53 protein-coding genes and 1 pseudogene (1 of these 54 running past the window's edge) are annotated in these 55331 nt (G+C 63.2%); 25 read left to right on the forward strand and 29 right to left on the reverse strand.

All coding sequences use genetic code 11. The annotated features are described in order from the left end of the window. From metW to BJQ17_RS14005, 5 genes are all read left to right on the forward strand, one after another. Nucleotides 1-540: methionine biosynthesis protein MetW (gene metW / locus BJQ17_RS13985; RefSeq protein WP_070096182.1), on the forward strand; the 540-nt coding region annotated here is incomplete at its 5' end. A gap of 22 nt (nt 541-562) precedes the next feature. Then, nucleotides 563-997, forward strand: coding sequence for a DUF4426 domain-containing protein (locus BJQ17_RS13990; protein ID WP_004575481.1), 435 nt, complete (start codon nt 563-565; stop codon nt 995-997). After that, nucleotides 994-1590 carry an RdgB/HAM1 family non-canonical purine NTP pyrophosphatase gene (gene rdgB, locus BJQ17_RS13995; RefSeq protein ID WP_003249101.1) on the forward strand — a complete coding sequence of 199 codons (597 nt, stop codon included), beginning with the start codon at nt 994-996 and terminating at the stop codon, nt 1588-1590. Before BJQ17_RS13990 ends, rdgB begins: the two co-directional genes overlap by 4 nt. Next, entirely contained in the window at nt 1587-2762 is a 1176-nt protein-coding gene (gene hemW, locus BJQ17_RS14000) for a radical SAM family heme chaperone HemW (protein WP_003249098.1), read from the forward strand. The genes rdgB and hemW overlap by 4 nt, the downstream gene beginning before the upstream one ends. Nucleotides 2763-2771: 9 nt before the next feature. Beyond that, nucleotides 2772-3098 carry a DUF3392 domain-containing protein gene (locus BJQ17_RS14005; RefSeq protein ID WP_003249095.1) on the forward strand — a complete coding sequence of 109 codons (327 nt, stop codon included), beginning with the start codon at nt 2772-2774 and terminating at the stop codon, nt 3096-3098. A 208-nt stretch (nt 3099-3306) separates the two neighbouring features. Here BJQ17_RS14005 and trmB read toward each other — a convergent pair whose 3' ends face one another. The 4 genes from trmB to BJQ17_RS14025 all read right to left on the reverse strand — a co-directional run bounded on the left by trmB (nt 3307) and on the right by BJQ17_RS14025 (nt 5580). Next, a complete protein-coding gene (gene trmB / locus BJQ17_RS14010) occupies nt 3307-4029 on the reverse strand; it encodes a tRNA (guanosine(46)-N7)-methyltransferase TrmB (protein WP_003249093.1) in 723 nt (240 codons plus the stop codon). 9 nt (nt 4030-4038) lie between these two features. Beyond that, entirely contained in the window at nt 4039-4851 is an 813-nt protein-coding gene (locus BJQ17_RS14015) for a thiazole synthase (RefSeq protein ID WP_003249091.1), read from the reverse strand. Nucleotides 4852-4905: 54 nt separating this feature from the next. Further along, nucleotides 4906-5106, reverse strand: coding sequence for a sulfur carrier protein ThiS (gene thiS, locus BJQ17_RS14020; protein ID WP_003249090.1), 201 nt, complete (start codon nt 5104-5106; stop codon nt 4906-4908). Nucleotides 5107-5208: 102 nt separating this feature from the next. Then, a complete protein-coding gene (locus BJQ17_RS14025) occupies nt 5209-5580 on the reverse strand; it encodes a DUF423 domain-containing protein (protein WP_010955645.1) in 372 nt (123 codons plus the stop codon). Nucleotides 5581-5609: 29 nt separating this feature from the next. Here BJQ17_RS14025 and mtgA point away from each other — a divergent pair. Next, nucleotides 5610-6355: pseudogene (mtgA, locus tag BJQ17_RS14030) on the forward strand (monofunctional biosynthetic peptidoglycan transglycosylase). Between the two features lie 293 nt (nt 6356-6648). Here mtgA and rpoH read toward each other — a convergent pair. The 4 genes from rpoH to ftsY all read right to left on the reverse strand — a co-directional run bounded on the left by rpoH (nt 6649) and on the right by ftsY (nt 10795). After that, nucleotides 6649-7503: an RNA polymerase sigma factor RpoH gene (gene rpoH, locus BJQ17_RS14035; protein ID WP_003249083.1), complete on the reverse strand. Its 855-nt coding sequence runs from the start codon at nt 7501-7503 to the stop codon at nt 6649-6651. Between the two features lie 111 nt (nt 7504-7614). Then, the gene (gene ftsX / locus BJQ17_RS14040; protein WP_003249081.1) at nt 7615-8640 is read right to left on the reverse strand and encodes a permease-like cell division protein FtsX; all 1026 of its coding nucleotides are present in this window, start codon (nt 8638-8640) and stop codon (nt 7615-7617) included. Next, nucleotides 8637-9308: a cell division ATP-binding protein FtsE gene (gene ftsE, locus BJQ17_RS14045; RefSeq protein ID WP_003249079.1), complete on the reverse strand. Its 672-nt coding sequence runs from the start codon at nt 9306-9308 to the stop codon at nt 8637-8639. The genes ftsX and ftsE overlap by 4 nt, the downstream gene beginning before the upstream one ends. A 2-nt stretch (nt 9309-9310) precedes the next feature. After that, nucleotides 9311-10795, reverse strand: a complete 1485-nt coding sequence (gene ftsY, locus BJQ17_RS14050; RefSeq protein WP_070096183.1) for a signal recognition particle-docking protein FtsY — start codon at nt 10793-10795, stop codon at nt 9311-9313. A gap of 231 nt (nt 10796-11026) precedes the next feature. Here ftsY and BJQ17_RS14055 point away from each other — a divergent pair, with 231 nt between their 5' ends. The 4 genes from BJQ17_RS14055 (at nt 11027) to BJQ17_RS14070 (ending at nt 15601) form a co-directional block, all read left to right on the forward strand. After that, the gene (locus BJQ17_RS14055) at nt 11027-12382 is read left to right on the forward strand and encodes a pitrilysin family protein (protein WP_070096184.1); all 1356 of its coding nucleotides are present in this window, start codon (nt 11027-11029) and stop codon (nt 12380-12382) included. Continuing rightward, nucleotides 12375-13865: a pitrilysin family protein gene (locus BJQ17_RS14060; RefSeq protein WP_070096185.1), complete on the forward strand. Its 1491-nt coding sequence runs from the start codon at nt 12375-12377 to the stop codon at nt 13863-13865. Before BJQ17_RS14055 ends, BJQ17_RS14060 begins: the two co-directional genes overlap by 8 nt. Further along, a complete protein-coding gene (gene rsmD / locus BJQ17_RS14065) occupies nt 13865-14467 on the forward strand; it encodes a 16S rRNA (guanine(966)-N(2))-methyltransferase RsmD (protein ID WP_003249075.1) in 603 nt (200 codons plus the stop codon). Before BJQ17_RS14060 ends, rsmD begins: the two co-directional genes overlap by 1 nt. A gap of 141 nt (nt 14468-14608) precedes the next feature. Beyond that, entirely contained in the window at nt 14609-15601 is a 993-nt protein-coding gene (locus BJQ17_RS14070; protein WP_070096186.1) for a hydrolase, read from the forward strand. Nucleotides 15602-15653: 52 nt separating this feature from the next. Here BJQ17_RS14070 and BJQ17_RS14075 read toward each other — a convergent pair whose 3' ends face one another. Then, nucleotides 15654-16508 carry a sulfurtransferase gene (locus BJQ17_RS14075; protein WP_070096187.1) on the reverse strand — a complete coding sequence of 285 codons (855 nt, stop codon included), beginning with the start codon at nt 16506-16508 and terminating at the stop codon, nt 15654-15656. A 35-nt stretch (nt 16509-16543) separates the two neighbouring features. Beyond that, complete coding sequence (locus tag BJQ17_RS14080; protein ID WP_003249070.1) at nt 16544-17209, reverse strand: TetR/AcrR family transcriptional regulator; 666 nt, start codon at nt 17207-17209, stop codon at nt 16544-16546. A gap of 151 nt (nt 17210-17360) precedes the next feature. On the opposite strand from BJQ17_RS14080, the gene BJQ17_RS14085 reads away from it, so the two are divergent. The 5 genes from BJQ17_RS14085 to BJQ17_RS14105 all read left to right on the forward strand — a co-directional run bounded on the left by BJQ17_RS14085 (nt 17361) and on the right by BJQ17_RS14105 (nt 21857). Further along, on the forward strand, nt 17361-18791 hold the full coding sequence (locus BJQ17_RS14085; protein ID WP_019752691.1) for a coniferyl aldehyde dehydrogenase: 1431 nt from the start codon (nt 17361-17363) through the stop codon (nt 18789-18791). Nucleotides 18792-18801: 10 nt separating this feature from the next. Further along, nucleotides 18802-19287: a twin-arginine translocation pathway signal protein gene (locus BJQ17_RS14090; protein ID WP_070096188.1), complete on the forward strand. Its 486-nt coding sequence runs from the start codon at nt 18802-18804 to the stop codon at nt 19285-19287. Between the two features lie 20 nt (nt 19288-19307). Further along, nucleotides 19308-20906 carry a GMC family oxidoreductase gene (locus tag BJQ17_RS14095; protein WP_070096189.1) on the forward strand — a complete coding sequence of 533 codons (1599 nt, stop codon included), beginning with the start codon at nt 19308-19310 and terminating at the stop codon, nt 20904-20906. 112 nt (nt 20907-21018) lie between these two features. After that, nucleotides 21019-21498, forward strand: a complete 480-nt coding sequence (gene coaD / locus BJQ17_RS14100; RefSeq protein WP_003249065.1) for a pantetheine-phosphate adenylyltransferase — start codon at nt 21019-21021, stop codon at nt 21496-21498. Between the two features lie 107 nt (nt 21499-21605). Next, complete coding sequence (locus BJQ17_RS14105) at nt 21606-21857, forward strand: YfhL family 4Fe-4S dicluster ferredoxin (protein WP_003249063.1); 252 nt, start codon at nt 21606-21608, stop codon at nt 21855-21857. Between the two features lie 160 nt (nt 21858-22017). Here the strand turns inward: BJQ17_RS14105 and mutM are convergent, their stop codons facing one another. Next, nucleotides 22018-22830: a bifunctional DNA-formamidopyrimidine glycosylase/DNA-(apurinic or apyrimidinic site) lyase gene (gene mutM / locus BJQ17_RS14110; RefSeq protein ID WP_010955661.1), complete on the reverse strand. Its 813-nt coding sequence runs from the start codon at nt 22828-22830 to the stop codon at nt 22018-22020. A 3-nt stretch (nt 22831-22833) separates the two neighbouring features. Beyond that, the gene (locus BJQ17_RS14115) at nt 22834-23652 is read right to left on the reverse strand and encodes an HDOD domain-containing protein (RefSeq protein ID WP_173881454.1); all 819 of its coding nucleotides are present in this window, start codon (nt 23650-23652) and stop codon (nt 22834-22836) included. A gap of 175 nt (nt 23653-23827) precedes the next feature. On the opposite strand from BJQ17_RS14115, the gene BJQ17_RS14120 reads away from it, so the two are divergent. After that, the gene (locus tag BJQ17_RS14120) at nt 23828-25024 is read left to right on the forward strand and encodes a class I SAM-dependent rRNA methyltransferase (protein WP_004575470.1); all 1197 of its coding nucleotides are present in this window, start codon (nt 23828-23830) and stop codon (nt 25022-25024) included. A 270-nt stretch (nt 25025-25294) separates the two neighbouring features. After that, nucleotides 25295-27136 carry a dihydroxy-acid dehydratase gene (gene ilvD, locus BJQ17_RS14125; protein WP_003249056.1) on the forward strand — a complete coding sequence of 614 codons (1842 nt, stop codon included), beginning with the start codon at nt 25295-25297 and terminating at the stop codon, nt 27134-27136. Nucleotides 27137-27206: 70 nt separating this feature from the next. On the opposite strand, the gene BJQ17_RS14130 is transcribed toward ilvD, so the two are convergent. Continuing rightward, on the reverse strand, nt 27207-28097 hold the full coding sequence (locus BJQ17_RS14130) for a LysR family transcriptional regulator (protein ID WP_003249054.1): 891 nt from the start codon (nt 28095-28097) through the stop codon (nt 27207-27209). A gap of 102 nt (nt 28098-28199) precedes the next feature. Here BJQ17_RS14130 and BJQ17_RS14135 point away from each other — a divergent pair, with 102 nt between their 5' ends. Further along, the gene (locus BJQ17_RS14135; RefSeq protein ID WP_014861501.1) at nt 28200-28868 is read left to right on the forward strand and encodes an FMN-dependent NADH-azoreductase; all 669 of its coding nucleotides are present in this window, start codon (nt 28200-28202) and stop codon (nt 28866-28868) included. Between the two features lie 8 nt (nt 28869-28876). Here BJQ17_RS14135 and BJQ17_RS14140 read toward each other — a convergent pair whose 3' ends face one another. Next, the gene (locus BJQ17_RS14140) at nt 28877-29932 is read right to left on the reverse strand and encodes a phosphorylcholine phosphatase (RefSeq protein WP_070096190.1); all 1056 of its coding nucleotides are present in this window, start codon (nt 29930-29932) and stop codon (nt 28877-28879) included. Nucleotides 29933-30176: 244 nt separating this feature from the next. Between BJQ17_RS14140 and BJQ17_RS14145 the strand changes: the two genes are divergently transcribed. Continuing rightward, complete coding sequence (locus BJQ17_RS14145) at nt 30177-31568, forward strand: L-cystine transporter (protein WP_014861503.1); 1392 nt, start codon at nt 30177-30179, stop codon at nt 31566-31568. A gap of 275 nt (nt 31569-31843) precedes the next feature. Here BJQ17_RS14145 and BJQ17_RS14150 read toward each other — a convergent pair whose 3' ends face one another. Beyond that, nucleotides 31844-32359 (reverse strand): dihydrofolate reductase, encoded by a 516-nt coding sequence (locus BJQ17_RS14150; protein WP_003249048.1) that lies wholly within the window; start codon nt 32357-32359, stop codon nt 31844-31846. A 54-nt stretch (nt 32360-32413) separates the two neighbouring features. Here BJQ17_RS14150 and BJQ17_RS14155 point away from each other — a divergent pair, with 54 nt between their 5' ends. Then, entirely contained in the window at nt 32414-33805 is a 1392-nt protein-coding gene (locus tag BJQ17_RS14155; protein ID WP_070096191.1) for a DUF2868 domain-containing protein, read from the forward strand. After that, the gene (locus BJQ17_RS14160; protein WP_070096192.1) at nt 33798-35162 is read left to right on the forward strand and encodes a GTPase/DUF3482 domain-containing protein; all 1365 of its coding nucleotides are present in this window, start codon (nt 33798-33800) and stop codon (nt 35160-35162) included. The genes BJQ17_RS14155 and BJQ17_RS14160 overlap by 8 nt, the downstream gene beginning before the upstream one ends. 275 nt (nt 35163-35437) lie before the next feature. Here BJQ17_RS14160 and BJQ17_RS14165 read toward each other — a convergent pair whose 3' ends face one another. The 5 genes from BJQ17_RS14165 to BJQ17_RS14185 form a co-directional block, all read right to left on the reverse strand. After that, nucleotides 35438-36463, reverse strand: a complete 1026-nt coding sequence (locus BJQ17_RS14165) for a putative 2-aminoethylphosphonate ABC transporter substrate-binding protein (protein ID WP_070096193.1) — start codon at nt 36461-36463, stop codon at nt 35438-35440. Nucleotides 36464-36481: 18 nt separating this feature from the next. Next, nucleotides 36482-38206 carry a putative 2-aminoethylphosphonate ABC transporter permease subunit gene (locus tag BJQ17_RS14170; RefSeq protein WP_070096194.1) on the reverse strand — a complete coding sequence of 575 codons (1725 nt, stop codon included), beginning with the start codon at nt 38204-38206 and terminating at the stop codon, nt 36482-36484. 1 nt (nt 38207) lies between these two features. Next, nucleotides 38208-39266, reverse strand: a complete 1059-nt coding sequence (locus BJQ17_RS14175) for a putative 2-aminoethylphosphonate ABC transporter ATP-binding protein (RefSeq protein ID WP_070096195.1) — start codon at nt 39264-39266, stop codon at nt 38208-38210. 231 nt (nt 39267-39497) lie between these two features. Then, nucleotides 39498-40367, reverse strand: coding sequence for a LysR family transcriptional regulator (locus BJQ17_RS14180; RefSeq protein WP_003249038.1), 870 nt, complete (start codon nt 40365-40367; stop codon nt 39498-39500). Between the two features lie 9 nt (nt 40368-40376). Further along, nucleotides 40377-42629, reverse strand: coding sequence for a heavy metal translocating P-type ATPase (locus tag BJQ17_RS14185; protein WP_014861381.1), 2253 nt, complete (start codon nt 42627-42629; stop codon nt 40377-40379). 83 nt (nt 42630-42712) lie between these two features. On the opposite strand from BJQ17_RS14185, the gene cadR reads away from it, so the two are divergent. Further along, nucleotides 42713-43156: a cadmium resistance transcriptional regulator CadR gene (gene cadR / locus BJQ17_RS14190; RefSeq protein ID WP_003249034.1), complete on the forward strand. Its 444-nt coding sequence runs from the start codon at nt 42713-42715 to the stop codon at nt 43154-43156. A gap of 119 nt (nt 43157-43275) precedes the next feature. Here the strand turns inward: cadR and BJQ17_RS14195 are convergent, their stop codons facing one another. Genes BJQ17_RS14195 through BJQ17_RS14205 form a run of 3 tightly spaced genes read right to left on the reverse strand, consistent with a single transcriptional unit; the run spans nt 43276 to nt 45904 of the window. After that, the gene (locus tag BJQ17_RS14195; protein WP_070096196.1) at nt 43276-44247 is read right to left on the reverse strand and encodes a thymidylate synthase; all 972 of its coding nucleotides are present in this window, start codon (nt 44245-44247) and stop codon (nt 43276-43278) included. Nucleotides 44248-44298: 51 nt separating this feature from the next. Next, on the reverse strand, nt 44299-45105 hold the full coding sequence (gene lgt / locus BJQ17_RS14200) for a prolipoprotein diacylglyceryl transferase (RefSeq protein WP_003249027.1): 807 nt from the start codon (nt 45103-45105) through the stop codon (nt 44299-44301). A gap of 16 nt (nt 45106-45121) precedes the next feature. Beyond that, on the reverse strand, nt 45122-45904 hold the full coding sequence (locus tag BJQ17_RS14205; protein ID WP_070096197.1) for a sulfite exporter TauE/SafE family protein: 783 nt from the start codon (nt 45902-45904) through the stop codon (nt 45122-45124). Between the two features lie 130 nt (nt 45905-46034). Here BJQ17_RS14205 and BJQ17_RS14210 point away from each other — a divergent pair, with 130 nt between their 5' ends. Then, entirely contained in the window at nt 46035-46781 is a 747-nt protein-coding gene (locus BJQ17_RS14210) for an NRDE family protein (protein WP_003249022.1), read from the forward strand. A gap of 281 nt (nt 46782-47062) precedes the next feature. On the opposite strand, the gene ptsP is transcribed toward BJQ17_RS14210, so the two are convergent. Then, nucleotides 47063-49342 (reverse strand): phosphoenolpyruvate--protein phosphotransferase, encoded by a 2280-nt coding sequence (ptsP, locus tag BJQ17_RS14215; RefSeq protein ID WP_003249020.1) that lies wholly within the window; start codon nt 49340-49342, stop codon nt 47063-47065. Nucleotides 49343-49364: 22 nt separating this feature from the next. Next, nucleotides 49365-49844 (reverse strand): RNA pyrophosphohydrolase, encoded by a 480-nt coding sequence (locus BJQ17_RS14220; RefSeq protein ID WP_003249017.1) that lies wholly within the window; start codon nt 49842-49844, stop codon nt 49365-49367. A gap of 141 nt (nt 49845-49985) precedes the next feature. Between BJQ17_RS14220 and BJQ17_RS14225 the strand changes: the two genes are divergently transcribed. Continuing rightward, a complete protein-coding gene (locus BJQ17_RS14225) occupies nt 49986-50642 on the forward strand; it encodes an HAD family phosphatase (protein ID WP_003249010.1) in 657 nt (218 codons plus the stop codon). 129 nt (nt 50643-50771) lie between these two features. Here BJQ17_RS14225 and BJQ17_RS14230 read toward each other — a convergent pair whose 3' ends face one another. Further along, nucleotides 50772-51197: a DUF2269 domain-containing protein gene (locus tag BJQ17_RS14230; protein ID WP_003249008.1), complete on the reverse strand. Its 426-nt coding sequence runs from the start codon at nt 51195-51197 to the stop codon at nt 50772-50774. 69 nt (nt 51198-51266) lie between these two features. Then, nucleotides 51267-52781: a threonine ammonia-lyase, biosynthetic gene (gene ilvA, locus BJQ17_RS14235; protein ID WP_003249006.1), complete on the reverse strand. Its 1515-nt coding sequence runs from the start codon at nt 52779-52781 to the stop codon at nt 51267-51269. A 133-nt stretch (nt 52782-52914) separates the two neighbouring features. On the opposite strand from ilvA, the gene rpiA reads away from it, so the two are divergent. Next, nucleotides 52915-53589, forward strand: coding sequence for a ribose-5-phosphate isomerase RpiA (gene rpiA / locus BJQ17_RS14240; protein WP_003249004.1), 675 nt, complete (start codon nt 52915-52917; stop codon nt 53587-53589). Nucleotides 53590-53693: 104 nt separating this feature from the next. Here rpiA and BJQ17_RS14245 read toward each other — a convergent pair whose 3' ends face one another. Both BJQ17_RS14245 and BJQ17_RS14250 read right to left on the reverse strand, forming a co-directional pair. Then, a complete protein-coding gene (locus BJQ17_RS14245) occupies nt 53694-54596 on the reverse strand; it encodes an SdiA-regulated domain-containing protein (protein WP_014754759.1) in 903 nt (300 codons plus the stop codon). Nucleotides 54597-54686: 90 nt separating this feature from the next. After that, nucleotides 54687-55331: the 3' portion of an SdiA-regulated domain-containing protein gene (locus BJQ17_RS14250; protein WP_004575852.1), read on the reverse strand. 276 nt of this gene lie beyond the right edge of the window; 645 of the gene's 921 nt are visible here — the last part of the coding sequence; its start codon lies off the right edge, out of view; the stop codon is at nt 54687-54689.

Genomic DNA, 55331 nt, shown 5'->3' on the forward strand with positions numbered 1-55331 from the left:
CTGCTGGCCTCGCTGCGTGACCGCAAACAGGTCACCGGCTACGGCCTGGAAATCGACGCCGACAATATCGCCGCCTGCGTGGCCAAGGGCGTCAACGTCATCGAACAGGACCTGGACAAAGGCCTGGGCAACTTCGCCAGCAACAGCTTCGACGTGGTGATCATGACCCAAGCCCTGCAGGCCGTGGAATACCCCGACCGCATCCTCGACGAAATGCTGCGAGTGGGCCGTCAGTGCATCATCACCTTCCCGAACTTCGGCCACTGGCGCTGCCGCTGGTACCTGGCGACCAAAGGCCGCATGCCGGTATCGGACTTCATGCCGTATACCTGGTACAACACGCCGAACATCCACTTCTGCACCTTCGCCGACTTCGAAGAACTTGTGCACGAACGCCGAGCCAAGGTACTCGACCGCCTGGCGGTCGACCACTTGCACCGCAACGGGTGGGGTGGCCGGCTATGGCCTAATCTTCTAGGTGAGATCGGCATCTACCGCGTCAGCAGTCCGGGCCTGCAAGAGCATCAGCTCGCGGTCTGACGCCCACCGGAGGAATCGCACCATGCGTCGCCTAGCCCTGTTCCTGATCAGCCTGTGCCTGGCCCTGCCAGTATTGGCTGCCGATGCCGCACGCCCCGAGCGCAAGGAGGTATTTGGCGACGTGACGGTGCACTACAGCGCATTCACCTCGAGCATGCTCACACCCGAGGTGGCCGCGGCCACCGGCCTGGTTCGCAGCAAGAACCAGGGCGTGCTCAACATTGCCGTACTCAAGGCCGGCAAGCCCACCCCAGCACTGGTCAGCGGTAAGGTCAGAGACCTGACCGGGCGCATCAGCCCGCTGTCGTTCACGCAGATTACCGAACCGGGCGCGGTGTACTACATCGCCCAGTTCAAGATCGAACAACCAGAAACCGTCACCTTCGACCTGACCATCGAAACCGGCGGCATCAGCAACTCTCTCAGCTTCAACCAGGAAGTGTTCCCAGGCGAATGATGAATTTCCAGCAACTCGTATTGGCCAGCCACAATGCCGGCAAACTGAAGGAACTCCAGGCCATGCTCGGCCATTCCGTGCAACTGCACTCGATTGGTGAGTTCAGCCAGGTGGAGCCGGAAGAAACCGGCCTGTCGTTCGTCGAGAACGCCATCCTCAAGGCGCGCAACGCCGCCCGCATTTCCGGCCTGCCGGCCCTGGCCGATGACTCTGGCCTGGCAGTGGACTTCCTCGGCGGCGCGCCGGGCATCTACTCGGCGCGTTATGCCGACGGCAAAGGTGACGCGGCAAACAATGCCAAGCTGCTCGAAGCCTTGAAAGACGTGCCTGAAGCTGAGCGCAGTGCACAGTTCGTCTGCGTTCTGGCGCTGGTGCGCCACGCCGACGACCCATTGCCGATCCTGTGCGAAGGCCTGTGGCACGGGCGCATCCTGTTCGAGGCCAGCGGCGAGCAGGGCTTTGGCTACGACCCGCTGTTCTGGGTACCGGAGCGCAACTGCTCCAGCGCCGATCTAGCCCCAGCAGACAAGAACCAGCTCAGCCACCGCGCCCGTGCCATGGCCCTGCTGCGCAAACGTCTGGGCCTGGCATGATCGAAATGCTGTCGCCCCCCGGCGCGGCAGGCTTTAGCAGCCTGCCGCCGCTGGCGCTGTACATCCACATTCCGTGGTGCGTACGCAAATGCCCTTATTGCGACTTCAACTCCCACGCAGCCGGGCCTGAACTACCGGAAGATGCCTACGTCACAGCCCTGCTCGACGACCTCGACCAGGAACTGGCTGCCGTACAAGGTCGCCCGATCAGCTCGATCTTCTTCGGTGGCGGTACGCCAAGCCTGTTCAGTGCCAACGCCCTTGGCCGGCTACTGCGTGGCATAGAGCAACGTATTCCGTTCGCGCCAGACATCGAGATCACCCTCGAAGCCAACCCGGGCACCTTCGAGCAGGACAAGTTCAAGGCCTACCGGCAGACCGGTATCAACCGTCTTTCGATCGGCGTGCAGAGCTTCCAGCCAGCCAAGCTGGAGGCACTGGGGCGCATCCATAATGGCGACGAAGCGGTTCGGGCCGCCGACATGGCGCGCGCGGCCGGTTTCGACAATTTCAACATGGACCTGATGCACGGCCTGCCCGACCAGTCGCTGGACGACGCGCTGGGTGACCTGCGCCAGGCCATCGATCTGGGGCCGACACACCTGTCGTGGTATCAGCTGACCGTGGAGCCGAACACGGTGTTCTGGAACCAGCCGCCAGAGCTGCCCGAAGACGACATCCTCTGGGATATTCAGGAAGCCGGCCAAGCGCTGATGGCCGAGCACGGCTACCGCCAGTACGAGGTATCGGCCTACGCCCAGGCAGGCCGCGCCGCCCGCCACAACCTCAACTACTGGCGCTTCGGTGACTTCATCGGCATTGGCGCTGGCGCTCACGGCAAGCTCACCTTTGCCGACGGGCGCATCCTGCGTACCTGGAAGACCCGCCTGCCCAAGGATTACCTGAACCTGGCCAAGCCGTTCAAGGCCGGCGAGAAGCTGCTGCCAGTCGATGAACTGCCGTTCGAGTTCCTGATGAACGCCCTGCGCCTGACCGATGGCGTGGAAGCCGAACTGTTCACCCAACGCACCGGCTTGCCACTGTCACAGCTGCAGGAAGCACGCCGTGCCGCCGAACAAAAGGGCCTTTTGCAGGTCGAACCGGATCGACTGGTAGCCACGCCGAGGGGCCAGTTGTTCCTCAATGACCTGCTGCAGTATTTCTTGACCTAAGGATGACCCATGGATCTGGTACTTGATCTGCTCGCGACGGTTTCCCGCTGGAGCCGCAGCAACCTGTCGGAGATTTCACTGGCCTTGGTAGGCTGCCTGCTGGTGCTGTTCGGCACCGATGTCAAAGCCTGGGCCGAGCAGCGCCTGGGCGGCCTCGCGGGCGCCCTGCGCGTGCCGTTCATGGCGCTGATGGTCATGATCGGCAGCGGTGCTGCGCTGATCTATGCCACACCGTGGGTGGTGAAGGGGCTCAGCCAGTTCAACAACTATGCGTTGGCGCCTGTGTTGCTGGTGGTGCTGGTATTGATTGGCGTGGTGGCGGATCGCCGAGGCTGAGCCAATGGCCCCGGGCCCTTGTAGGAGCGGGTTCACCCGCGAAAGGGCCGGCCCTGCTGGCCAATCTCCACCCGCCGTTCACCGTTGCCGCCACTACCGTATTCGCGGGTGAACCCGCTCCTACAAAGAAAAAACCGCCCTTCTCAAGGCGGTTTTTTTCGCCTGCATTCCTGCAAGCATCGGCACATCGAGAAGCCGTATCAGCCGCTCAATCGACCTTCTCGAACTTCAAGTCCCACACCCCGTGCCCCAGCCGCTCACCGCGGCGTTCGAACTTGGTGATCGGGCGCTCTTCGGGGCGCGGCACATAGGTGCCGTCTGCCGCACGGTTGCGATAGCCAGGAGCGGCGCTCATCACTTCCAGCATGTACTCGGCATACGGCTCCCAATCGGTGGCCATGTGGAACACACCACCAGCCTTGAGCTTGCGACGTACCAGCTCGGCGAACTCCAGCTGGACGATGCGGCGCTTGTGGTGACGCGCCTTGTGCCATGGGTCTGGGAAGAACAGCATCAGGCGATCAAGGCTGTTATCCGCCACGCAGCGGTTCAGCACTTCGATGGCATCGCAGTCATACACCCGCAGGTTTTTCAGCCCCTGGGTCAGCACGCCATTGAGCAGCGCGCCAACACCCGGGCGGTGCACTTCCACACCGATGAAGTCCTGCTCAGGTGCGGCAGCGGCCATTTCCAGCAGGGAATGGCCCATGCCGAAACCGATCTCCAAGGTGCGCGGAGCCGAACGGCCGAACACCTGGTCGTAGTCCACCGGGCTGTCAGCCAGTGGCAGGATGTACAGCGGGCCGCCTTGGTCCAGGCCGCGTTGCTGGCCTTCGGTCATGCGCCCGGCACGCATCACGAAGCTCTTGATGCGGCGGTGTGGGCGGGCTTCGCCGTCGGGGGTGATCGGCGTATCGTGCGATTCAGTCATCAGTTGCTCTTACTTGATCAGACCATCCAGCGGCGAAGAGGCGCTGGCATAGAGTTTCTTCGGCATACGGCCGGCCAGGTAGGCCATGCGACCCGCGACAATGGCGTGTTTCATGGCCTCAGCCATCAGCACCGGCTGCTGGGCGTGGGCGATGGCAGAGTTCATCAGCACTGCCTCACAGCCCATTTCCATGGCGATGGTGGCGTCGGATGCGGTACCCACGCCAGCATCGACCAGCACCGGCACCTTGGATTCTTCCAGGATGATCTGCAGGTTGTAGGGGTTGCAGATACCCAGGCCGGTGCCAATCAGGCCAGCCAACGGCATGACCGCAATACAGCCGACTTCGGCCAGCTGACGGGCGATGATCGGGTCGTCGCTGGTGTAGACCATGACATCGAAACCTTCCTTGACCAGCACTTCGGCGGCCTTGAGGGTTTCGATCACGTTGGGGAACAGGGTTTTCTGGTCGGCCAGCACTTCCAGCTTCACCAGCGTCCGGGACTCGTGCGATTTGCGCCCATCGAGCAGTTCGCGGGCCAGACGGCAAGTGCGTACCGCTTCCACCGCGTCAAAGCAGCCTGCAGTGTTCGGCAGGATGGTGTACTTGTCGGGCGACAGTACATCGAGCAGGTTCGGCTCGCCCGCGTTCTGGCCAAGGTTGGTGCGGCGCACAGCGACAGTGACGATTTCGGCACCCGAGGCCTCGGTGGCCAGGCGGGTTTCTTCCATGTCACGGTACTTGCCGGTACCGACCAGCAGGCGCGACTGGAAAGTACGCCCGGCCAGGGTGAAGGGCTTGTCGCTACGAACGTTGCTCATCGTTGTTCCTCGGGAAAAGGTTGCAGGGCTTGCTTGTGAACCGCCGGGCTGCTGTCAGCCGCCACCGATGGCGTGGACCACTTCGACCTGGTCGCCGTCATTCAGCAGCGTGCTGTCGTGCTGGCTACGCGGCACGATATCCAGGTTCAGTTCCACTGCAACACGGCGCCCGGTCAGTTCCAGGCGCGCCAGCAGGGCTGCAACGCTTTCGCCGGCAGGCAGTTCGTAAGGTTCACCGTTCAATTTAATGCGCATGCGCACGGCCACCATTGTTCTTTGGGGCCAGCATTCTAGCGCCGAACCGCCCTGCAACCCAAGGGCGGTGCGCGCCATTAGTCGTGATTGTGGACCACTCGGTCAGCCCAGCCGCCAGGCTGCCAGGCCCAGGCACAGCCAGCCGACAAGGAAGCACAAGCCACCAATCGGGGTGATGATGCCAAGCTTGCCAAGGCCACTGAGGGTCAGCAGGTACAGGCTGCCAGAGAACAGCACGATGCCCAACGCAAACAGGCCGCCAGCCCACCCGACCAGGCGCCCGGGCAGGTGCGCCGAGAGCACCGCAACGCCGAAGATCGCCAAGGCATGGACCAGTTGGTAAGTCACGCCGGTATGGAAGATTGCCAGGTAGTCAGCCGTCAGCCGGTTTTTAAGGCCATGAGCGGCGAAGGCGCCCAGGGCGACACCGGTAAAGCCAAAAAAGGCGGCAAGCATCAGGAAGCTGCGAAGCATGGGACGACTCCTTGTATCGGGTCTGTATAATGGCCCCTTCCACCCTTAGGGCCAAGCCATCGACATGCTGTCAACGCTTATCCGTCGCCTCTCCCGCGCCCTACTCTGGTTCGTTGCCGGCAGCATCGTGCTGGTGCTGGTGTTCCGCTGGGTACCACCGCCCGGCACGGCGCTGATGGTCGAGCGCAAGGTACAGTCTTGGGTGAATGGTGAACCGATCGACCTGCAGCGCGACTGGGAGCCATGGGAGAACATCTCCGATGAGCTCAAGGTTGCAGTCATTGCTGGCGAGGACCAGAAGTTCGCCAACCACTGGGGCTTCGACCTCCCGGCCATTCAGGCGGCGTTGGCCCACAACGAGCGCGGTGGCAACATTCGCGGCGCCAGCACCCTGACCCAACAAGTGGCCAAGAACCTGTTTCTGTGGTCAGGCCGCAGCTGGTTTCGCAAGGGGCTGGAGGCCTGGTTCACCGCACTGATTGAGCTGTTCTGGTCGAAGGAGCGGATTCTCGAGGTCTATTTGAACAGCGCCGAGTGGGGCAAGGGCGTGTTTGGTGCCCAGGCGGCGGCGCGTTATCACTTTGGTGTCGACGCCAGCCGGCTCAGCCGCCAGCAGGCGGCGCAGCTGGCTGCGGTGCTGCCTAGCCCCATCAAATGGAGTGCCAGCCGGCCGAGTGCCTACGTGGCCAGCCGGGCCGGCTGGATTCGCCGGCAGATGAGCCAGCTGGGCGGGCCCAGCTACCTGATGCAGCTGGACTCATCCAGAAAGCTTTGAATGCAGGCCCGGCCCTTTCGCGGGTAAACCCGCTCCTACGGGCAGCCGCGTGCCCGGCCTCCTCGCGGGCAAACCCGCGCCTACGGGCAACCGCGTGCCCGGCCTCCTCGCGGGCAAACCCGCGCCTACGGGCAACCGCATCCCCGGCCTCCTCGCGGGCAGACCCGCGCGTACAGGCAACCGCATCCCCTGTAGGAGCGGGTTTACCCGCGAAGAGGCCGGCAAAGCCAGCACAAACAAAAAAGCCGCTCACCCCATAGGGCCAGCGGCTTTTCTTTACAACCCAGACTCGATCAGGCAGCGATCAGTGCCTTGACCTTGTTCATCGCATTCTTCTCCAGCTGGCGAATACGCTCAGCCGATACGCTGTACTTGTCTGCCAGTTCATGCAGCGTAGCCTTTTCTTCCGCCAGCCAACGCTGGTAGAGAATGTCGCGGCTACGCTCGTCCAGGCCCTGCAGCGCTTCGTGCAGGTTGCTGGTGGAATTGTCACTCCAGTCGGCATCCTCCAACTGCACCGCCGGATCGTAACGGTGGTCTTCCAGGTAATGCGCAGGCGACTGGAAGGCGCTGTCGTCGTCAGCTTCCGCTGCCGGATCGAAGGCCATGTCCTGGCCGCTGAGGCGGCTTTCCATCTCGCGCACTTCGCGCGGCTCGACGCCAAGGCTTTCCGCCACGCGATGCACTTCGTCGTTGTTCAGCCACGCCAGGCGCTTCTTCTGGCTACGCAGGTTGAAGAACAGCTTGCGCTGAGCCTTGGTGGTAGCCACTTTGACGATGCGCCAGTTGCGCAGAATGAACTCGTGGATCTCTGCCTTGATCCAGTGCACAGCGAACGACACCAGGCGCACACCCATTTCAGGGTTGAAGCGCTTGACGGCTTTCATCAGGCCGACATTGCCTTCCTGGATCAGGTCAGCCTGGGCCAACCCGTAGCCGGCATAACTACGGGCGATATGTACGACGAAACGCAGGTGGGCCATCACCATCTGACGAGCGGCCTCGACATCCTGCTCATAATAGAGACGCTCGCCCAGATCACGCTCCTGCTCGACCGTCAGCAGCGGGATGCTGTTGACCGTGTGCACATAGGCTTCCAGGTTTGCACCGGGTACCAGGGCATAGGCAGGTTGCAACGATGTGGTCATTCAAGAACCTCCGACTTACAAAACTCGCACCTTGTGGGCGCTGCCAACATTGACCTGGAACGACGGTACAAGTTCCGCAGTGAAGAAAATGTCAATGCTGGCACGTAAACACTATCGCGGCGCCAGCTCGTTCAAGTGGCGGGCGACTGCAATCCATGCACCGATATACCCCAACAACACTGCTCCGATCAAGAGCGACAGACCATCGGAAGCCGGAACGCCGCCCAGGGCGAAGTCACTGCCATACAGCCCGGAAAGCCCTACCACCGCCTCGTTCAGCCAGTTCAGGCCAAACGCCAGGATACCCCACGCCAGCAGGCCTGCGCCCAGGCCATACAGGGCGCCCATGTACAGGAACGGCCGGCGCACGTAGGCGTCAGTGCCGCCGACCAGCTTGATCACTTCGATCTCGATACGACGGTTTTCAATGTGTAGACGAATTGTGTTACCGATTACTAACAGCAGGGCAGAAATCAGCATCACGGCCAGGCCGAAGACGAAGCGATCACCCAGCTTGAGGATGGCTGCCAGGCGCTCGACCCAGACCAGGTCCAGTTGCGCCACGTCCACCCGCGGCAGCTCCGCCAGGCGCTGACGCAAGGCGTCCAGGGCCGGCTTGTCGACCTCGGTCGGGGTTACCACCACCACACCCGGCAGTGGGTTGTCTGGCAGTTCGCGCAAGGCCTCGCCCAGGCCGGACTGCTGCTGGAACTCCTCCAGGGCCTGCTCGCGGCTGACATACTGGGCGTCCGCCACGCCAGGCATGCCCTTGATCTCGTCGCGCAGCGCTTCGCCATCGCGGCTGCCGGCATCAAGCTTGAGGTACAGCGAAATCTGCGCAGCGCGCTGCCACGAACCGCCCAGCTGCTCGACGTTCTTCAGCAACAAGGACAGGCCCATCGGCATGCTCAGCGCCACTGCCATGACCAGGCAAGTGAAGAAGCTGCCGATCGGCTGCTTGCCCAGGCGGCGCAGGCTGTCGGCCAAGCTGGCACGGTGGCTTTCCAGCCAGGCATGCAGCAGGGTGCGGAAGTCCGGGCCATCATCGTCTTCACCGCGCTTTTTCTTCGCAGGTTGCGGATCGGCCGGTTTCGGTGCGACCCGCTCGGAAACCTTCGGCGTGCGTGTAGTGTTCATTGCCCGGCCTCCCCATCGCCGATCAAGCGGCCGCGTTGCAAGGTCAGCATGCGGTGGCGCATGCGCGCGATCAGTGCCAGGTCGTGGCTGGCGATCAATACCGTCGTGCCCAGGCGGTTGATGTCCTCGAACACGCCCATGATCTCTGCAGCCAGGCGCGGGTCGAGGTTACCGGTGGGTTCGTCGGCCAGCAGCAGAGCCGGCTGGTGAACGATGGCGCGGGCGATACCCACCCGCTGTTGCTGCCCGGTGGAAAGGTCGGCCGGGAACAGCTCGCCCTTGTCGGACAGCGACACGCGCTCCAGCGCCGAGTCCACGCGCTTGGCGATCTCGACCTTGGACAGGCCGAGAATCTGCAACGGCAAGGCAATGTTGTTGAACACGGTGCGGTCGAACAACAACTGGTGGTTCTGGAACACCACGCCGATTTGCCGGCGCAGGAACGGGATTTGCGCATTGCTGATCTGGCCCAGGTCCTGCCCTGCCAGCATCAGCTTGCCGCTGGTCGGGCGCTCCATGGCCAGCAACAGGCGCAGCAGGGTGCTCTTGCCTGCGCCCGAGTGGCCGGTGACGAACAGGAATTCGCCCCGGCGCGCCCGGAAACTCAGCTCATGCAACCCCACATGACCGTTGGGATAGCGCTTGGCAACCTGCTCGAATCGGATCATGGTCAATCTCGCTCGGCGAACAGAGCCTTGACGAACGGCTCGGCTTCGAAGGTACGCAGGTCGTCGATGCCTTCACCGACGCCGATGAAACGGATCGGGATGTTGAACTGCTTGGCCAGGGCGAAGATCACCCCGCCCTTGGCCGTGCCGTCCAGCTTGGTCAGGGCCAGGCCGGTCAGCTCGACGCTCTGGTTGAAGTACTTGGCCTGACTGATGGCGTTCTGGCCGGTGCCGGCGTCAAGCACCAGCAGCACCTCGTGCGGCGCCTCAACGTCGAGCTTGCCGATGACCCGGCGGACCTTCTTCAGCTCTTCCATCAGGTTGTCTTTGGTGTGCAGGCGGCCTGCAGTGTCGGCGATCAGCACGTCGACGCCACGGGCCTTGGCGGCCTGCACGGCATCGAAGATGACCGAAGCAGAGTCGGCACCCGTGTGCTGGGCGATCACCGGAATCTGGTTACGCTCGCCCCACACCTGCAACTGCTCGACCGCGGCGGCGCGGAAGGTATCACCGGCAGCCAGCATGACCTTCTTGCCTTCCAGTTGCAGCTTTTTCGCCAGCTTGCCAATGGTGGTGGTCTTGCCGGCGCCGTTCACGCCAACCACAAGGATCACATAGGGTTTGTTCTGGGCCTGTACGTTCAGTGGCTGCTCGACCGGGCGCAGCAGCGCAGCCAGTTCTTCCTGCAACGATTTGTACAGGGCATCGGCATCGGCCAACTGCTTGCGCGCGACCTTCTGGGTCAGGTTCTGGACAATGGCCGAGGTAGCCTCCACACCCACGTCGGCAGTCAGCAGGCGCGTCTCGATTTCGTCGAGCAGGTCGTCGTCGATGACCTTCTTGCCGAGGAACAGGCTGGCCATGCCCTCGCCGATGCTGGCACTGGTCTTGGACAGGCCTTGCTTGAGGCGCGCGAAGAAGCCGGGCTTGGCCTGTTCGACGGGTGCAGCAACAGGGGCGGGTGCCGCGCGTTCCGGGATTGCGGGCGGTGCCTTCGGCTCCAGGTCCGGCACCAGGGCCACGGGCTCTTCGGCAACCGGTAGCACCAGGTTGCTGACCGGCGCTGCGGCCTCGACAGGGGCAGACTCGACAGGGACCGCCTGCAAGGGCATGGACGCAACCGGCTGCGGTGCAGGTGCCACCAGCGGCTGGGATGCGACCGGCTCTGGCTCAGGCGCCTGCAACGGCTGCGACGCAACCGGTTCAGGGACGGGGGCCTCGACTACCGGGGGCCGGGCCGGTGCGGCGACCGGCTGCGGCTCAGCCAGCTGTGGGGCAGCAGGGGCCTGAACGGGTTCGGGGGCCTGTGGCGCTTCGGCGGCAGATCCCTCGACCGGAGCGGCTGCAGACTGCTCGACAACGGGGGGCTCATGCGCGGGCACGCCCGCTCCCGCAGGTGGCTGCGGCTTCTTGCGAAACCAGCTGAACAGGCCTTTCTTCTCACCAGCCTCGGCCGGCGCTTTTTTGTCGTCGTTGGAACCAAACATGGAAGACGGCTATCTCAGGGTAGCGATAGGCCAGCTATGGCCAATCGGGAATTCTCTCTACGCAGAACAGACTATCTTGAAGCCGGCTGGTTCATGCGCAACGTTTTGACTTAGTGTCCTGTGGGCCAGAACGGCGACAGGCATGGTCGCCAGGCAACCGGATCAGTATCCTAGCACCTCCTGGCCCGCCGACGCTAAACCCAGCGGGCCGCCGAACAGGTTAAACACCGTATGAACGCTCTAGCCCGCCGCGCCGCTGGCCTGTTGCTCGGCACGCTCTGCCTGCCGCTCGCGGCCTTTGCCGCCGATGTGCAACCCACCCACGAATTCATCCTCGACAATGGCCTGAAGGTCGTGGTCCGCGAAGACCATCGCGCCCCGGTGGTGGTCTCGCAGATTTGGTACAAGGTCGGCTCCAGCTACGAGACCCCGGGCCAGACCGGTTTGTCCCATGCGCTGGAACACATGATGTTCAAGGGCAGCGCCAAGGTCGGACCCGGCGAGGCCTCGCGCATTCTGCGTGACCTCGGCGCCGATGAAAACGCCTTCACCAGCGACGACTACACCGCCTATTACCAAGTGCTGGCCCGCGACCGCCTGCCAGTAGCCCTGGAACTGGAGGCGGACCGCCTTGCCAGCCTGCGCCTGCCTGCCGACGAGTTCAGCCGCGAAATCGAGGTCATCAAGGAAGAACGCCGCCTGCGCACCGACGACCAGCCCAATGCCAAGGCATTCGAGCTGTTCCGCGCCATGGCCTACCCGGCCAGCGGCTACCACACGCCGACCATTGGCTGGATGGCCGACCTCGAGCGCATGAAAGTTGAGGAACTGCGCCACTGGTACGAGTCCTGGTACGCCCCCAACAACGCCACCCTGGTGGTGGTCGGTGATGTCACCGCCGCCGAGGTCAAAGGCCTGGCGCAGAAGTATTTCGGCAATATTCCCAAACGCGCCGTACCGCCAGCCAAGCTGCCTCTGGAGCTGGCCGAGCCTGGTTGGCGCCAGTTGACCCTGCACGTGCGAACCCAGCTGCCAAGCCTGATCTACGGCTTCAACGTGCCCGGTCTGCCCACCGCCAAGGACCCTCGGACGGTACATGCCCTGCGCCTGATCTCGGCACTGCTCGACGGCGGCTACAGCGCCCGCATGCCGGCCCGCCTGGAGCGTGGCCAGGAACTGGTGGCCGGCGCGTCGTCCAGCTACAACGCCTTCACCCGCGGCGACAGCCTGTTCCTGATCTCGGCGACGCCGAATGTGCAGAAGCAGAAAACCCTCGCCGACGTCGAGAAAGGCATCTGGCAGCTGCTTGAAGAACTCAAGAGCACGCCGCCCAGCGCCGAAGAGCTGGAACGCGTACGCGCCCAGGTCATCGCCGGCCTGGTCTACGACCGCGACTCCATCAGCAGCCAGGCCACCACCATCGGCCAGCTGGAAACCGTCGGCCTGTCCTGGAAGCTGATCGACAGCGAACTGGACGAGCTCAAGCGCGTCACCCCGCAGGACATCCAGAACGCCGCGCGCACCTACTTCACCCGCGAACGCCTGAGCGTTGCCCATGTACTGCCCGAGGAGTACGCCCATGAGTGATCGCCGCGCACCACGCCCAACCCTGCTGGTCACGGGCATTCGTGCCCTGGCACTGGCGGCAGTGCTGGCCGCTCCGGCCATGGCCGATAACGCTGCCAAGGCCGACAGCAGCGCAGCCCGCCCGGCCAACACCTTGCAGTCGCTGGCCGAACTGAATGGCAAGGCACCCAGCCGGCGTCAGCTGAACATCCAGCACTGGAACACCGCCGAAGGTGCCCGGGTGCTGTTCGTCGAGGCCCGCGAACTGCCCATGTTCGACCTGCGCGTCACCTTCGCTGCCGGCAGCAGCCAGGACGGCGGCACGCCAGGCCTGGCCGCTCTGACCAACGCCATGCTCAACGAGGGCGTGGCCGGCAAGGACGTCACCGCCATCGCCGAGGGCTTCGAAGGCCTGGGCGCAGACTTTGGCAACGGTTCCTACCGCGACATGGCCGTCGCATCGCTGCGCAGCCTCAGTACCAAGGACAAGCGCGAACCGGCCCTCAAACTGTTTACAGAGGTGGCGGGCAAGCCAACATTCCCCGAGGATGCCCTCAAGCGCATCAAGAACCAGATGCTGGCTGGCTTCGAATATGAGAAGCAAAACCCCGGCAAGATCGCCGGCAAGGCCCTTTTCGGCAAGCTCTATGGCGACCACCCCTACGCCCACCCAAGCGACGGCACCGCAGAGAGCATCACGGGCATAAGCCTTGCCCAGCTGCGCGCGTTCCACGCCAAGGCCTATACCGGCGGCAATGCGGTAATCGCCCTGGTCGGCGACCTCAGCCGTGCAGAGGCCGAAGCCATCGCCGCCCAGGTGTCGGCTGGCCTGCCCAAGGGCCCTGCGCTGGCCGCACCGGCCCAACCCACAGACGCCAAGGCCGGCCTGACCCACATCGACTTCCCGTCCAAGCAGACCCACCTGATGCTGGCCGAACTGGGGATCGACCGCCAGGACTCGGACTGGCCTGCCCTGTCGCTGGGCAACCAGATCCTTGGGGGTGGCGCCTTCGGTACCCGGCTGATGAGCGAGGTGCGAGAGAAGCGTGGCCTGACCTACGGCGTTTACTCGGTATTCAGCCCGATGCAGGTACGCGGCCCGTTCATGATCAACCTGCAAACCCGAGCCGAGCTCAGCGAAGGTACGCTCAAGCTGGTGCAAGGCATTCTCGCCGACTACCTGAAGACGGGCCCTACCCAACAGGAACTGGACGATGCCAAGCGCGAGCTGGCCGGCAGCTTCCCGCTGTCCAATGCCAGCAATGCCAGCATCGTCGGCCAATTGGGCGCGATCGGCTTCTACAACTTGCCACTGACCTGGCTAGAGGACTTCATGCAACAGTCCCAGGCCCTTACCGTCGAACAGGTCAAGGCAGCCATGAACAAACACCTGTCAGCCGATAAACTGGTGATCGTCACCGTTGGCCCGAAAGTGCCACAAAAACCGCTGCCAGCACCCACTGACAAGCCCTCCGAGCAACCGCTCGGGGTACCGGAGCACTAATGCCAAGATCCACCCCTCCCGCCCGCCCGCAAGCGGGCCAAAGCAAGGGCCAGGGCCACCTGCGCATCATCGCCGGCGAGTGGCGCAGCCGCCGCCTGGCGGTGCCGGAAGGCGAAGGCCTGCGGCCAACGCCTGACCGCGTACGGGAAACCGTATTCAACTGGCTGGCACCCTACATCGAGGGCGCCCGCGTGTTGGACGCCTTCACCGGCAGCGGTGCCTTGGTGCTCGAAGCCCTGTCCCGTGGGGCCGAGGATGCCGTGGCGCTGGACAGCAACCCTGCGGCCATCGCCAACCTGAAGAACAACCTCGAAATCCTGCGCTGTCCCCGCGGGCAAATTCTGCAAACCGACGCCCTGCGCTACCTGCAAGGCCCGGCCAAGCAGCAGTTCGATGTCGTGTTCCTCGACCCGCCGTTCCACCAGGACCTGCTGGCCAACACCTGCAACATGCTGGAGCAGCATCAGTGGCTGAGCGAGCAGGCTTGGGTCTACACCGAAAGCGAAGCGGCACCCTCGACCTTGCAACTGCCAGGCAACTGGCGCCTGCACCGCGAGAAGAAGACCGGCCAGGTGCACTACGCACTCTGGCAGCGGGGCTGATTACCCGCCGGGTGGGGTGTAATGGGTTGCCACACCCCACCTGTGCCATGCTTGGAGCTGCACCTTCACTCCCACCAATGGCGCAGGTACTGTGGCGCTGTTTCGTGGCAAGCTAGCAAGGCACATCATGAGCCACCCAGCATGCCCAGCCCCAACGCCACATTCCGTCCGGCCATCGGCCTGTCCAATCCCCACCTGCAGACCTTGTGGGGGCCACTCTGGCGCAAGCTGCCTGAGCTGCAGCGTGACCGCGAACGACTGTGGCTGGCTGACGGCGACTTCATCGACCTGGACTGGCATGGCCCGCACCAACCCCATGCGCCACTGGTACTGGTGCTGCATGGGCTGACCGGCTCGTCTCACTCGCCCTACGTGAAAGGCTTGCAGCAAGCGCTGCAAGGTCGCGGCTGGGCCAGCGTGGCAGTGAACTGGCGGGGTTGTTCAGGCGAGCCCAACCTGTTGCCGCGCAGCTACCATTCCGGCGCCAGCGAAGACCTGGCGGAAATTGTCAGCCATCTTCGCGCCCAGCGCCCGCTGGCGCCGCTGTATGCAGTGGGTTATTCGCTGGGTGGCAATGTATTGTTGAAATACTTGGGTGAGAGCGGCGTCGCCAGCCAACTGGAGGCAGCGGCTGCAGTTTCGGTGCCCTTTCGCCTGGACCACTGTGCCGACCGTATCGGCCAAGGGTTCTCCAAGGTGTATCAGGCGCATTTCATGCGCGAGATGCTGGCGTATGTTCAGCTCAAGCAGCGGCACTTCCACGACCAGGGCCAGCATGAACAGCTGGCGACACTGGAGCGCCTGGGCCAACTCACCAACTTGCGCACATTCTGGGACTTCGACGGTAAAGTCACTGCACCGCTCAATGGCTTTCGCGATGCGCACGACTACTATCGTCGCTCATCCAGCCACTTCTTCCTTGGCCAGAACCGCACGCCAACGCTGATCATCCATTCCAGCGATGACCCCTTCGTGTCCAGCCACAGCCTGCCGACGGCCCGTGAACTGTCACCACAAACCCGCTTCGAACTGCATGACCGCGGTGGGCATGTGGGCTTTGTCGATGGCAGCCTGCGAAGTCCGGGGTACTACCTGGAACGACGGATTCCGCAGTGGCTGGTGGACGGTAGCTAGCGCTCGAATGCGTAAAGGCTGCGCGCTCCCACAGAGATTTAACCCGATCTGCTTACTCGCCGGTGGCCACAGCATGCTGCGGATTGTTGATCCACTCGCTCCACGACCCCGCATACAGCTTGCCCAGCGGGTACCCCGCCAGGGCCATTGCAAACAGGTTATGGCAAGCGGTTACCCCAGACCCGCAATAAGACACCAACTGCTCCGGCGCCCGTCCACCCAGTTTTTCGGCAAAACGCTGCTTTAGCTGATCCGCCGGCAAAAAACGCCCGTCAGCCCCCAGGTTGTCGGTAAACGCCGCGCACTGGGCCCCGGGAATATGCCCTGCCACCGGGTCAATCGGCTCCACTTCACCGAGAAAACGCGGCAAGGCACGCGCATCGATCAAGGTCAGGTCTGCACTACCAAGGCGCTTGCCCAGATGGTCGGCATCGATCAGCAGCTTCGCGTCAGGTTCACCACTGAAAGTGCCCTCACGTTTGGGCGGCGGGTCCAGGCTCAACGGCAGGTGCGCCGCGTGCCAGGCCTTCAGGCCACCGTCCAGAATCGCCACACCGCTGCGCTTGCCCAGCCAGACCAGCAGCCACCAGGCGCGAGCGGCAAAGGCGCCGGGGCCGTCGTCGTACAGCACCACCTCGCTGTCGTTGTTCAGGCCCCACTCTCGCAGGCGCTCGACCAGCCGCTGGGCATCGGGCAGCGGGTGGCGCCCGGTGCGCCCCTTGCTCACCGGTCCGCTGAGATCCCGGTCCAGGTCGGCAAAATGCGCCCCCTCAATATGCCCCTGGGCATAGCTGCGCTGGCCATAGTCCACATCCTCGAGGGCAAAGCGGCAGTCGAGGATCACCAACTTGGGCGAGCCCAGACGCTCGGCCAACTGCTGCGGGGTGATCAATTGCGCAAGGGGCATGACAATCTCCTGATCGATGGCACTAGGGCCCTGGGCTAGTGCTCCAGAGCCTGGTTGAACGGTACATGGAATTCCTGACACAGCGCGTCCACGGCAGGACGGGCATTGTCGGTGACGAAACCGAGCTCCAGCACCAACACCTGATAGACGCCGCGCTTGAAGGCTTCTTCACCCAAGTGCGCGGAATGTTCACGCGTGGTGCTGAGAAAACGTACCCATGATGTCAGCACGATCCAGGCATTGATGGTCAGCGATTCGATCTGCGCCGGCACCATGGCCAGGATCCCTGCCTCGACAAAGCCGCGGTAGATCGCCTGGCCCTGGCGCAGGCAGCGTTCGGAAAAACGCCGGTAACGGGCGGCCAGTTCGGCGTCGCTGTCCAGCAGATGCTCCAGGTCACGGTGCAGGAAGCGGTAGTTCCACATCGCCGCCAGCAAGGCCTTGAGGTAGAAGCGCTTGTCTTCCACGGTTGCCGCGCGGCCCTGCGGCGGGCGCAGAAAGCTGTCCACCAGCGCTTCGTACTGGCTGAACAACAGGGCAATGATCGCCTGCTTGTTGGGGAAGTGGTAATACAGGTTGCCGGGCGAGATTTCCATGTGCGCGGCAATGTGGTTGGTACTGACGCTGCGTTCGCCCTGCTGGTTGAACAGCTCCAGGCTGTTCTGCACGATGCGCTCTCGGGTCTTCATGCGCGGGGCCATGCTCAGCTCCCAGTCTGCGGGCTTTCATCAAAGGTTTATCTTACGGCGTATTACAGATGGAATGCACCGTTGAGCGGCATGGAAAAATTCGCACCATGGTACAAATTAGAGTATAGGCTCTAGGCAACCCCGGCCCGGACTCGACACCAACATGAACTCGCCCAGTGCCTTGCCCCCTCTGCAATTCGACCTCGACCTCGCAACGACGTTCGCGGCCCAGCGCCAGGCCTTTGCCGGTAACCCGCTGCCACCAGCGGCGCAGCGGCGCCAGTGGCTGAAAAGCCTGCGTGAAGCCTTGCTGAGCAGCCAGGCAGAACTGATCGAAGCCATCAGCCAGGATTTTGCCGGGCGCAGCGCCGATGAGACCTTGCTGGCCGAACTGCTACCGTCGGTACAGGGCCTGCGCCACGCCGAAAAGCACTTGCAAAGCTGGATGCGCACCCGCCGACGCCGCGTCGGCCTGGCGTTCCAGCCGGCCAGCGCACAGGTGCGCTATCAACCCTTGGGCGTGGTCGGCATCATCGTGCCGTGGAACTACCCGCTGTTCCTCGCCATCGGCCCGTTGACCTGCGCCCTGGCCGCCGGCAACCGGGTCATGCTCAAGCTCAGCGAGGCCACGCCCGCGACTGGCCTGGCCCTACAGCAACTGCTCGAGCGTGTGTTCCCCACAGACCTGGTCAGCGTTGTGCTCGGTGAGGTCGAGGTGGGCCAGGCCTTCGCCCGCCTGCCGTTCGATCACCTGCTGTTCACCGGTGCCACCAGTGTGGGCCGCCAGGTGATGCAGGCTGCCGCACACAACCTGACCCCGGTCACCTTGGAGCTGGGTGGCAAATCCCCCGCTATTGTTTCTGAGGATGTGCCGCTGGACAGCGCCGCCGAGCGCATCGCCTTCGGCAAGACCCTCAACGCCGGCCAAACCTGTGTCGCCCCCGACTACGTACTGGTGCCGCGCGAACGGCTGCCCGCCTTCAGCGACGCCTACCAGCGCGCCGTGCACCGACTGTACCCGCGTATTGCCGACAACCCCGACTACACCGCCATCATCAACCCGCGCCAGTTGCAGCGTTTGCAGCACCTGCTGGACGATGCCCGCGCCAAAGGCGCGCAAGTACTCGACTTGTACCCAGGCGAAGCCCCTCAGGGCCGGCGCCTGCCACCACACTTGCTGCTGGACGTGAACGACAGCATGCAGGTGATGCAAGACGAAATCTTCGGCCCGCTATTGCCGTTAGTGCCTTATGACGGCCTCGACCAGGCCTTGGCCTACATCAACCAGCGCCCACGCCCACTGGCGCTGTACTTCTTTGGCTATGACCGCCGCACCCAGGAGCATGTGCTGCGTCACACCCACTCCGGCGGTGTGTGCCTGAACGACACCTTGCTGCATGTTGCCCAGGACGATCTGCCCTTCGGCGGCATCGGCCCTTCAGGCATGGGCCACTACCATGGTCATGACGGCTTCCTCACCTTCAGCAAGGCCAAGGCGGTACTTGCCAAACAACGCTTCAACGCCGCACGGCTGATCTACCCGCCTTATGGCAAAGCCTTGCAGCGCCTGGTCTACAAACTGTTCATCCGCTGAGGATCGCACCATGCACCGCCGCGACCTGCTGCGTTTCAGCCTCGGCGCCAGTGCTTTTCTGGCGGGTGCCAGCCTGGTGGGGTGCAGCGTGCAAACCGCCGCGACCGGCTATCAGGTACTCCGTGACGACGACCTGCCACTGCTGCGTGCGCTGATCCCGGTGGTCCTGGCCGGTACACAGGCCACCGAGGCGCCGGTGTTGCGCAGCCTCGACAACAAGCTGGCGGCGTTGTCGCCGGAAATGCTCAAGCTCACCCGGCAATTATTCGACGTGCTCAGCCTGCCGCTGACTCGCGGCCCGCTGACCGGCGTCTGGGGCAGCTGGGGCCAAGCTGGCGCCACACAGGTCACGGCGTTCCTGCAGCGTTGGCAGGACAGCTCGCTGAACCTGCTACGCATGGGGCACACCTCGTTGCTGCAACTGCTGCAAATGGCCTGGTACGAACGCCCTGAATCCTGGGCAGACTGCGGTTACCCAGGCCCACCGAAAATCTGAAAACAACAAGAGCATCGCCAATGCCTGTCCCCGACCCGTTTCGCCAAGGCCTCGAACGCGGCTGGATCACCCACGACGCCTCGCGCCTGGAGCACGACCTGTTTCTGGAGGCCGACATTGCCGTGATCGGCAGCGGTGCCGGCGGCGCCACCAGCGCGCAGATGCTCAGCGCTGCCGGTTTCAAGGTACTGCTGATCGAAGAAGGCCCCCTGAAAACCAGTGGCGATTTCCACCTGCTGGAGAGTGAAGCCTACGCAAGCCTGTACCAGGAAGGCCTGGGACGCATGAGCAAGGATGGCGCCATTACCATCCTGCAGGGCCGCGCCGTGGGCGGCACTACGCTGGTGAACTGGACCTCGAGCTTTCGTACCCCGCCGCAAACCCTGGCGCACTGGGCGTCGGTCCATGGCGTGAACGGTTTGGGCGAGGATGAACTGCGCCCCTGGTTCGAGCGCATGGAGCAGGAACTGGGCATCAGCCCTTGGGCCTTGCCGCCGAATGCCAACAACGAGGTGCTGCGCCGGGGCTGCGAACAGCTGGGCTACCGCTGGGGGGTGATCCCGCGCAATGTGCGCGGCTGCTGGAACCTGGGCTACTGCGGCATGGGCTGCCCGGTGAATGCCAAACAATCGATGCTGGTGACCCGTATACCTGCCACCCTCGAGCAAGGCGGCGAACTGCTGTACCTGGCGCGGGCCGAGCGCTTCACCCACAACGGCGAACGCATTCAGAGCCTGACATGCCAGGCCCTGGACGCCCAGGGCATACACCCTACTGGCCGGCAGGTCGGCGTGCGGGCACGTCATTACCTCCTGGCCGGGGGCGGTATCAACAGCCCGGCCCTGCTGCTGCGCTCTGCCGCGCCCGACCCGCATGGTCGCCTGGGCAAGCGAACCTTCCTGCACCTGGTCAACTTCAGTGCGGCACGCTTCAGCGAGCGTATCGACCCCTACCATGGCGCCCCGCAATCGATCTACAGCGATCACTTTCAGTGGCAAGGCGGCGTAGACGGCCCGGTTGGCTACAAGCTGGAAGTACCGCCGCTGCATCCGGCCCTGGCCAGCACCCTGCTGGGCGGGTACGGCCACGAGAGTGCCCAGCGCATGGCCGAGCTGCCACATACCCATGTGATGCTGGCGCTGCTACGCGATGGTTTTCACCCCGAAAGCCAGGGCGGGGCCGTGGAACTGCGCGGCGATGGTTCACCCGTGCTCGATTACCCGGTCACCGACTACCTGCGGGATGGCTTGCGGCGCGCCTACCGCAGCATGGCGCACATACAGTTCGCCGCTGGCGCCACTCAGGTAACCCCAGTGCACAGCGACGCCAGCGCCGCCTCTCGCCTGGAACAGGCCCTGACCATGATCGACAAACTGCGCCTGGAGCCCTTCCGCACGCGCTTGGGCAGTGCCCATGTGATGGGCGGCTGCGCCCTCGGCGAAGATCCGCGTCAGGCGGTGTGCGACAGCCTGGGACGCCATCACCAGCTGGAAAACCTGTCGATTCACGACGGCTCGCTGTTCCCCACCAGCATCGGCGCCAACCCGCAATTGTCGGTGTATGCCATCAGCGCCAGGCTCAGCGAAGCACTGGTCAGCCGCCTGGCACACAGCGCATGACAACGAACATGGCCCCTGTCTATAGTGCCATCAGTCGGCCGCATGACTTGGCCGGGGCGCCGTCGCTGCGCTACCATCCGACTCCCCAACGCACTCCAGCCAGGATGACGCGATGAACCGAGTGTTGTACCCGGGTACTTTCGACCCCATTACCAAAGGCCATGGCGATCTGGTCGAGCGCGCTTCGCGGCTATTCGACCACGTGATCATCGCGGTGGCGGCCAGCCCCAAGAAAAACCCCTTGTTCCCCCTGGAGCAACGGGTTGAGCTCGCCCGTGAGGTCACCAAGCACCTGCCCAATGTCGAAGTCATCGGCTTCTCTTCCCTGTTGGCGCATTTCGCCAAGGAACAGGGCGCCAACGTCTTCCTGCGTGGCCTGCGTGCGGTGTCCGACTTCGAGTACGAGTTCCAGCTGGCGAACATGAACCGGCAACTGGCACCCGATGTCGAGAGCCTGTTCCTGACGCCGTCGGAGCGCTATTCGTTCATTTCCTCGACCCTGGTCCGGGAGATTGCTGCGCTGGGCGGTGATATCAGCAAGTTCGTCCACCCGGTGGTGGCCGACGCACTGACTGAACGCTTCAAGAAGTAAGCCTGACGCCTGATTGTCGCGCCCGCGTGCACTGCGGGCGCGAATGCGGCACAATTGTGCCCATTGCGTTGAACATGCCCGGGCTGTGAGCCCCGGCCGGAGTCCCCATGTCCCTGATCATCACCGACGATTGCATCAATTGCGACGTCTGCGAACCCGAGTGCCCGAACGAGGCTATCTCCCAAGGCGAAGAGATCTACGTGATCGACCCTAACCTGTGCACCCAGTGCGTAGGCCATTACGACGAGCCGCAGTGCCAGCAGGTCTGCCCGGTCGACTGCATCCCGCTGGATGAAGCGCACCCGGAAACCGAAGAACAGCTGATGGCCAAGTATCGCCGGATCACTGGCAAGGGCTGATCACTGCCCTTCGCTGCACGGTCCCTGTGGGAGCGGGCATGCCGCGAACACCGGCGTAGCCGGTGCCATTCATCGCGTCGCCTGCTTCGCAGGCTTGCCCGCTCCCACAGTTACCGCGCCAACGTTCAGGTTTTGCTTCAACAGGTTTGCAGCGAACGTTTCATCGTTGGCAGCGCGGGCAGTACACGCTCGCCCTCTGCCCCAGCTTCACTTCGCGCAACTCAGTGCCGCATACCTTGCACGGCTGCCCGCCACGCCCGTACACAAACAGTTCCTGCTGGAAGTACCCCGGCTGCCCATCGCCACCGATAAAGTCGCGCAGGGTGGTACCGCCCTGCTCGATGGCCGCCGCCAGCACCCGTTTGATCTCGATCGCCAGCTTCAGGTAGCGCGCCCTGGAAATCCCGCCCGCCTCCCGGCGTGGGTCGATACCGGCGGCAAACAGCGCCTCGGTGGCGTAGATGTTGCCCACCCCCACCACTACCGCGTTGTCCATGATGAACGGCTTGACCGCCATCGACCGCCCGCGGGACAGCTGGAACAGCCGTTCACCATCGAACAGGTCCGTCAGCGGCTCAGGCCCCAGGCGCAGCAGTAGCTCATGGTTCAGAGGGTCAAGGCTCCACAGCATGGCACCAAAGCGGCGAGGGTCGGTGTAACGCAACATCAGCCCGGACTCCAGCTCGATGTCGACATGCTCATGCTTGGCCGCCGGCAAGCCCAGCTCGACCAGCCGCAGGTTGCCCGACATGCCCAAATGGCTGATCAGCGTCCCCACTTCGGCATTGATCAACAGGTACTTGGCGCGTCGCTCCACACTGACGATGCGCTGCCCCGACAGGCGCACATCGAGGTCTTCCGGGATCGGCCAGCGCAGACGCCGGTCGCGTACCACCACACGGCTGACCCGCTGGCCTTCCAGGTGTGGCGCAATACCGCGCCGGGTGGTTTCTACTTCTGGCAATTCCGGCATGTGTCAGTGTCCGCCCAACTCGCGAATGTTCTGCTTGAGGTTTTCGAAATCGTATTCCGATAAACCAATGTAATCGAGCACCAAAGGGCCGACCACATTCCATTCGTGGTCCACCGCCTGGTTGCCCAGCACCCGGTAGGACGCGCAGATATGCTCAGCCATCTTCAGCACCGCCAGCAGGTTTTTCAGCTGGCTCTGGGTATTGCGCGAGGTATCGTCGCGGAACACGGCCAAGGCATTGTGGTGGTTGGCGATGGCCGCACTGAGGTGCTCGGGCAAGCGCCAGGATTTGGCTGTGAAGTAGCCGACCACTGAATGGTTGGTGTTGAACGTGCGGTTTTCGGTATCGACCACGCGTGTTTCTTCGTCGGCCTTGGCGTATGCCTCTTCCAGCACGTCCATGTAATTGGGGAAGCGCTTGAGCATCAACGGCACGCCACAGTCATGGAAGAGGCCAAGGGTATAGGCCTCGTCCGCCGCCTGTATGCCGGTACGCTTGGCCAGCGTCAGGCAGGTCATCGCGACGTCCTGGGCGGTATCCCAGAAGCGGTTGAGGGTAACGATGGTCTCGTCACTCATCTCGCCCTTGATCGACTGGGCGTTGATCAGGTTGATGATCGAACGGCTCCCCAGCAGGTTCACCGCACGCTGGATCGAACCAATCTTGTTGGACAAACCGAAGTGCGGAGAGTTGACCAGCTTGAGCAAGGCGCCAGAGAGGCCCGGGTCCTGGGAAATCAGCTTGGCGATGGTTTCCAGGTCTGGGTCAGGCATGTACTGCTCGAACTGCAGATCGACCATGATCTGCGGTTGAGGCGGGATGGTGATGCCTTGCAAGGCTTGCTGGATCTGTTCGGCGCTGAGTTCTTGGGACATACGTACACACTCGTTTAGGACGCGGCATTTTAACCCTCTAAGCGCTCCCAGTTACCACACCTCTAAAGGCGGAAGCACAGCAGACACGCTATAATCCCGCTCTTTTTCCCGGAGCGACGTCATGTCCCTGCCCAGCCTTCGCCTCAAAGCCAATGCCGACCGCCGCCTGCGCGCCGGCCACCTGTGGGTCTACAGCAACGAAGTCGATGTCAGCGCAACCCCTTTGCAAGGCTTCCAGGCGGGTCAGCAGGCCATTCTCGAGGCAGCCAACGGCAAGCCGCTGGGCATCGTCGCACTGAGCCCGAACAACCTGATCTGCGCCCGCCTGCTGTCACGCGACATCAAGCTGCCGCTGGACAAGTCGCTGCTGGTACACCGCCTGAACGTCGCCCTGTCGCTGCGCGAGCGCCTGTTCGACCAGCCGTGCTACCGCCTGGTCTACGGTGACTCCGACCTGCTCCCGGGCCTGGTGGTCGACCGTTTCTTCGATATCCTCGTGGTGCAGTTGGCCTCGGCCACCATGGAAGCGCACAAGGATGATGTGATCGCCGCACTGGTGCAGGTGCTCAAGCCCAGCGGCATCCTGTTCAAGAACGATTCCGCCGCGCGCGACGCCGAAGGCCTGCAGCGCTATGTCGAGACCGTCTACGGCGAAGTGCCGGACTGGGTGCCGCTGGAAGAGAACGGCGTCAAGTTCGAAGCTCCGGTGCGCGAAGGCCAGAAGACGGGCTGGTTCTACGACCACCGCATGAACCGCGCCCGCCTGGCACCGTACGTGAAGGGCAAGCGTGTACTCGACCTGTTCAGCTATATCGGCGGCTGGGGCGTGCAGGCCGGTGCCTTCGGCGCCAGCGAAGTGTTCTGCGTCGATGCCTCGGGCTTTGCCCTGGACGGCGTGGAGCGTAACGCTGCACTGAACGGCATCAGCGAGAAGCTGACCTGCATCGAAGGCGACGTGTTCGAAGCCCTGCGCGAGCTCAAGGCGGCCGAAGAACGCTTCGACGTGATCATTGCCGACCCACCTGCCTTCATCAAGCGCAAGAAGGACCTGAAAAACGGCGAAGCGGCCTACCGCCGCCTGAACGAACAGGCCATGCGCATGTTGAACAAAGACGGCATCCTCGTCAGCGCCTCGTGCTCGATGCACCTGCCCGAGGACGACCTGAACAACATCCTGCTGACCAGCGCCCGCCACCTGGACCGCAACATGCAGCTGCTCGAGCGAGGCGGTCAGGGCCCGGATCACCCGGTACACCCGGCCATCGCCGAAACCCGCTACATCAAAAGCATCACCTGCCGGTTACTGCCAAACAGCTGATATCTGCCAAAAAGGGCCGCCCAGCGGCCCTTTCCTGCCGCAATCCCCCCGCCAACCATCCACATCTGCATTCCCTCACCGCGCCAGCGGTGTAGAATCGGCCTATTCATCGCCAGTCATCCCCGGCGGGTTTATGAGCTCTGGTCAAGCACGCGGCGATCCCGCGCGGTCTTGGCCCCATCCGTGCCAGTGGCAACCGGCCTGCGGCGCAAAGGACAAGAGAAGCTCACTCCCCTATTTGTGACCTGATTAAGCCGCCAGGAGTGTTTCATGCCTGATTATCGTTCCAAGACTTCCACCCAAGGCCGCAACATGGCCGGCGCCCGTGCCCTTTGGCGCGCCACCGGGATGAAGGACGAAGACTTCAAGAAACCGATCATCGCCATCGCCAACTCGTTCACCCAGTTCGTTCCGGGCCACGTGCACCTGAAGGACCTGGGCCAGCTGGTGGCTCGCGAAATCGAACGCGCCGGTGGCGTGGCCAAGGAATTCAACACCATCGCGGTCGATGACGGCATCGCCATGGGCCACGACGGCATGCTGTACTCGCTGCCAAGCCGCGAAATCATTGCCGACGCGGTGGAGTACATGGTCAATGCGCACTGCGCTGACGCCATCGTCTGCATCTCCAACTGCGACAAGATCACCCCCGGCATGCTGATGGCCGCCCTGCGCCTGAACATCCCGGTGATCTTCGTTTCCGGCGGCCCGATGGAAGCCGGCAAGACCAAGCTGGCCAGCCACGGCCTGGACCTGGTCGATGCCATGGTCATCGCGGCCGACTCCACGGCCTCCGACGAAAAAGTCGCCGAATACGAGCGCAGCGCCTGCCCGACCTGCGGTTCGTGCTCCGGCATGTTCACCGCCAACTCGATGAACTGCCTGACCGAAGCCCTGGGCCTGGCCCTGCCGGGCAACGGTTCGACCCTGGCCACCCACTCCGACCGCGAGCAGCTGTTCCTCACGGCCGGCCGCACCATCGTCGAGCTGTGCAAGCGCTACTACGGCGAGAATGACGAGTCGGTCCTGCCACGCAGCATCGCCAACTTCAAAGCGTTCGAAAACGCCATGATGCTGGACATCGCCATGGGCGGCTCGACCAACACCATCCTGCACCTGCTGGCCGCAGCACAGGAAGGTGAAGTGGCGTTCGACCTGCGCGACATCGACCGCCTGTCACGCAAAGTGCCGCAGCTGTGCAAAGTGGCGCCAAACATCCAGAAGTACCACATGGAAGACGTCCACCGCGCCGGCGGCATCTTCAGCATCCTCGGTTCGCTGGCCCGTGGTGGCCTGCTGCACACCGACCTGCCGACCGTGCACAGCCGCAGCATGGAAGAAGCCATCGCCAAATGGGACATCACCCAGACCGATGACGAAGCGGTGCACACCTTCTTCAAGGCCGGCCCGGCCGGTATCCCGACCCAGACCGCATTCAGCCAGTCGACCCGTTGGGAAACCCTCGACGACGACCGTGAAAACGGCTGCATCCGCAGCTTCGAACACGCCTACTCGCAAGAGGGCGGCCTGGCCGTGCTGTACGGCAACATCGCACTGGATGGCTGCGTGGTCAAAACGGCCGGTGTGGACGAATCGATCCACGTGTTCGAGGGCACCGCGAAGATCTTCGAAAGCCAGGACAGCGCCGTGCGCGGCATCCTCGCCGACGAGGTGAAAGCCGGCGACATCGTCATCATCCGCTACGAAGGCCCGAAAGGCGGCCCGGGCATGCAAGAAATGCTCTACCCGACCTCGTACCTCAAGTCCAAAGGCCTGGGCAAGGCCTGCGCCCTGCTCACCGACGGTCGCTTCTCGGGCGGTACCTCGGGCCTGTCGATCGGCCACGCCTCGCCAGAGGCCGCGGCGGGCGGCGCCATCGGCCTGGTGCGCGACGGCGACAAGGTACTGATCGACATCCCTAACCGTTCGATCAACCTGCTGGTCAGCGATGAAGAGCTGGCGGAACGCCGTGTCGAACAGGACAAGAAGGGCTGGAAGCCAGCCGAGGTCCGTCCACGCAAGGTGACCACCGCGCTCAAGGCCTATGCCCTGCTGGCCACCAGTGCCGACAAAGGCGCAGTGCGTAACAAGGCAATGCTCGAAGGGCTGTAAGGGCTTTTCTGGCATTTGCACAACCGGCGTCTCGTACGCCGGTTTTTTTTGCCTGTGGATAAAGGCCGGATCAAAGCTCTCCCTTCGCGACACATTGGCGTAATTGCGCCAGCAGCAGGGCAGCCGAGCGCTTCGGTGTCGCCGCCGACGTCAGCACGAACTGCGCTTGAGGCAAGGTTGGCAACGTCGACACTTCCACCAGGCCGGCAGCCAGAGCAGACGATCGTGTGACAGGCGTTACCCCAAGCCCGCCACTTACGGCGGTCATCAGCCCGCCGACACTTGGGCTCTGGCAAACGATGCGCCATTGCCGCCCGGCGCGTACCAAGGCCTCGATAGCTGCGGCCCGATAAGGGCATTGATCAGAAAATACCGCCAAGGGCACAGGCGTGGTGACCTCATCGCTGCCCAGCGCAATCGGCCCTCTCGCCCACACCAATGGCTCGGACCAAAGCACCTCGCCCCGTTCTTCATCGCTGCAGCGGCTGCCCAATACAATATCCAGCCCACCCGAGTGGACGAGCGAGAGCAACTCCCCAGTCAGGCCGACGGTCAGGGACACCTCTGCATCGGGATGTGCCACCGAAAAACGACGCATGCAGTCGATGATCGGGGCTTTCACCATTTCCTCGCTCAACCCCACGTACACCGTGCCTGACACCCGCCGCCCTGCTCCAAGGCTTGCGCGGGCATCATCGTGCAACGCCAGGATGGTGCGGGCATAGCCTGCCAACCGAGCGCCTGCGGGTGTCAGGCTGACCGAGCGGGTCGTACGCTCCAGCAATTTTTGTCCAGCTTCGCGTTCAAGCCGCCGAATATGAGCGCTGATCGCCGACTGCGTAAGGTGCAGCCTGTGCGCAGCGCGGGTGAAACCACCGGTGTCGGCAACGGCAATCAAGCTCCGCAAAAGCACAGTATCGAACACAGATTCATCACCTATCTCACTCAATCTCGCGAGCATACGTCATTTCTATAATGAATCGCCCTGAATCAGACTGTGCGCCGAACGCCTGGGCGGTGAAGCGTCAGGCAAGGCTCATCAACACTACCTGGGAGAAGCCCCGTGGTTGAACGTATCTTGTATGTCTGCGCCTCACCCAGAGGAGAGCGGTCCGTTTCCGCTCAGATTACCGACGCATTCCTGGCGGCATTGGCCGAGCGCAAAGCGGTGGAAATCGACCACCTGAATCCTTGGGAATGCGACCTGCCTGAAGTAGATGGCGCCTTGCTCGCGGCGAAATACGCAGGGCTTGGCGATGCCCCGCTGTCAACCGCACAGGCCGCTGCATGGGATCGGATCAAGACCCTCGCTCAACGGTTCCACCGGGCGGATACCTTGGTGTTCAGCGTACCGTTGTGGAATTTCGGCATTCCGTACAAGCTCAAGCACCTGATCGACGCAATTTCGCACAAAGACGTGCTGTTCACCTTCGATGAACACGGGCTGAACGGCATGCTTGGCGGGCGTCGAGCGGTTGCCATCTACACCCGTGGTTTGGGGTACGGGCCCACCTCACAGACACCCGACCAGTTTTTTGGCCTGGAAAAAACCTTCATCGACACATGGTTTCGCTTCGTTGGGATTAACCAAGCGCACAGTGTAGTGGTCGAACAGACCCTCGGCCCTGAGGGCGCCAGGATTCGTGAAAGTGCCATTGAACAAGTGACCCTGTTGGCACAGAACATTGACCAGAAAGCGGCCCAGACCCTCATTGTGGGCCGCGATGGTTGATATTCCCGTTACTGGATTTGCTCCGGCGTGACGATCACCCAGTTCTTGTCTGCCGTCACCGGCAACCCTTCCTTGGCCTGCGCCGCTGCATTTTTGGCAATCATCCCGTTGAGCTGGTCCATGTACTTGGCCTTGCGGTTTATCCACAGGTGGATACCACCTTTGCCTACATCCACCCCGTGGAACTGCATGTAGCCATCGCTGGCCGGCGTGTCGCCGCCCACCAGCACCGGTTTCTTCCACTCATCGATGTAGGTAAGGATCGCCGCCTGCTTGCCCGCCATCCAGGTGGCTGGGGTCCACAGGTAAGGGGTCAGCTCCAGGCCCTCGTTAGCCTTGGCATCGTAGTGCCCGGCGCTGATCTGCTTGCGCGCAGTGGTCAGCTGTCCGCTGGCGCGGTCCTTGAGCAGCAGGCTCACGCCAATCACGTTCTGGGGCTTCACGTTGTAACCATACTTGGGGTCCGAGGCGACCATGCGCACCAGCTCCTCGGAGGCCGCCGAAATCACATAGACCTCGATGCCGTTCTCCATCAGCTTGTTGTACAGCTCGGCCTGGCCCTTGAAGACCTTGGGCGGCTGAACCTCGATGGCCTTGACCTGGTCGCCTTCGTAATAGGTGCTGGGGATCGGCTTGGTCGAAGCCATCAGCTCATCCACCTGCACCTTCAGCGCCTGCAAGGTAAAGCCGGAGAACACCTGGGCTACCCACGGGTAGCAGACCATGTCATCGATTTCACACAGCCGGTAGTAATAACTGAACAGGCTTTCCTTGTGCTCGGCAGTGTCCTTGAACGGCATCAGCTTCAACGAAGGGTCGAGCTTGTCGCGGCTTAGCAGGCCTTTGTTTTCCATGAACGGAAGCAAGGCTTCTTCCAGGTCATAGCGGTAACTGGTGTTGTCCATGTCGAATACCGCGTAGTTACCCTTGTTGGCATTGGCGGCGATCATGCTGTCGAGCTGTTTGGCCGCGTCGGCGGGCCAGTGTTTGAGCTCCGTGGCGAAGGTTTCGATACTGAACAGCAGGGACAGGCCAATGGCGGCGGCTTTCACAGCGACTTTCATGTACGAATCTCCTGAAATGACCCAGAAACGCTAGTGCAACATTCCCCACTGCAAGCCCCCGATAACGACCTCCAGGCAGCCGCAAACGCCTTGTTCATTGCAATCTGCGACATCCCGTTATTCCATAAACGACTATGCAAATTCCATTTGGGTATAAATTCGTTTGTTTTCAGGCTGTTAGCATTTCCGTTCGCAATCGCTCACAGAGGCGATGCCACTTCTGCTTTTTTCTGCTGGAGCTTCAATGAACCTGCCGCTGTCACTCAACCTGCTGGCGTTCCTGGCCCTGTTGCTGGGCCTGGCACAAACCCGCCGCACCGACTGGAGCCTGGCCAAGAAGGTACTGCTTGGCCTGGTGCTGGGCGTGGTCTTCGGCCTTGTGCTGCACACGATCTATGGCGCTGGCCACCCCGTGCTCAAGGCAACCATCGCCTGGCTCGATCTGGTCGGCAACGGCTATGTCGGCCTGCTGCAGATGATCGTCATGCCGCTGATCTTCGCCTCGATCCTCAGTGCCGTGGCACGTTTGCACACTGCCTCTTCGCTGGGCCGCATCAGCGTGCTGAGCATCGGCACCCTGCTGCTGACCACGGCCATTGCCGCCCTGATCGGCATTGTGTTGACCAACCTGTTCGGCCTCAGCGCCGAGGGCCTGGTGGCCGGCGCCCAGGAAAGCGCACGCATGCAGGTTATCCACAGTGACTACGCGGGCAAGGTTGCCGACCTCAACATCCCGCAACTGCTGCTGTCGTTCATCCCCAGCAACCCGGTAGGCGACCTGGCGCGGGCCAAGCCGACCTCGATCATCAGCGTGGTGATTTTTGCCGTGTTCCTCGGCCTGGCCGCGCTCCAGTTGATCAAGGACGACGCCGAGAAGGGCGAGCGCGCCCTGTCGGCCATCGACACCCTGCAGGCCTGGGTAATGCGCCTGGTGCGGGTCGTGATGAAGCTGACCCCCTATGGCGTGCTGGCGTTGATGACCAAAGTAGTGGCCAGTTCCAACACGGAGGACATCCTCAAGCTGGGCAGCTTCGTGGTGGTGTCGTACCTGGGCCTGGGGTTGATGTTCGTGGTGCACGGCATCATCCTCGCCGCCACCGGCGTGAGCCCGCTGCGCTTCTTCCGCAAGGTGTGGCCGGTGCTGACCTTCGCCTTCACCAGCCGCTCCAGCGCCGCCAGCATTCCGCTGAACATCGAAGCACAAACCCGCCGTCTGGGCGTGCCGCAATCGATCGCCAGCTTCAGCGCATCGTTCGGCACCACCATTGGCCAGAACGGCTGTGCCGGGCTCTATCCTGCCATGCTGGCGGTGATGGTCGCGCCAGCGGTGGGCATCGACACCTTCGACCCGCTGTGGATCGCTACCCTGGTGGCCATCGTCACGCTGAGCTCTGCAGGGGTTGCCGGCGTGGGCGGCGGTGCCACCTTTGCCGCGCTGATCGTGCTGCCAGCCATGGGCTTGCCGGTGGAACTGGTGGCGTTGCTGATTTCGGTGGAGCCGCTGATCGACATGGGTCGTACGGCGTTGAACGTGAACGGTTCGATGACGGCGGGCGTTGTCACCAGCCAGCTGTTGAAAGAGACTGACAAGGCAGTGCTGGCCGGTGATGAACATGCCGAGCTGAGCCACACCTGATAGATTGCCGGGGGCGCGTTGCGCCCCTTTCGCAACAAGGCCGCTTGTGTCTTGCTCAAAATCTGAACACCCTGCGGTCCCCCGTAGGAGCGGGTTTACCCGCGAAAGGGCCAGGCCTGCTGACCAATTTCACTCGCCGTCCACCGTTGCCGCCGCTACCGTATTCGCGGGTAAACCCGCTCCTACAGGGTGGTGGATACACATCGGGGGTCGGACACAGGCCGTTGTAGGAGCGGGTTCACCCGCGAAGGGCTGCAGAGCAGCCCCCAACAATCTCACCCCTTATCCCAAACCTCGAAGTGATACACCGGCTTACCTTCCTCAGCCTGTGCCTCGCTAGAAGTCAGCCTCCACTGCCCTTCATCAAACGCCGGGAACCACGCATCCCCCTCTGGCGCCAACTCAACCCGCGTCAGGTACATGCGGCTGACCAGCCCCTTCTCCAGCGCCTGCCCATACAGCTGCGCCCCACCAATCAGCATCAGCTCACCGACGCCCTGCTCGCGCGCCCACTGCTCGGCCCGCACCAACGCCTCTTCAAGCGAGGCGAACACTTCGGCACCTGCAAGCTCAAGCCCCGGCTGGCGGCTGACCACGATGTTCAGCCGCCCAGGCAGCGGCCGCCCCAGCGAGTCCCAGGTCTTGCGCCCCATGATGATCGGCTTGCCCAGGGTGGTGGCCTTGAAGTACTTGAAGTCCCCCGGCAAATGCCAGGGCATGGAGTTGTCGATGCCGATCACGCGGTTCTCGGCATAAGCCGCGATCAGGCTGAGGGGGAGTGATGTATTCATGCCGGCGAGGATAGCACCGGGCGTGTGGGTTATGCTTCTGCCTTGACCTGTGCAATGGAAGACCTTGTGACTGCACCCACGCCACTGGACAAGCGCTGGCTCACCGAAGCGGTACGCCTGCGCGAAGAACATGCCGGCCCGCTGGAAGACCAGGAAGCCAACCGCTACGCCCGCCAGCTAGGTGGCGACCTGGTCACGCGCATCGAAACACGTGCGCTGTTCCTGGCCGAGCGCGATGACATGACCGGCGCCCTGCGCCATTGGAAGCAGGGCGCGCGCCTGGCGCTGCTGGCCTTGTTGCTGATGGCCGTGCTCAGCGGCGCGGGCCTGGGGCTGGCCGCCCTCGGTGACGGGCAGCGCCCGGTGAATGTGTTCTGGGCGCTGGGCAGCCTGCTCGGGCTGAACCTGCTGATGCTACTTGGCTGGGGCATGGGTTTTGCCCTGAGCGGCGAGCATGGCGCAGGGCTGGGCCGCTTGTGGCTGTGGCTAAGCGAACGCTTTGCCCGCGATGCCAAGGCCGCGCACCTGGCGCCAGCGCTGCTGGTGCTGCTGCAACGTCAACGCCTCAACCGGTGGCTGCTCGGCCTGTTGGTACACGGCCTGTGGCTGCTGGCGATGCTCACCGCGCTGGGCATGCTACTGGTCTTGCTGGCGACCCGGCGCTATGGCTTTGTCTGGGAAACCACCTTGCTCGCCGCCGAGCCGTTCATTCACCTGACCCAAGCGCTGGGCGTCCTCCCCTCGTTGCTGGGCTTCGCCGTGCCCGACGAAGCCATGATCCGCGCCAGCGGCGACAGCCTGCCAGCCCTGGACGTGGCCCGCCAGGCCTGGGCCAGCTGGCTGCTCGGCGTGGTGCTGGTATACGGCCTGCTGCCCCGCCTGCTGCTGGCCGGGCTATGCCTGTGGCGCTGGCGCCAGGGCCGTGAACGCCTGACGCTGGACCTGGGGTTGCCCGGCTACGCGCAACTGCGCGAGGCACTGATGCCGCGCAGCGAACGCATGGGCGTGCAGGATGCTGCCCCGCAAGCCTTGCCGCAGTTTGCCGCCGGGCAGCTGGAAAGCGGCAGCAGCGGTGCCCTGCTGGTGGGCCTGGAGCTGGACGACCAGCGCCCCTGGCCACCCGCCCTGCCCAAAAGCGTGACCGATGCCGGCGTGCTCGACAGCCGCGAATCACGCAACCGGCTGTTGGAACAGCTCAGCCGCTTCCCACCGGCACGCCTGGCCATCGCCTGCGACCCACGTCGCTCGCCGGACCGCGGCAGTTTGGCGCTGCTCGCCGAACTGGCGCGCAATGCCGGCGCAACCCGTATCTGGCTGCTGCAGGCTGCACCAGGCCAGCCCCTCGATGCCGAGCGCCTGGGCGATTGGCACGAAGCCCTTGACCGCCTTGGCCTGCAACATGCCGACACCTCACCGCTGACCTGGCTGGAGCATGGCCATGACTGAGCCACTGAAACTGGCCGTGGTCGGCCATACCAATGTTGGCAAAACCTCGCTACTGCGCACCCTGACCCGCGACGTCGGTTTTGGCGAAGTGTCCCACCGCCCCAGCACTACCCGCCATGTGGAAGGTGCGCGGCTGTCTGTGGACGGTGAACCCTTGCTGGAGCTGTACGACACGCCCGGCCTGGAAGATGCCATCGCCCTGCTCGACTACCTTGAACGTCTGGAACGCCCGGGCGAGCGCCTGGACGGCCCGGCCCGGCTGGAGCGTTTTCTGCAGGGCAGCGAAGCGCGCCAACGTTTCGAGCAGGAGGCCAAGGTATTGCGCCAACTGCTGGCCAGTAATGCCGGGCTGTATGTAATCGATGCGCGCGAGCCGGTGCTGGCCAAGTACCGCGACGAACTGGAAGTACTGGCCAACTGCGGCAAGCCGTTGCTGCCGGTGCTCAACTTCGTCGCCAGTAGCCAGCACCGCGAACCGGAATGGCGTGAAGCCCTTGCCCGGCTTGGGCTTCACGCATTGGTGCGGTTCGACAGCGTGGCCCCGCCGGAAGATGGCGAGCGCCGTTTGTATGAAAGCCTGGCGCTGCTGCTGGAAAACGCCCGCCCGGCGCTGCAACGGCTGATCGACGACCAACAGGCGCAGCGCTTGGCACGCCGGCACAGCGGCAAGCGCCTGATCGCCGAACTGCTGCTCGATTGCGCTGCATGCCGGCGCAGTGTCGAGGCCGAACCGGCGGCAGAAGCCCGGGCCATCGCGGCGCTGCGCCAGGACATTCGCCAACGTGAACAACGCTGCGTCGAAGCCTTGCTCAAGCTGTATGCCTTCCGACGCGAGGATGCCCATGCCAGCGACCTGCCGTTGCTGGACGGCCGCTGGGGCGATGATTTGTTCAATTCAGAGACGTTGAAACTGCTGGGCGTGCGCCTGGGCAGCGGTGTGGCGGCGGGTGCTGCGGCCGGTGCCGGGGTCGATTTGCTGGTTGGTGGCCTTACCCTCGGCGCAGCGGCGCTGGCCGGGGCGATTGCCGGTGGCGCGCTGCAGACGGCGCGCAACTATGGGGCACGGTTGATGGGCAAGCTCAAGGGCAAGCGCGAGCTGACCGTGGACGACACTGTATTGCGTTTGCTGGCCTTGCGTCAGCAGCAGTTGATGGTGGCGCTGGATAACCGCGGGCATGCGGCGCAGGACAGCATCAGGCTGGGTGAGCTGGATGAAAAGGCCTGGCGTGAGGGCAAGTTGCCGGAGGCGCTGGTCAAGGCGCGGGCGCACCCGCAATGGTCCACCCTGAATCCCGGGGCGAAGCTGAATCAGGCTGAGCGGCAGGAACAGCTGGAGGCGCTGGTTTCACAGATTTGAGCCAGCAGGGTCGACCCTTTCGCGGGTAAACCCGCTCCTACGGCGGCCTGTGTAGTGTGCCCACCCCCAATCTGCGTAGGAGCGGGTTTACCCGCGAATACGGTGGCGGCGGCAACGGTGAACGGCGGGTGGAGATTGGCCAGCAGGGCCGGCCTCTTCGCGGGTGAACCCGCACCTACACGGCGGCCTGTGTCCAACCCCCGATGTGTGCCCACCACCAATCTGTGTAGGAGCGGGTTTACCCGCGAAGAGGCCGGCCCTGCAATAGTGAAGCGTTACTGCTGGGCCACCTTCTCCGACTTGCCGTCATAGCGCTTGCGCCATTCGGCCAGAATCTGGTCACGGTTTTTAGAAGCCCAGACAAAGTCGTTCTTGATCAACCGCTGCTCATAATCCGCCGGCAGCTCGGTTTGCGGCTTGGCGATGCCCGGCGCGGCCAGTACGGCGAAGTTTTCCTTGTACAGCTCCATGGCCGCCGGGCTGGCCGAGAAATCGGCCAGGCGCTTGGCCGCATCGGCCTTGGGCGAGCCTTTGATCACTGCGGTTGCCTCGATCTCCCAGCCCAAACCCTCCTTTGGCAACACGATGTCCAACGGCGCGCCTTGGCGCTTGAGCTGAACGGCCGGGTATTCGAACGAAATACCGATCGGGAACTCGCCCGCCGCCGCCAACTTGCACGGTTTGGAGCCGGAATGGACGTACTGGCCGATGTTCTGGTGCAGCGCATCCATGTAGGCCCAGCCCTGCGGCTCGCCAAAGGTTTGCAACCAGGCACTGACATCCAGGAAGCCGGTGCCGGACGAGGCCGGGTTGGGCATGACAATCTTGCCTTTGTACTCAGGCTTGGTCAGGTCCTGCCAGCTCACCGGTTTGCTCAGGCCCTGTTTCTCGGCCTCGATGGTGTTAAAGCAAATGGTGGCGGCCCACACGTCCATGCCGACCCAGGCTGGCGGGTTGGCGGCGTCACGATAATTGCCGGAAATCTTGCCCAGGTCCTTGGGCGCATAAGCTTCGAGCATGCCGTTCTGATCGAGGATGGCCAGGCTCGATGCCGCCAGCCCCCACACAGCGTCGGCTTGCGGGCGCTCTTTCTCCGCCAGCAGCTTGGCAGTGATGATGCCGGTGGAATCACGCACCCACTTGATCTCGATATCCGGGTTGGCTTTCTCGAAGGCCTGTTTGTAGGTTTTCAGCTGCTCGGCTTCCAGAGCGGTGTAGACCGTCAGCTGGGTAGCAGCGGCCGAAGCCTGCAGGCTGAACACGGCGGAAACGGCAGCGGCAAGGGCAATGTGCTTGTGCATGGGTAGGTTCCTTTCAGGTCAGACGGTCGCGGCGCGTTGGCGCCAGGCTTGGGAGCGGCGCAGCAGGCCGCGCGAGGCTGCAGCCAGCAACAGTGAAGCGCCGGCACTGGTCAGCAGGATCAAGGTGGACATGGCAGCGGCCCCGCCAACGTTGCCGGCGTCGTCCATGTTCAGCACGGCAACGGCAGCCAGGAGGGTGTCGGGGCTGTACAGGAAAATCGCTGCCGACACGGTGGTCATTGCCGATACGAACAGGTAGCGGATGATATCCAGCAGTGCCGGCAGGCAGATCGGCACGGTCACGCGCAGGAAGTGCCTGTACAGCGGCGCTTTCAGCGACATCGCGGCAGCCTCGAACTCGCCGTCGAGCTGGCGCAGGGCGGTGGTCGCGGTCATCTGCGCGGTGGTCAGGTAATGGGCAATGGTGCACACCACCAGCAACCCCATGCCGCCGTACAGCACATGCAGCGGGTTACCGTTCAGGTTGAAGAAGAATACGTAGCCCAGGCCCAGCACCAGGCCCGGCACGGCCATGGGGATGAAGCTGAGCAGGCGCAGCGCATGGTTGAGCAGGCGTTGGCTCTGGGTCTTCTCCATCAGGTAGGCGCCGGTAAAGATCACGATGCTGCCGATCAGTGCGGTGCCAATGGCCATGGTCACGCTATTGCGGTAGGCCAGCCAGCCGCCACCGGCAGTGTCTTCGAACAGGTAGTGGCGCAGCGACAACGACAGGTTGTAGGGCCAGAAAGTGACCAGCGAGGAGTACACCGCCATACCGATCACCACCAGCAACGCCGCGCACACCAGCAGCACAATGGTCAGGAAGCAGGCATCGCGGCCGCGTGATGGCTTGGGTTCGAACACCTGCGCACGGCCACCCATGGCGTCGCCCTGGCGTCTACGCAGCCAGGCGTCGACGGTAAAGCTGAACAGGGCCGGCAACAGCAGCACCATGCCGATCAGCGCACCACGGCCGAACTGTTGCTGGCCCACCACCGCCTTGTAAGCTTCCAGCGCCAGCACTTGATAATCGCCCCCCACCACGACCGGTACACCGAAGTCTGTGATAGTCAGCGTGAATACCAGGCAGAACGCCGCGAATACTGCCTGGCGCGAGGCTGGCCAGGTGATGCTGGTGAACGCCCGCCACGAGCCTGCCCCCATGCTGGAGGCCGCATCGAACAGGCGAGCATCGGCCAGTGACAGTGCCGACAGCAGAATCATCAGCGCATGCGGGAAGGTGTAGATGGCCTCGCCCAGCACGATGCCCCAGAAGCCGTAGATATTGTCGCTGAGCAACCCACGCAGCAGGCCCTGATTGCCAAACAGGTAGACCAGGGCGATCGCCGGCAGCATCGACGGCGCCAGCAATGGCAGCAGCGAAATCCCCCGCCACAGGCCCTTGGCCGGGATCAACGTGCGTTGCAGGGCAAAGGCGAACAAATAGGCCAGCGGTACCACAATGGCCGCTACAGTGAAGGCCACCGACAGGCTGTTGCCAAGCAACCAATGGAAGCTGGCGCTGGTGAACAATTCACGGGCCGCCAGCAAGCCACCGCCCTGGCCCGCTTCACCGCTGAAACCACGCCAGAAGATCGCCAGCAACGGCATCAGCACGGCCAGCACCAACAGAATCAGCAGCAGGCTCTTGCCGCCGATGACGAACAGCCGGTCACCCAGGGCGATGCCTGCACGCGGCGCGACGTTGGCCTGGCTCAACGGCAGGGACATTGGCGCGGCCATCTCAGGCAAACACCTGCAGGCTCTGCGGCGGCAATGCCACCCAGATGTCCTGCGAACCCAGGCGCGGCATGGCCTCGGGGGCCAGTTCGGCCAGCAGGGCATGGCCTGGCAGGGCCTTGAGTTCAAAGCTCATGCGGCAGCGGTTACCGAGGAAGGTGATTTCGCGGACCATGGCCGGGAACAGGTTTTCTTCGTGCACCACCGGGTTGACCGTGATCGCCTCCGGGCGGCAGAACAGCCGGCCACTGCTGGCCTGGGCTGAACCCGGCGCCAGGCGCATGTTCATGTCGCCGACCAGGGCATGGCTGTCGCTGCGGCGCTGGAACGGCAGCCAGTTGCCCTGGCCGACGAACTCGGCCACGAACGGCGTGGCCGGGTGGTCGTAGATTTCCTGCGGGGTGGCGTACTGCTCGACCTGACCGTTGTTCATCACCGCAATGCGGTCGGCCATCAACATGGCCTCGTCCTGGTTGTGGGTAACCATCAACGTGGTGATGCCCAGTTGGCGCTGCAGCTGACGCAGTTCGGTGCACAAGTGCTCGCGCACCCGGGCGTCCAGCGCCGACATCGGCTCATCGAGCAGCAGCAGCGATGGCGACGGTGCCAGCGCGCGGGCCAGGGCCACACGTTGCTGCTGGCCACCGGAGAGCTGGCCTGGGTACTTCTTCTCGCTGCCAGACAGGCCAACCAGTTCGAGCATTTCGGCCACCCGCTGACGGCCCTGCTCGCGACCACTGCCCGTCAGGCCATAGGCGATATTGGCTTCGACGGTAAGGTTGGGAAACAGCGCATAGGACTGGAACAGGATGCCGTAGTCCCGCGCCTGGGGTGACAGCTTGGAGATATCGCGTTCGCCGATGTACAGCGTACCGCGGTCCTGGCGCTCCAGGCCGGCAATGCAGCGCAGCAGCGTGGTCTTGCCACAACCGGACGGGCCGAGCAGGCACACCAGTTCGCCCGCGGCGATGTCCAGCGAGACATCGTTGAGCGCCGTAAAGGCACCGAAGCGCTTGTGGATGTTGCACACTTTTATCTGTGCGCCGGGGGTGGTGTGGTTCATGGCATGGCCTCATCGAAGAGATGGGGCCATGCTAGGCAGGCTGTGCGAAGGTTCTGTGGCTTTAAGGCAAAAGCCGGTGATAGTGGTATAGGCAGATTTAGTAGTGGCCTGTGCCGGCCTCTTCGCGGGTAAACCCGCTCCTACAACGGCATGCATGTTCGCGGAAAATGCAGGCACGCGGGTACGCTGAAATGTAGGAGCGGGTTTACCCGCGAAGAAGCCAGCAAAAATCTAGAACTGCGAACCGGCCACTTCCTGCGCCACCCCCAGGAATGCCGCCGGCAACCGGGCCTGGCGCCGCTCCTTCAGGCAATACAGGTACTCGTGCATCACCGGCGCATTCTCCAGCGCCAGCACCCGGAGTTCGGGGTTGTGCGGCACCTCATGACGGGCAATCACGCTGATGCCGATATTGCGCAGCACCGCTTCGCGGATCGACTCGCGACTGCCGATCTCCATCAGGGCGCCGGCCTTGACCCCGGCCTCCTGCATCATCTGCTCGGTCAGCTTGCGTGTGGTCGAGCCCTTCTCGCGCATCAGCAGGCAATGCCCCGACACCACCTCGATCGACACCGTCTGGCGTTGGGCCAGAGGGTGGTTGCGGTGCACCGCCACCACCAAGGGGTCAGTGCCCAGTATCCGCCGCACCAACCGCGCGTCCTCCACCCATTGCGACGACGCGGCAATATCCACCCGGTAATCCTCGAGCATTTCCAGCACCTGCTGCGAGTTGCCGATCTCCACCGCCACTTCAACCTGCGGCAAGCGTTCGCGATAGATCTTGACCAGGTCGAGAATGTAGTAAGGCGCAGTGGCCGCAATGCGCAGGCTGCCCTGGGCCTGACCACTGTTGCGCAGCTCGAACTCGATGTCGGCTTCCTGCTGCAGCAGCGCCTTGACCATCGGCAGCAGGCGTAAGCCCTCCTCGCTCAACACCAGGCGCCGCCCGCCGCGGTAGAACAACTCCACGGCGTACTGGCCTTCCAGGCTGCGGATCTGCGTGGTCACCGTGGGCTGGCTGAGGCCTAGCTTCTTCGCCGCCTGGGTAATGCTGCCCAGACGGGCCACCATGTAGAAGGCCTTCAGCTCGGAACTCAGCATGCACGTCCTCTATTTGCGCAAAAGGCGCAAGCCGTTGAACACCACCAGCAAGCTCACGCCCATATCAGCGAACACCGCCATCCACATCGTGGCCATGCCGGCAAAGGTGATCGCCAGAAATATCGCCTTGATGCCCAACGCCAGAACGATGTTCTGCATGAGGATCGCCGCACTTTGGCGCGACAGCCTGACGAAGGCCGGGATTTTGCGCAAGTCATCGTCCATCAGCGCCACATCAGCCGTCTCGATGGCGGTGTCGGTGCCGGCAGCAGCCATGGCAAAACCGATTTCGGCGCGGGCCAGCGCCGGGGCGTCGTTGATGCCGTCACCGACCATGCCTACCCGATGGCCTTGGGCGTACAACGCCTCAATGGTTTTCAGCTTGTCGGCCGGCAACAGGTTGCCCTCGGCGCGGTCGATCCCCACCACGGCGGCAATGGCCTGCGCAGTATGCGGATTGTCACCGGTCAGCATGACAGTCTTGATACCCAGTTGATGCAATTCGGCGATCGCCTGACGGCTGCTGTCCTTGACCGTGTCGGCCACGGCGAACAGTGCCAGAGGGCCGGATCGGTCGAGCAGCAGGACCACGGTCTTGCCCTGGCGCTCCAGCGCATCCAGTTGGGCCTCCAGCGCTGGCGAACACAGCCCCAGTTCCTCGACCAGGCGATGGTTGCCCAAGTGGTAGACCTCACCGGCGATGACACCACGCACGCCACGCCCGGCCAGGGCGGCGAAGTCACTGACCTCGCTCAAGGCCAGGCCTTGCTGCTTGCCGAACTCGGCAATGGCGCGGGACACCGGGTGGTCCGAACGCTCGCCCAGGCTGGCCGCCAAGGCTTGCGCACGGTCTTCGAACAGCGGCGCCAGCACCTTGGCGTCAGTCTGCACCGGCTTGCCATGGGTGATGGTGCCGGTCTTGTCCAGGGCCAGGAAATCCAGGTGGCGACCACCCTCCAAGTACACGCCACCCTTGATCAGGATGCCTTTGCGCGCAGCGGCGGCCAGGCCACTGACGATGGTCACCGGAGTCGAGATCACCAGCGCGCAGGGGCAGGCCACCACCAGCAGCACCAAGGCGCGGTAAACCCAGTCGAACCAGGCGCCAGCCATGAACAGCGGGGGTAACAGCGCCACGGCCAGGGCAATGGCGAATACCACCGGGGTGTAGATACGCGAGAAACGGTCGACGAAGCGTTGGGTAGGCGCCCGCGCGCCCTGCGCTTCCTCCACAGCCTTGATGATCCGCGCCAGGGTCGACTGCCCGGCAGCGGCGGTGACGCGAAACTCCAGCGCCCCCGCCTGGTTGATGGTGCCAGCGAACAGCTTGTCGCCCACCCCCTTCTCCACAGGCAGGCTTTCGCCGGTAATCGGCGCCTGATCGACGCTGGATTGCCCGCTGGTCACTTCACCGTCCAGGCCGATGCGCTCACCGGGGCGCACCCGCACCAGTGCGCCGATGGCCACCTCACGCACTTCCAGCTCGCGCCACTGGCCATCGGCCTGCTGCACCGTAGCCATGTCCGGGGTCAGCTGCATCAACCCGCCAATGGCATTGCGCGCACGGTCCAGCGAGCGCGCTTCGATCAGTTCGGCAACGGTGAACAGCACCATCACCATAGCCGCTTCCGGCCACTGGCCGATCAATACGGCCCCCGTCACGGCGATACTCATCAGCGCATTGATGTTGAGGTTACGGTTTTTCAGGGCAATCCAGCCCTTCTTGTAGGTACCCAGGCCGCAACCGAGGATCGCGGCAAGCGCCAGCCCCGCCACCACCCACTCAGGGGCCAGTGCAGCAAAGTGCACGATTTCGGCGGCGATCGCGGCGACGCCCGACAATGCCAGTGGCCACCAGCGGGCCTTGGCCGGTTGTGGCACGCTGGCGCTGCCGTCGTCCTGGGCGGCAATCGGCTCGGCCTTCATGCCCAGGCTGTCGATAGCCCGCTCGATATCGGCGGTGCCGTCCAAGGTATGGCGCACGCCAAGCACGCGGTTGATCAGGTTGAATTCCAGCTGTTCGATACCGGCCAGCTTGCTCAGTTTGTCCTGAATCAGGGTCTGCTCGGTGGGGCAGTCCATGGCATCGATGCGGAAACGACTGAGTTGTGCCTGGGCACTGGCCGTTTCGCTCAGTTGCACCAGCGGCGGCGCGGTTTTGGCGCCGCAGCAGCTGTGGCCGTGGGCAGCATGGCCATGGTCGTCATCACCATGAGCGTGATCGTGCGGGTGCTTGTGTTCGTGGCTGACAGGCTGGTTCATGGGGTCATCCTTAAATTGAGCCTGTTGCCAAGTGAACACCCTGTAGCCACTATAGGGTCAAGCCACTTGCTGGAGATTTCGTGATGAAGATCGGAGAACTGGCCAAAGCCACCGACTGCGCGGTGGAAACCATCCGCTACTACGAGCGTGAAAACCTGCTGCCAGAGCCGGCGCGCAGCGAGGGCAACTACCGGTTGTACACCCAGGCCCATGTGGAGCGGCTGACCTTCATCCGCAACTGCCGCACGCTGGACATGACCCTGGACGAAATTCGCAGCCTGCTACGCCTGCGCGACAGCCCCGACGACGCGTGCGGCAGCGTCAATGCGCTGATCGACGAGCATATCGAGCATGTTCAGGCGCGGATCGATGGCTTGGTGGCATTGCAAGAGCAGCTGGTGGAGCTGCGGCGGCGCTGCAACACGCAGGGGAGTGAATGCGCGATCTTGCAGCAACTGGAGACAAACGGGGCGGTATCGGTGCCGGATACCGAACATTCGCATGTGGGGCGGAGTCACGGGCATTGAGCCAAAAGCTTCGCGGGTGAACCCGCTCCCCCAGGGACCGCGCACGACTTAGCGCCTGTGCAGTACCCTGTGGGAGCGGGTTCACCCGCGAAGAGGCCAGTTAAAACAATGGAGATCTATCAGACCGCCATCGGCGCTGTCATCGGCGCATGGTGCTCATAGCCTTCCAGCCAGAAATCACTCGGTTCGATCTTCTCCAGCCACTCCGGCTCGTATTTACCAGTCTCGGCAAACGACGGCACACGGTCGCTGATGACCAGCTTCGGCGCTTCCAGCGGCTCGCGCTTGAGCTGCTCGTTGAGCATGTCCAGGTGGTCTTCATACACATGGGCATCGCCGATGAAGTAGGTGAACCAGCGCGGTGTATAGCCGGTCAGGCGGCCAAACAGCGACAGCAGCGCCGCGCCTTCGGTGAGGTTGAACGGCGTGCCCAGCCCCAGGTCGTTCGAGCGGATGTAGAGGGTCAGGGAAATTTCCCTGGTCTCGACATTCGGGTGGAACTGGTACAGCAAGTGACACGGTGGCAGTGCCATTTCGTCCAGTTGCGCGCAGTTCCAGCCGTGGAACAGGATGCGGCGGCTACCCGGGTCGTTGGCGATGGTGTCCAGGCACTGGCGCACCTGGTCGATTGCCTTGTACAGGATGACGAACGCGACGCCGTCCTCTTCGTCCTGGGCAATACGGCGGAAACCGGCTTGCTCGGCCATTTCGATGGCCGCCGGGTTGCTCAGCGGGATGCGCTTGTAGCCCGGCCACTGGCGCCATTGCACGCCATAGATCTCGCCCAGGTCGTCATGGCCCTGACGGAACGGGTTGGCCAGCCACTGGGCGTTTTCGTTGGCGTTCTGGTCCCAGACCTTGCAGCCCAGCTCGCGGAACTCACCGGCGTTCTTCACGCCACGCAGGAAACCGACCATTTCACCGATCGCCGACTTGAACGCCAGCTTGCGCGTGGTAATGGCCGGAAAGCCCTTCTGCAGGTCGAAACGCAGCATCGCGCCCGGCAGGCTGATGGTGCGGATGCCGGTGCGGTTTCCCTGCAACGTGCCGTTATCAATGACGTCGCGGACCAGGTCCAGATACTGTTTCATGGCTTACCTGTAGCAAAAACGGCAGGGGGATCGCCCCTGCCGTGGGATTAATCAGGCGGGTTTCGCCGTGGGCTTGCGATTATAAGCCCACCAGATCAGACCGAGGCCAGCCAGGATCATCGGCACACAGAGAATCTGACCCATGGTCAGCCAGCCCCAGGCGATGTAACCCAGCTGAGCATCCGGCACCCGCACGAATTCGACGATGAAGCGGAAGATACCGTAGAACAGCGCGAACATGCCTGACACCGCCATGGTCGGCCGTGGCTTGCGCGAGAACAGCCACAGGATGACGAACAGCGCCACGCCCTCAAGGGCGAACTGGTACAGCTGCGACGGGTGGCGCGGCAACTGGGCCGGGTCGCTGAACGGCGGGAAGATCATCGCCCATGGCACGTCGGTGGGTTTGCCCCACAGTTCGGCGTTGATGAAGTTGCCGATACGCCCGGCACCCAGGCCAATCGGCACCAGCGGGGCGACGAAGTCCATCAGCTCGAAGAACGACTTGTTGTTGCGCTTGCCGAACCACAAGGCCGCCAGCATCACGCCGATGAAGCCGCCGTGGAACGACATACCGCCTTTCCACACCTCGAAGATCAGCGTCGGGTTGGCCAGGTAGGCGTGCAAGTCGTAGAACAGCACATAACCCAGGCGCCCGCCGACAATCACCCCCATCGACAGCCAGAACACCAGGTCGGACAGCTTCTCGCGGCTCCAGGTGGGGTCGAAGCGGTTGAGCCGGCGTGAGGCCAGCAACCAGGCACCGCCGATGCCGATCAGGTACATCAGGCCGTACCAATGGATTTTCAGCGGCCCGATGGCCAAGGCCACGGGGTCTATCTGCGGGTAAGGCAGCATGGAACTTCCTCTCGATTCAAATCAAAAAGCTGAGGCCGACACAGAACAGCAGGGCTGCGAACAGGCGTTTCAACAAACGGGGCGACAGCTTGTGCGCCAGGCGCGCGCCGAAGCGGGCGAAGAACATGCTGGTCACGGCAATGCCGAGCAGCGCCGGAAGGTACACGTAACCCAGGCTGTGGGGCGGCAGGTGCTCCTCGTGCCAACCCAGCAGCATGAAGCTCAGGGCACTGGCTACAGCAATCGGCAGGCCACAGGCCGATGACGTGGCCACTGCCTGCTGCATGGGCAGGCTACGCCAGGTAAGGAACGGCACCGTCAGCGAACCACCGCCAATGCCGAAAATGGCCGAGGCCCAGCCAATCACGCCACCTGCACCGATCAGCCCAGGTTTGCCGGGGACGCCGCGGCTGGCCTTGGGTTTGAGGTCAAGGGCCATCTGCGCGGCGATGACCAGGGCGAACACACCGATGATCTTTTGCAGCAGTGGCCCCTGGATCAGCGAAGCGGTCTTGGCACCGACACCGGCCCCCAGGAGGATGCCGATGGTCATCCAGATGAAGATCGGCCATTGCACCGCGCGCTTGCGGTGGTGCTCCCGCACGGCGTTGATCGAAGTGAAGACGATGGTGGCCAATGACGTGCCGACGGCCAGGTGGGTCAGCACCGAAGCGTCGAAACCCTGCAGGGTAAAGCTGAACACCAGCACCGGCACGATGATGATGCCGCCGCCCACGCCGAACAGCCCGGCCAGCACACCGGCACAGGCGCCCAACAACAGATAGAGCACGAATTCCATTCGGCGTCCCCTAGAAATCAATCCGGCATGGTAACGGAAGCCGGGCTCGGGGCTCTAGTGAACTCTGTGTCAGGATGGATCCGCATCGTTCCTGTGGGTACAGTGACAAAAAAACACAGAGGCCCAACCTATGTGCCTGATCGTATTTGCCTGGCGGCCGGGGCACGCCCTGCCGCTGATCGTGGCGGCCAACCGCGACGAATTCTATGCCCGCCCCACTCAGCCCCTGGCGGCCTGGGAGGATGCACCTGGGGTGCATGCCGGGCGCGACCTGGAGGCAGGCGGTACCTGGCTGGGCGTAGGCCCACAGGGGCGCTTTGCCGCGCTGACCAACATCCGCGACCCGGGCCAGGCGCAGGGGCCCCGCTCGCGGGGTGAGCTGGTGGCGGCGTTTCTGCAGGGCGAGCTAGGGGTCGAGGCTTACCTGGACCAGGTGGCCAGCCGTAGCGGGCAGTACTCGGGGTTCAACCTGCTGGTGGGTGATGGGCAGCAACTGGGCTATCTGCATGCCCGTGAGGCCACGCCGCGCCTGCTGAAGGCTGGGGTTTATGGGCTTTCGAACGCCGGGCTGGATACACCGTGGCCGAAGCTGGTGAAGGCACGTGACGGGCTGGAAAACCTGCTGGACACGCCGGAGCCGCACAGGCTGCTGGCTTTACTCGCGGATAACGAGCCCGCGGCTGATGGCGACTTACCCGAGACAGGCGTGGGGTTGGCAACCGAGAAGTTGCTGTCGAGCGTCTTCATCGCCAGCCAGAATTACGGGACCCGGGCGAGCACAGTGCTCATTGTGGATGATCAGGGGCAAAGACGGCTGGTTGAGCGCAGTTTCGGGCCTTTTGGCGGGCATTTGGGGGAAATTGAGTTGTTGGCCTGAACATTTGATGTTGTCTGTTCGGGCCTCTTCGCGGGTAAACCCGCTCCTACCACGTACACACATCTGGGGATGGACCCAGGCCGTTGTAGGAGCGGGTTTACCCGCGAAGAGGCCGGACCTGCTGGCCAATCTCCACCACCCGTTCACCGTTGCCGCCGCCATCGTATTCGCGGGTAAACCCGCTCCTACAATAATCGGGTGACACACATCGGGGGTTTAGGCGCAGGCCGGTTGTAGGAGCGGGTTCACCCGCGAAGAGGCCGGGACAGGCCACATCACCCTCACAAGGTTTTGTTAGCCCCAGGCCCAATCATCCGCGCCAACCCAAGGTTCTTCAGGGCCAGCTGCAGCGAGCTGTGGATAACCTGCGGGTTGTCATGGCTCAAGGCCTCGGCCAGCAGTTCCTTGGCCTTGCCCATATTGATCTGGCGCAGCATCCACTTGACCTTCGGCAGGTTGGTGGCGTTCATCGACAGGCTGTCGAAACCCATGGCCATCAACAGGACCGCTGCCGCCGGGTCACCGGCCATCTCGCCGCAGATGCTCACCGGCTTGCCTTCGCCATGGGCGTCGCGCACCACCGTGTTCAGCGCCTGCAGTACCGCCGGGTGCAGGTAATCGTACAGGTCGGCGACCCGCGGGTTGTTGCGGTCCACCGCCAACAGGTACTGGGTCAGGTCGTTGGAGCCTACCGACAGGAAGTCCACCTGCCGCGCCAGCTCCTTGGTCTGGTACACCGCCGCCGGGATTTCCACCATCACACCCACGGGCGGCATCGGTACATCGGTACCTTCGTCACGCACTTCACCCCAGGCACGGTGGATCAGGTGCAGCGCCTCTTCCAGCTCGTGAATGCCGGAAATCATCGGCAGCAGGATGCGCAGGTTGTTCAGGCCCTCGCTGGCCTTGAGCATGGCGCGGGTCTGTACCAGGAAGATTTCCGGGTGGTCGAGGGTGACGCGAATGCCGCGCCAGCCGAGGAACGGGTTTTCTTCCTTGATGGGGAAGTACGACAGAGCCTTGTCGCCACCGATGTCGAGGGTACGCATGGTCACCGGCAGCGGGTGGAAGGCCGCCAGCTGCTCACGGTAGATGGCCAGCTGCTCTTTCTCACTGGGGAAGCGCTGGTTGATCATGAACGGCACTTCGGTGCGGTACAGGCCTACCCCTTCGGCGCCGCGCTGCTGGGCACGGGCCACGTCAGCGAGCAGGCCAGTGTTGACCCACAGGGGCATGCGGTGGCCGTCGGGGGTGACGCACGGAAGTTCGCGCAGTGCATCCAGCCCTTGGGCCAGCTGGCGTTCCTCCTCGACCACTTCGCTGTACTGCTTGCGCAGCACTTCGCTGGGGTTGGTGAACACCTCGCCCTTGTAGCCGTCGACGATCAGTTCAATACCGTCGACTTTGGAGTATGGCAGGTCGACCAGGCCCATCACCGTGGGGATGCCCATGGCCCGCGCGAGGATGGCGACGTGGGAGTTGCCCGAGCCGAGTACCGAGACCAGGCCGACCAGCTTGCCTTCCGGCACTTCACCGAGCATGGCCGGTGTCAGTTCCTCACTGACCAGGATGGTGTTGTCGGCATACACCAACGACTGCGAGCGCGCTTCCTGCAGGTAGGCCAAAAGGCGGCGCCCCAGGTCCTTGACGTCGGAGGCACGCTCACGCAGGTAGTCGTCGTCCATCAGCTCGAAGCGGTTGACGTGCTCACCAACCACCTGGCGCAGGGCGCCCTGGGCCCACTGGCCGGTCTTGATGACCTCGGTCACCTCACCGCCCAGGGCTGCGTCTTCTAGCATCATCAGATAGACGTCGAACAGCGCACGCTCTTCCGGGCGCAGCTGGGTGGCCAGTTTGGCCGACAGCTTGCGCATGTCGTCGCGCACACCTTCCAGGGCGTTCTGGAACAGCTTGAGTTCGGCGTCGATGTCATCGACGGTCTTGTCCGGGACCACTTCCAGGTCGGCCGGCGGCAACATCACCACCGCACGCCCCACCGCGGCACCAGGCGAACCCGGCACACCCACGAAGCGCGCTTCCTGAATACCTTTGCCCTGACGGCCCAGGCCACGGATCGAGCCGGTAGCCTCGGCGTGGGCGATAACCCCGGCAAGCTGGGCGCTCATGGTGACCAGGAAGGCTTCCTCGCCCTCGTCGAACTGGCGGCGCTCCTTTTGCTGGATGACCAGTACCCCGACCACACGGCGGTGGTGGATGATCGGCGCACCCAGGAAGGAGGCGAATTTCTCTTCGCCGGTTTCGGCAAAGTAGCGGTAACGCGGGTGGTCGGCGGCGTTTTCCAGGTTCAGCGGCTCTTCCCGGGTACCGACCAGGCCAACCAGGCCTTCGTTGGGGGCCATGCTGACCTTGCCGATGGAGCGCTTGTTCAGGCCTTCGGTCGCCATCAGCACGAAGCGGTTGGTTTCCGGGTCGAGCAGGTAGACCGAGCAGACCTGGCTGCCCATGGCTTCCTTGACGCGCAAGACAATGATCCCCAACGCCGACTTGAGATCTTTGGCGGAGTTTACTTCCTGGACGATCTTGCGCAGCGTATTGAGCATGGCTCGGGGTCGAACTCCGTCGTCAGTCGCGCGTCAACAGACGCGGTGCTAGCTCTTTCAGGGCGCGCCGGTACACCTCGCGCTTGAATGTCACAACCTGGCCCAGCGGATACCAATAGCTCACCCAGCGCCAGCCGTCGAATTCCGGCTTGCCGGTCAGGTCCATCCGCACCCGTTGTTCGTTGCTCACCAGGCGCAGCAGGAACCACTTCTGCTTCTGGCCGATGCACAGCGGCTGGCTGTGGGTACGTACCAATCGCTGGGGTAAACGATAACGCAACCAGCCACGGGTGCAGGCAAGAATTTCTACATCGTCGCGTTCAAGGCCAACTTCTTCGTTCAGCTCGCGGTACAGGGCGTCTTCCGGCGTCTCGTCAGGGTTGATACCACCCTGGGGGAATTGCCAGGCATCCTGGTTGATCCGTCGAGCCCATAGCACCTGCCCGGCATCATTCGTGAGAATGATCCCGACATTGGGGCGAAAACCATCCGGGTCGATCACGGCAGCAACCTCGCAAACGCATGTCAACGCATTGTTCCACAAAGCTTGCGAGCGCAGCAACGCGCCCGCCAAGCTTATGTGCAGCTGCGTGAAAACTCCGTATTCTGCGGGCCTACCCTGTGGCTGATACGAGTGACCGCGATGCGCCTGGCTTTATTCGACCTGGACAATACCCTCCTCGGTGGCGACAGCGACCATGCCTGGGGTGACTATCTTTGCGAGCGCGGCATTCTCGACCCGGTCGCCTACAAGCAACGCAACGACAGCTTCTACCAGGATTACCTCAATGGCACCCTGGACCTGCAGGCCTACCTGGCCTTTTCAATGGAAATCCTGGCGGCAACACCCATGCCCCGGCTCGACGAATGGCACCGCGACTTCATGCGCGACTGCATCGAGCCCATCGTCCTGCCCAAGGCCCTGGCCTTGCTGCAGCAGCACCGCGAGGCGGGTGACCAGCTGGTGATCATCACCGCTACCAACCGCTTCGTCACCGCACCGATCGCCCGGCGCCTGGGGGTGCGGGTGTTGCTGGCAACCGAATGCGAGGTGCGCGACGGCCGCTACACCGGGCGTAGTACCGATATACCGTGTTTCCGTGAAGGCAAAGTGACGCGGCTGGAACGCTGGATGCTGGAGAACGGCTTTGATCTTGAGGACAGCTACTTCTATAGCGACTCGATGAATGACCTGCCGTTGTTGCAGCGGGTGACGCATGCAGTGGCAGTGGACCCGGCCCCGGACCTGCGGGCCGAGGCGGATAAGCGTGGGTGGCCGGTGATCTCGCTGCGGGATTGAGGTTTTCCGTGCCGGTCTTTTCGCGGGCACGCCCGCTCCCACAGGAATCACCACAGGCCTTGAGGGCTGCGCTGTACCTGTAGGAGCGGGTTCACCCGCGAATAGGCCGGCACAATCAGCACAAGGCTGTCAGACCGGCTTGGCCCCCATCAGCCCGGCAATGGACAGGAAGCAAACCCCACTGAATACCGCCAGCGCCAGGGTAAACCGCAACCCTACCACCTCGGCCTTGCGCAGCCGGTTCAGCCGCACCAGCAGCCACCACACGGCAAACGCGCCAAATGTATAGATGACACTGGATGCCAACACCCAGGTCTGCCCCAGTGGCCAGCCCACCAGGTGTACCAGCCACCAGCCGGTGAACGGCATGCTCACCAGGCTCAGGCCCATCACCAACCAGACGAACACCAATGGCCGGCGCAGCAGCTTGGCGTAGGCTTCGGCATCGCCCTGGCGGCGGGCACGCCAGGTCCAGATCGCCAGGCCCAGGGCGCCCAGAAGCAGCAGCGCGGTGGCGATGATGTGCAGGGTCTTGAGCGTGGTCAGGTGTTCCATGTCTCGGTCGTCCTTAAACGGGCATTTTGCGGTCGCTTCTTCGCGGGCCATCAGCCCTAGCTTAGCCGCTCAGCCCAGGAACAGTTTGTAGGCCGGGTTTTCGGTCTCGTCCCAGTACGGGTAACCGATCTTGGCCAGCGCTGCCGGCACCAGGTGACGTTCGTCCTCCGGCACCTGCAGCCCCGCCACCACGCGCCCGTCAGCCGCGCCATGGTTGCGGTAGTGGAACATCGAGATGTTCCAGCGCCCGCCCAGCTTGTTGAGGAAGTTGAACAGCGCCCCCGGCCGCTCGGGGAATTCGAAGCGCAGCACCATTTCGTCGCTGGCACCGGCCGAGTGGCCGCCGACCATATGACGAATATGCAGCTTGGCCAGTTCATTGTCGGTCAGATCGGTAACCGGGAAGCCCTGCTCGGTCAGTTGCTGCACCAGCGCTGCGCGGGGGTCGTTTTCCGGGTGGGTCTGCACCCCAACGAAGATATGCGCTTCGTCAGAGGTGTGCTTGCGGTAGTTGAACTCGGTGATCTGACGCTTGCCGATAGCCTCGCAGAAGGCCTTGAAGCTACCCGGGCGCTCAGGGATGGTCACGGCGATGATCGCCTCGCGCTTTTCACCCAGCTCGGCACGTTCGGCCACATGGCGCAGGCGATCGAAATTGACGTTGGCACCGGAGTCGATGGCCACCAGGGTCTGGCCGCTGACGCCGTATAGCTCGACGTACTTCTTGATGCCCGCCACACCCAGCGCGCCAGCAGGCTCGGTGATCGAGCGGGTATCGTCGTAGATATCCTTGATTGCTGCACAGATCTCATCGGTACTGACAGTGACGACTTCATCCACATGGTGGCGGCAGATATCGAACGTGTGCTGGCCAATCTGCGCCACCGCCACGCCATCGGCGAACAGCCCGACCTGCGGCAGCACCACGCGCTCACCGGCAGCCATGGCCGCCTGCAGGCAATTGGAATCGTCCGGCTCGACACCGATTACCTTGATTTCCGGGCGCAGGTACTTCACGTAGGCAGCAATGCCAGCGATCAGGCCGCCACCGCCCACCGGCACGAAGATCGCATCCAGCTGGCCAGGGTGTTGGCGCAGGATTTCCATGGCGACGGTGCCCTGCCCGGCGATGGTGTGCGGATCGTCGTAAGGGTGAACGTAGACGAAGCCCTTTTCATCGACCAGTTTCAACGAATAGGCCAGCGCTTCAGGGAACGAATCGCCATGCAGCACCACCTTGCCACCGCGCGAGCGCACGCCTTCAACCTTGATCTCCGGAGTAGTCTTGGGCATCACGATGGTGGCCTTGATGCCCATTTCGCGCGCGGCCAGGGCCAGGCCTTGGGCGTGGTTGCCGGCCGAGGCGGTGACCACGCCACGGGCCAGTTCTTCCGGGCTCAGCTGGGCCAGCTTGTTATACGCGCCGCGGATCTTGAACGAGAACACTGGCTGCAGGTCTTCGCGCTTGAGCAAAATCTGGTTGCCCAGGCGCTTGCTCAGCTGCCCGGCGCTCTGCAACGGGGTTTCGACGGCAACGTCATAGACGCGCGAGGTGAGGATCTTCTTGACGTACTGTTCGAGCATCGGGAAAGCATCACTGGGCCGCGGGACGAGGGCTGGGAGTCTACCCTAGCGCTACGTCGGGCGACCACAGCAAAGCCGTGCGAGCCGTTATACTAGGTGACTTTGAAACCGCCCTGCCCCTTCCGGAGCCCGCATGACCCAGGACCAACTCAAACAGGCCGTCGCCCAGGCCGCTGTCGACTTCATTCTGCCCAAGCTGGATGAAAAGAGCGTCGTAGGCGTCGGTACCGGTTCGACCGCCAACTTCTTCATCGATGCCCTGGCTCAGCACAAGACCGCGTTCGACGGCGCAGTCGCCAGCTCCGAAGCCACTGCCCAGCGCCTGAAGGGCCATGGCATCCCGGTCTACGAACTGAACAGCGTCAGCGAGCTTGAGTTTTACGTGGACGGTGCTGACGAGAGCGACGCACACCTGCACCTGATCAAGGGCGGCGGCGCAGCCCTGACCCGCGAAAAGATCGTCGCGGCCGTGGCCAAGACCTTCATCTGCATCGCCGACGGCAGCAAGCTGGTGCCGGTACTGGGGGCCTTCCCGCTGCCGGTCGAAGTGATCCCCATGGCCCGCAGCCACGTGGCACGTCAGCTGGTGAAGCTGGGTGGCGATCCGGTGTACCGTGAAGGCGTGGTCACCGACAACGGCAACGTGATCCTGGATGTGTACAACCTGCAGATCACCAACCCGGTGGAACTGGAAGCGCAGATCAACGCCATCGTCGGCGTGGTGACCAACGGCCTGTTCGCGGCGCGGCCGGCGGATCTACTGTTATTGGGCACTGCTGAGGGCGTTAAGAGCCTCAAAGCCGAGTAACAATCTTCGCGGGTAAACCCGCTCCTACAAGGTACCCCACCGGCCTGGAACCGTGGCGATCCCTGTAGGAGCGGGTTTACCCGCGAACAGGCCCTGACAGGCGATCAGTCAGTCGGCTGCTTGAACACATAGAACAGGTTCGGCTCACTGACCAGGTAAATGGTCCCCGCTTCATCCATCGCAATGCCCTCCGCCTGCGGCACCGTCGCCTGCAACCCCTGGAAGCCCTTGCGCAACGACAAGGTACTCAGCGGCTGGCCCTGTACATCCAGCTCCAGCACCAACCGCGACTCGTCCGACAATGCCAGCAAATGCCCGCTGCGTTCATCGAACTGCAAACTCGACAAATCCCGCACAAACAACCGTGAATCGCGCTTGCGGTCCTGCACCACATGCACGGCATAGGGCTTTTCCGGATTGTCATGCGGGAAGCCATGCACCTCATAGATCAGCATCGGGTCACGCTCTTTCGCCACGAACAGGCGCTTACCCGCCGAATCGTAGGCCAGGCCCTCGAAGCCTTTGTTGCCATTGAGGCCAATACCCAATGTCAGCTGTTCGGCATCACCGGCATCGAGAAACATCGTGTCGTCTTCCAACCGTACGCGAATCAGCCGTTGCTGACGCTCGTCGGTGATCACATAGCTGTTAGGCCCAACGTACTCCACAGCCTCCGGGTCGCCGAAGCCAGTCAGCGGCACACGCCGCAGGATACGGCCATCCAGCGACAGCTCGATCAGCTCCGAACGGGCATTGGTGACCGTGAAGAGGGTTTTGCGATCGGGGTCGTAGGTCAGCGCCGAAATGTCATCATCCAGCCCTTCGATCGGCTGCGCCTCCAGCACCACCCGGTAGCGATCCAGACCAATGCTGCGCTCCACAGGCTGCCACCAGGTCTTCAGATTGAACCAGCCACGCTCGAACAGGCGAAACTCCTGCCCTGCCCAGCCAAGCAGGAGCAGACCAAGGGCAGCCAGAACAAGAAACAGGCGAACAAAACGACGCATAGGGACAGACTCGACACAGGGGTGGCGAATCTAATCATGAATGGCTGAAGCAAAGCTTAATGCAAGCGTCAGGCAATTCTGATGATGTTGTCAGTTCTTTTTGAATCGATAGAAAAGCGCCGGCTCGCTGACCATGTACAAGGTGCCCTTGTCGTCCATGGCCACCCCTTCAGCCCGCGGAATGGTGCCTTCAAGCCCGTTGAAGCCGCCCAGCAGCGTCATGAAGCTGACTTGCTGGCCCTGCTCGTCCAGCTCCAGCAGCATGTTGGAGTCGGCCGAAAGCACCAGCAGGTGGCCAGTACGCGGGTCGACACCCAGCGCAGACAGGTTGCGCAAGTCGAGCTCATCGCTAGGCAACGGCTGCTTCTCACCCTTGAGCGGGCTGCGGCCATCGGTGTTCCAGGTGTACAGCTTGGGCGGGCGCTCCTCACCAATGATCAGGCGCTGGCGCAGCGGGTCCCAGGCGATGGCCTCGAAACCCTTGTTGCTCTTGGCCGAAGGGCCCAGGTCATGGCTCGGGAAGTCATCGTGGTTCAGCGCGGTGGTCTGCGCGTTCACCTTGACCACGGTCAGGTCATGCAGGCGCTCGTCGGTGATGGCCAGGTTGCCGTCTTCCAGCACCGCGATGCCTTCGGGGTTGTTCCAGCCGTTGAGCGGGATCTTGCGCAGTACATCGCCCTCCAGGCTCAGTTCGACCAGGATCGGGTTCTTGCCCATGACCGCGAACAGGGTACG

Source organism: Pseudomonas sp. NBRC 111139, assembly GCF_001753955.1.
GTDB lineage: Bacteria > Pseudomonadota > Gammaproteobacteria > Pseudomonadales > Pseudomonadaceae > Aquipseudomonas > Aquipseudomonas alloputida.

Excerpts from the sequence above, each read along its gene's own strand:
- BJQ17_RS13990 (WP_004575481.1), top strand. The coding sequence starts at position 563 with ATGCGTCGCCTAGCCCTGTTCCTGATCAGCCTGTGCCTGGCCCTGCCA.
- rdgB (WP_003249101.1), top strand. The coding sequence starts at position 994 with ATGATGAATTTCCAGCAACTCGTATTGGCCAGCCACAATGCCGGCAAA.
- hemW (WP_003249098.1), top strand. The coding sequence starts at position 1,587 with ATGATCGAAATGCTGTCGCCCCCCGGCGCGGCAGGCTTTAGCAGCCTG.
- BJQ17_RS14005 (WP_003249095.1), top strand. The coding sequence starts at position 2,772 with ATGGATCTGGTACTTGATCTGCTCGCGACGGTTTCCCGCTGGAGCCGC.
- trmB (WP_003249093.1), bottom strand. The coding sequence starts at position 4,029 with ATGACTGAATCGCACGATACGCCGATCACCCCCGACGGCGAAGCCCGC.
- BJQ17_RS14015 (WP_003249091.1), bottom strand. The coding sequence starts at position 4,851 with ATGAGCAACGTTCGTAGCGACAAGCCCTTCACCCTGGCCGGGCGTACT.
- thiS (WP_003249090.1), bottom strand. The coding sequence starts at position 5,106 with ATGCGCATTAAATTGAACGGTGAACCTTACGAACTGCCTGCCGGCGAA.
- BJQ17_RS14025 (WP_010955645.1), bottom strand. The coding sequence starts at position 5,580 with ATGCTTCGCAGCTTCCTGATGCTTGCCGCCTTTTTTGGCTTTACCGGT.
- rpoH (WP_003249083.1), bottom strand. The coding sequence starts at position 7,503 with ATGACCACATCGTTGCAACCTGCCTATGCCCTGGTACCCGGTGCAAAC.
- ftsX (WP_003249081.1), bottom strand. The coding sequence starts at position 8,640 with ATGAACACTACACGCACGCCGAAGGTTTCCGAGCGGGTCGCACCGAAA.
- ftsE (WP_003249079.1), bottom strand. The coding sequence starts at position 9,308 with ATGATCCGATTCGAGCAGGTTGCCAAGCGCTATCCCAACGGTCATGTG.
- ftsY (WP_070096183.1), bottom strand. The coding sequence starts at position 10,795 with ATGTTTGGTTCCAACGACGACAAAAAAGCGCCGGCCGAGGCTGGTGAG.
- BJQ17_RS14055 (WP_070096184.1), top strand. The coding sequence starts at position 11,027 with ATGAACGCTCTAGCCCGCCGCGCCGCTGGCCTGTTGCTCGGCACGCTC.
- BJQ17_RS14060 (WP_070096185.1), top strand. The coding sequence starts at position 12,375 with ATGAGTGATCGCCGCGCACCACGCCCAACCCTGCTGGTCACGGGCATT.
- rsmD (WP_003249075.1), top strand. The coding sequence starts at position 13,865 with ATGCCAAGATCCACCCCTCCCGCCCGCCCGCAAGCGGGCCAAAGCAAG.
- BJQ17_RS14070 (WP_070096186.1), top strand. The coding sequence starts at position 14,609 with ATGCCCAGCCCCAACGCCACATTCCGTCCGGCCATCGGCCTGTCCAAT.
- BJQ17_RS14075 (WP_070096187.1), bottom strand. The coding sequence starts at position 16,508 with ATGCCCCTTGCGCAATTGATCACCCCGCAGCAGTTGGCCGAGCGTCTG.
- BJQ17_RS14080 (WP_003249070.1), bottom strand. The coding sequence starts at position 17,209 with ATGGCCCCGCGCATGAAGACCCGAGAGCGCATCGTGCAGAACAGCCTG.
- BJQ17_RS14085 (WP_019752691.1), top strand. The coding sequence starts at position 17,361 with ATGAACTCGCCCAGTGCCTTGCCCCCTCTGCAATTCGACCTCGACCTC.
- BJQ17_RS14090 (WP_070096188.1), top strand. The coding sequence starts at position 18,802 with ATGCACCGCCGCGACCTGCTGCGTTTCAGCCTCGGCGCCAGTGCTTTT.
- BJQ17_RS14095 (WP_070096189.1), top strand. The coding sequence starts at position 19,308 with ATGCCTGTCCCCGACCCGTTTCGCCAAGGCCTCGAACGCGGCTGGATC.
- coaD (WP_003249065.1), top strand. The coding sequence starts at position 21,019 with ATGAACCGAGTGTTGTACCCGGGTACTTTCGACCCCATTACCAAAGGC.
- BJQ17_RS14105 (WP_003249063.1), top strand. The coding sequence starts at position 21,606 with ATGTCCCTGATCATCACCGACGATTGCATCAATTGCGACGTCTGCGAA.
- mutM (WP_010955661.1), bottom strand. The coding sequence starts at position 22,830 with ATGCCGGAATTGCCAGAAGTAGAAACCACCCGGCGCGGTATTGCGCCA.
- BJQ17_RS14120 (WP_004575470.1), top strand. The coding sequence starts at position 23,828 with ATGTCCCTGCCCAGCCTTCGCCTCAAAGCCAATGCCGACCGCCGCCTG.
- ilvD (WP_003249056.1), top strand. The coding sequence starts at position 25,295 with ATGCCTGATTATCGTTCCAAGACTTCCACCCAAGGCCGCAACATGGCC.
- BJQ17_RS14130 (WP_003249054.1), bottom strand. The coding sequence starts at position 28,097 with ATGCTCGCGAGATTGAGTGAGATAGGTGATGAATCTGTGTTCGATACT.
- BJQ17_RS14140 (WP_070096190.1), bottom strand. The coding sequence starts at position 29,932 with ATGAAAGTCGCTGTGAAAGCCGCCGCCATTGGCCTGTCCCTGCTGTTC.
- BJQ17_RS14145 (WP_014861503.1), top strand. The coding sequence starts at position 30,177 with ATGAACCTGCCGCTGTCACTCAACCTGCTGGCGTTCCTGGCCCTGTTG.
- BJQ17_RS14150 (WP_003249048.1), bottom strand. The coding sequence starts at position 32,359 with ATGAATACATCACTCCCCCTCAGCCTGATCGCGGCTTATGCCGAGAAC.
- BJQ17_RS14155 (WP_070096191.1), top strand. The coding sequence starts at position 32,414 with ATGGAAGACCTTGTGACTGCACCCACGCCACTGGACAAGCGCTGGCTC.
- BJQ17_RS14160 (WP_070096192.1), top strand. The coding sequence starts at position 33,798 with ATGACTGAGCCACTGAAACTGGCCGTGGTCGGCCATACCAATGTTGGC.
- BJQ17_RS14165 (WP_070096193.1), bottom strand. The coding sequence starts at position 36,463 with ATGCACAAGCACATTGCCCTTGCCGCTGCCGTTTCCGCCGTGTTCAGC.
- BJQ17_RS14170 (WP_070096194.1), bottom strand. The coding sequence starts at position 38,206 with ATGGCCGCGCCAATGTCCCTGCCGTTGAGCCAGGCCAACGTCGCGCCG.
- BJQ17_RS14175 (WP_070096195.1), bottom strand. The coding sequence starts at position 39,266 with ATGAACCACACCACCCCCGGCGCACAGATAAAAGTGTGCAACATCCAC.
- BJQ17_RS14180 (WP_003249038.1), bottom strand. The coding sequence starts at position 40,367 with ATGCTGAGTTCCGAGCTGAAGGCCTTCTACATGGTGGCCCGTCTGGGC.
- BJQ17_RS14185 (WP_014861381.1), bottom strand. The coding sequence starts at position 42,629 with ATGAACCAGCCTGTCAGCCACGAACACAAGCACCCGCACGATCACGCT.
- cadR (WP_003249034.1), top strand. The coding sequence starts at position 42,713 with ATGAAGATCGGAGAACTGGCCAAAGCCACCGACTGCGCGGTGGAAACC.
- BJQ17_RS14195 (WP_070096196.1), bottom strand. The coding sequence starts at position 44,247 with ATGAAACAGTATCTGGACCTGGTCCGCGACGTCATTGATAACGGCACG.
- lgt (WP_003249027.1), bottom strand. The coding sequence starts at position 45,105 with ATGCTGCCTTACCCGCAGATAGACCCCGTGGCCTTGGCCATCGGGCCG.
- BJQ17_RS14205 (WP_070096197.1), bottom strand. The coding sequence starts at position 45,904 with ATGGAATTCGTGCTCTATCTGTTGTTGGGCGCCTGTGCCGGTGTGCTG.
- BJQ17_RS14210 (WP_003249022.1), top strand. The coding sequence starts at position 46,035 with ATGTGCCTGATCGTATTTGCCTGGCGGCCGGGGCACGCCCTGCCGCTG.
- ptsP (WP_003249020.1), bottom strand. The coding sequence starts at position 49,342 with ATGCTCAATACGCTGCGCAAGATCGTCCAGGAAGTAAACTCCGCCAAA.
- BJQ17_RS14225 (WP_003249010.1), top strand. The coding sequence starts at position 49,986 with ATGCGCCTGGCTTTATTCGACCTGGACAATACCCTCCTCGGTGGCGAC.
- BJQ17_RS14230 (WP_003249008.1), bottom strand. The coding sequence starts at position 51,197 with ATGGAACACCTGACCACGCTCAAGACCCTGCACATCATCGCCACCGCG.
- ilvA (WP_003249006.1), bottom strand. The coding sequence starts at position 52,781 with ATGCTCGAACAGTACGTCAAGAAGATCCTCACCTCGCGCGTCTATGAC.
- rpiA (WP_003249004.1), top strand. The coding sequence starts at position 52,915 with ATGACCCAGGACCAACTCAAACAGGCCGTCGCCCAGGCCGCTGTCGAC.
- BJQ17_RS14245 (WP_014754759.1), bottom strand. The coding sequence starts at position 54,596 with ATGCGTCGTTTTGTTCGCCTGTTTCTTGTTCTGGCTGCCCTTGGTCTG.